The sequence below is a fragment of the Clostridium formicaceticum genome, from assembly GCF_001854185.1.
Taxonomy (GTDB): domain Bacteria; phylum Bacillota; class Clostridia; order Peptostreptococcales; family Natronincolaceae; genus Andreesenella; species Andreesenella formicacetica.
Genome location: NZ_CP017603.1, coordinates 2,710,563 through 2,768,233 on the forward strand (window position 1 = coordinate 2,710,563; position 57,671 = coordinate 2,768,233).

45 protein-coding genes and 1 riboswitch (1 of these 46 only partly in view) are annotated in these 57,671 nt (G+C 36.1%); of the genes, 43 read left to right on the forward strand and 2 right to left on the reverse strand.

What is annotated here, in order from left to right; translation table 11 throughout:
• The 4 genes from hflC to BJL90_RS12175 form a co-directional block, all read left to right on the forward strand.
• Positions 1-1,043: the 3' portion of a protease modulator HflC gene (gene hflC, locus BJL90_RS12160; RefSeq protein ID WP_070968283.1), read on the forward strand. Its footprint begins 226 nt before the window's first position; 1,043 of the gene's 1,269 nt are visible here — the last part of the coding sequence; its start codon lies off the left edge, out of view; its stop codon occupies positions 1,041-1,043.
• 106 nt (positions 1,044-1,149) lie between these two features.
• Complete coding sequence (locus BJL90_RS12165; RefSeq protein WP_070968286.1) at positions 1,150-2,091, forward strand: hypothetical protein; 942 nt, start codon at positions 1,150-1,152, stop codon at positions 2,089-2,091.
• Positions 2,088-4,292: a DUF3160 domain-containing protein gene (locus BJL90_RS12170; RefSeq protein ID WP_070968289.1), complete on the forward strand. Its 2,205-nt coding sequence runs from the start codon at positions 2,088-2,090 to the stop codon at positions 4,290-4,292. Before BJL90_RS12165 ends, BJL90_RS12170 begins: the two co-directional genes overlap by 4 nt.
• Before the next feature lie 11 nt (positions 4,293-4,303).
• Positions 4,304-5,326 carry a CapA family protein gene (locus tag BJL90_RS12175; protein ID WP_169824213.1) on the forward strand — a complete coding sequence of 341 codons (1,023 nt, stop codon included), beginning with the start codon at positions 4,304-4,306 and terminating at the stop codon, positions 5,324-5,326.
• Positions 5,327-5,406: 80 nt separating this feature from the next.
• Here the strand turns inward: BJL90_RS12175 and BJL90_RS22780 are convergent, their stop codons facing one another.
• Positions 5,407-6,066: a peroxiredoxin gene (locus tag BJL90_RS22780; RefSeq protein ID WP_236904908.1), complete on the reverse strand. Its 660-nt coding sequence runs from the start codon at positions 6,064-6,066 to the stop codon at positions 5,407-5,409.
• 390 nt (positions 6,067-6,456) lie between these two features.
• Positions 6,457-6,545, forward strand: a riboswitch (cyclic di-GMP riboswitch).
• A gap of 196 nt (positions 6,546-6,741) precedes the next feature.
• Here BJL90_RS22780 and BJL90_RS12190 point away from each other — a divergent pair.
• The 37 genes from BJL90_RS12190 to BJL90_RS12365 all read left to right on the forward strand — a co-directional run bounded on the left by BJL90_RS12190 (position 6,742) and on the right by BJL90_RS12365 (position 56,041).
• Complete coding sequence (locus tag BJL90_RS12190; RefSeq protein WP_070968294.1) at positions 6,742-8,445, forward strand: methyl-accepting chemotaxis protein; 1,704 nt, start codon at positions 6,742-6,744, stop codon at positions 8,443-8,445.
• A gap of 296 nt (positions 8,446-8,741) precedes the next feature.
• Positions 8,742-11,969: a carbamoyl-phosphate synthase large subunit gene (gene carB / locus BJL90_RS12195; RefSeq protein WP_070968296.1), complete on the forward strand. Its 3,228-nt coding sequence runs from the start codon at positions 8,742-8,744 to the stop codon at positions 11,967-11,969.
• Positions 11,970-12,241: 272 nt separating this feature from the next.
• Positions 12,242-13,834 (forward strand): DUF5050 domain-containing protein, encoded by a 1,593-nt coding sequence (locus BJL90_RS12200; protein WP_070968299.1) that lies wholly within the window; start codon positions 12,242-12,244, stop codon positions 13,832-13,834.
• 11 nt (positions 13,835-13,845) lie between these two features.
• A complete protein-coding gene (gene mutT / locus BJL90_RS12205; RefSeq protein ID WP_236904909.1) occupies positions 13,846-14,307 on the forward strand; it encodes an 8-oxo-dGTP diphosphatase MutT in 462 nt (153 codons plus the stop codon).
• 55 nt (positions 14,308-14,362) lie between these two features.
• Entirely contained in the window at positions 14,363-14,584 is a 222-nt protein-coding gene (locus BJL90_RS12210) for a YdbC family protein (protein WP_070968303.1), read from the forward strand.
• Positions 14,585-14,901: 317 nt separating this feature from the next.
• A complete protein-coding gene (locus BJL90_RS12215) occupies positions 14,902-15,912 on the forward strand; it encodes a LacI family DNA-binding transcriptional regulator (protein ID WP_070968305.1) in 1,011 nt (336 codons plus the stop codon).
• Positions 15,913-15,935: 23 nt separating this feature from the next.
• Positions 15,936-16,862 carry a ribokinase gene (gene rbsK, locus BJL90_RS12220; RefSeq protein ID WP_070968306.1) on the forward strand — a complete coding sequence of 309 codons (927 nt, stop codon included), beginning with the start codon at positions 15,936-15,938 and terminating at the stop codon, positions 16,860-16,862.
• A 67-nt stretch (positions 16,863-16,929) separates the two neighbouring features.
• On the forward strand, positions 16,930-17,994 hold the full coding sequence (locus BJL90_RS12225) for a BMP family lipoprotein (protein ID WP_070968309.1): 1,065 nt from the start codon (positions 16,930-16,932) through the stop codon (positions 17,992-17,994).
• A 65-nt stretch (positions 17,995-18,059) separates the two neighbouring features.
• Positions 18,060-19,595, forward strand: a complete 1,536-nt coding sequence (locus BJL90_RS12230; protein WP_070968313.1) for an ABC transporter ATP-binding protein — start codon at positions 18,060-18,062, stop codon at positions 19,593-19,595.
• Positions 19,570-20,634, forward strand: coding sequence for an ABC transporter permease (locus tag BJL90_RS12235; protein WP_070968316.1), 1,065 nt, complete (start codon positions 19,570-19,572; stop codon positions 20,632-20,634). Before BJL90_RS12230 ends, BJL90_RS12235 begins: the two co-directional genes overlap by 26 nt.
• A 3-nt stretch (positions 20,635-20,637) precedes the next feature.
• A complete protein-coding gene (locus tag BJL90_RS12240; protein ID WP_070968319.1) occupies positions 20,638-21,576 on the forward strand; it encodes an ABC transporter permease in 939 nt (312 codons plus the stop codon).
• Positions 21,573-22,847 (forward strand): M20 family metallopeptidase, encoded by a 1,275-nt coding sequence (locus BJL90_RS12245; RefSeq protein ID WP_070968322.1) that lies wholly within the window; start codon positions 21,573-21,575, stop codon positions 22,845-22,847. The genes BJL90_RS12240 and BJL90_RS12245 overlap by 4 nt, the downstream gene beginning before the upstream one ends.
• A gap of 15 nt (positions 22,848-22,862) precedes the next feature.
• Complete coding sequence (locus BJL90_RS12250) at positions 22,863-23,606, forward strand: glutamine amidotransferase (protein ID WP_070968325.1); 744 nt, start codon at positions 22,863-22,865, stop codon at positions 23,604-23,606.
• Between the two features lie 61 nt (positions 23,607-23,667).
• Positions 23,668-24,789, forward strand: a complete 1,122-nt coding sequence (locus BJL90_RS12255; protein ID WP_070968328.1) for a M20 metallopeptidase family protein — start codon at positions 23,668-23,670, stop codon at positions 24,787-24,789.
• A 551-nt stretch (positions 24,790-25,340) separates the two neighbouring features.
• Positions 25,341-25,748: a hypothetical protein gene (locus BJL90_RS12260; protein ID WP_070968331.1), complete on the forward strand. Its 408-nt coding sequence runs from the start codon at positions 25,341-25,343 to the stop codon at positions 25,746-25,748.
• A gap of 181 nt (positions 25,749-25,929) precedes the next feature.
• Positions 25,930-26,079: a hypothetical protein gene (locus tag BJL90_RS21940; protein ID WP_156778773.1), complete on the forward strand. Its 150-nt coding sequence runs from the start codon at positions 25,930-25,932 to the stop codon at positions 26,077-26,079.
• Positions 26,069-26,428, forward strand: a complete 360-nt coding sequence (locus tag BJL90_RS12265; RefSeq protein ID WP_070968332.1) for an MmcQ/YjbR family DNA-binding protein — start codon at positions 26,069-26,071, stop codon at positions 26,426-26,428. Before BJL90_RS21940 ends, BJL90_RS12265 begins: the two co-directional genes overlap by 11 nt.
• Before the next feature lie 73 nt (positions 26,429-26,501).
• A complete protein-coding gene (locus BJL90_RS12270; RefSeq protein ID WP_070968335.1) occupies positions 26,502-26,933 on the forward strand; it encodes a C-GCAxxG-C-C family protein in 432 nt (143 codons plus the stop codon).
• A gap of 49 nt (positions 26,934-26,982) precedes the next feature.
• The gene (locus BJL90_RS12275) at positions 26,983-27,246 is read left to right on the forward strand and encodes a hypothetical protein (protein ID WP_070968338.1); all 264 of its coding nucleotides are present in this window, start codon (positions 26,983-26,985) and stop codon (positions 27,244-27,246) included.
• Between the two features lie 307 nt (positions 27,247-27,553).
• Positions 27,554-28,213, forward strand: coding sequence for a hypothetical protein (locus BJL90_RS12280; protein ID WP_156778774.1), 660 nt, complete (start codon positions 27,554-27,556; stop codon positions 28,211-28,213).
• 303 nt (positions 28,214-28,516) lie between these two features.
• Positions 28,517-32,254, forward strand: a complete 3,738-nt coding sequence (locus BJL90_RS12285) for a phosphoribosylformylglycinamidine synthase (protein WP_070968343.1) — start codon at positions 28,517-28,519, stop codon at positions 32,252-32,254.
• Positions 32,255-32,513: 259 nt separating this feature from the next.
• Complete coding sequence (locus tag BJL90_RS12290) at positions 32,514-33,272, forward strand: DeoR/GlpR family DNA-binding transcription regulator (protein WP_070968346.1); 759 nt, start codon at positions 32,514-32,516, stop codon at positions 33,270-33,272.
• Between the two features lie 10 nt (positions 33,273-33,282).
• Positions 33,283-34,212, forward strand: a complete 930-nt coding sequence (gene pfkB / locus BJL90_RS12295; protein ID WP_070968348.1) for a 1-phosphofructokinase — start codon at positions 33,283-33,285, stop codon at positions 34,210-34,212.
• Between the two features lie 14 nt (positions 34,213-34,226).
• Positions 34,227-34,670 (forward strand): PTS sugar transporter subunit IIA, encoded by a 444-nt coding sequence (locus BJL90_RS12300; RefSeq protein ID WP_070968351.1) that lies wholly within the window; start codon positions 34,227-34,229, stop codon positions 34,668-34,670.
• Between the two features lie 31 nt (positions 34,671-34,701).
• Entirely contained in the window at positions 34,702-36,072 is a 1,371-nt protein-coding gene (locus tag BJL90_RS12305; protein ID WP_472234726.1) for a PTS fructose transporter subunit IIC, read from the forward strand.
• A gap of 94 nt (positions 36,073-36,166) precedes the next feature.
• On the forward strand, positions 36,167-36,433 hold the full coding sequence (locus BJL90_RS12310) for an HPr family phosphocarrier protein (RefSeq protein WP_070968357.1): 267 nt from the start codon (positions 36,167-36,169) through the stop codon (positions 36,431-36,433).
• Between the two features lie 11 nt (positions 36,434-36,444).
• Positions 36,445-38,136, forward strand: a complete 1,692-nt coding sequence (gene ptsP / locus BJL90_RS12315; protein WP_070968361.1) for a phosphoenolpyruvate--protein phosphotransferase — start codon at positions 36,445-36,447, stop codon at positions 38,134-38,136.
• Positions 38,137-38,282: 146 nt separating this feature from the next.
• A complete protein-coding gene (locus BJL90_RS12320) occupies positions 38,283-38,933 on the forward strand; it encodes a response regulator transcription factor (protein WP_070968364.1) in 651 nt (216 codons plus the stop codon).
• Between the two features lie 3 nt (positions 38,934-38,936).
• Positions 38,937-40,379 carry a sensor histidine kinase gene (locus BJL90_RS12325; protein ID WP_070968368.1) on the forward strand — a complete coding sequence of 481 codons (1,443 nt, stop codon included), beginning with the start codon at positions 38,937-38,939 and terminating at the stop codon, positions 40,377-40,379.
• Positions 40,380-40,433: 54 nt separating this feature from the next.
• A complete protein-coding gene (locus tag BJL90_RS12330; RefSeq protein WP_070968371.1) occupies positions 40,434-40,697 on the forward strand; it encodes a hypothetical protein in 264 nt (87 codons plus the stop codon).
• Between the two features lie 67 nt (positions 40,698-40,764).
• Positions 40,765-42,582: a hypothetical protein gene (locus tag BJL90_RS12335; RefSeq protein ID WP_070968374.1), complete on the forward strand. Its 1,818-nt coding sequence runs from the start codon at positions 40,765-40,767 to the stop codon at positions 42,580-42,582.
• 345 nt (positions 42,583-42,927) lie between these two features.
• Positions 42,928-43,929 carry a sugar ABC transporter substrate-binding protein gene (locus tag BJL90_RS12340; protein WP_156778775.1) on the forward strand — a complete coding sequence of 334 codons (1,002 nt, stop codon included), beginning with the start codon at positions 42,928-42,930 and terminating at the stop codon, positions 43,927-43,929.
• A gap of 73 nt (positions 43,930-44,002) precedes the next feature.
• Positions 44,003-47,329, forward strand: coding sequence for an EAL domain-containing protein (locus BJL90_RS12345; RefSeq protein WP_169824214.1), 3,327 nt, complete (start codon positions 44,003-44,005; stop codon positions 47,327-47,329).
• Between the two features lie 324 nt (positions 47,330-47,653).
• Positions 47,654-52,219, forward strand: a complete 4,566-nt coding sequence (gltB, locus tag BJL90_RS12350) for a glutamate synthase large subunit (RefSeq protein ID WP_070968384.1) — start codon at positions 47,654-47,656, stop codon at positions 52,217-52,219.
• Positions 52,220-52,222: 3 nt separating this feature from the next.
• Complete coding sequence (locus BJL90_RS12355) at positions 52,223-53,656, forward strand: glutamate synthase subunit beta (protein ID WP_070968388.1); 1,434 nt, start codon at positions 52,223-52,225, stop codon at positions 53,654-53,656.
• A 289-nt stretch (positions 53,657-53,945) separates the two neighbouring features.
• A complete protein-coding gene (locus tag BJL90_RS12360) occupies positions 53,946-54,629 on the forward strand; it encodes a response regulator transcription factor (protein ID WP_070968389.1) in 684 nt (227 codons plus the stop codon).
• Positions 54,626-56,041, forward strand: coding sequence for a sensor histidine kinase (locus BJL90_RS12365; RefSeq protein WP_070968392.1), 1,416 nt, complete (start codon positions 54,626-54,628; stop codon positions 56,039-56,041). Before BJL90_RS12360 ends, BJL90_RS12365 begins: the two co-directional genes overlap by 4 nt.
• A 159-nt stretch (positions 56,042-56,200) precedes the next feature.
• Here the strand turns inward: BJL90_RS12365 and BJL90_RS12370 are convergent, their stop codons facing one another.
• On the reverse strand, positions 56,201-56,557 hold the full coding sequence (locus BJL90_RS12370; RefSeq protein WP_070968395.1) for a hypothetical protein: 357 nt from the start codon (positions 56,555-56,557) through the stop codon (positions 56,201-56,203).
• Between the two features lie 259 nt (positions 56,558-56,816).
• Here BJL90_RS12370 and BJL90_RS21945 point away from each other — a divergent pair, with 259 nt between their 5' ends.
• A complete protein-coding gene (locus tag BJL90_RS21945; RefSeq protein ID WP_156778776.1) occupies positions 56,817-56,990 on the forward strand; it encodes a hypothetical protein in 174 nt (57 codons plus the stop codon).
• 228 nt (positions 56,991-57,218) lie between these two features.
• A complete protein-coding gene (locus BJL90_RS12375) occupies positions 57,219-57,563 on the forward strand; it encodes a DUF6054 family protein (RefSeq protein ID WP_070968398.1) in 345 nt (114 codons plus the stop codon).
• The last annotated feature ends 108 nt before the right edge of the window (positions 57,564-57,671 follow it).

A 57,671-nucleotide genomic window follows, 5' to 3' on the forward strand; every position in this document is an offset into this window, starting at 1 on the left:
ATCAAGATCAACAGGAAGGGGAGGGGAACATCGTGGTAGATCATAAAGAAGAAACAAAATCAGGGCACATAAATATTGATTTGAGTCAAATGTCAAAGAACTTTCACTTTAGTAAAAAAGCATTCACTATAGTACTATTAATATTTGGATTTATTATTCTATTTAATTTATGCACCTTTACAGTGGATGAATCTACTACTGTTGTTGTAAAAACATTGGGTAATATGAATAAAGTGATTGTAAGCAAGGACAATACGGCAGTGGATATTCAGAATACATTAAAACCAGATTTTAAAAATCTGGAGATTATAAAAGATAAAGGCTTGTTTTTCAAGATACCTTTTTTTCAAGAAATTAACGCTTATACAAGCAAATTAATTACTTACGAATCAACAGAGGAGCTTGTAACAACTGGAGACAAAAGGCAGTATATGGTTAAATTTTTTGCACAGTACAAGGTAACGCATCCTGGATTATTTGAAATAAGTATGGGAAGTTTCTCCAAGGCAAATTCTACGCTAGATAATCTAATTTATCCAGTAATAATCACCAAGATAAATAAGCTGCAAAGTGAAGACTTTTTAACAAACAAGGAAAGACTATACAAAGAGTTAGAAGAAAGTAAAAAAGAATTAAACGAGAAAATTGCTCAATACGGAATGGAAGTTGATGATATAGAGATTCATAGAACCCTATTACCTCCAGCAAATGTTGCGTCGACTTATGATAAGATGATAAAAGAGCGTCAAGCTATAGCACAGCAAATAAGAAGTGAAGGCGATGAGGAGTATGACAAGGTAGTAGCTGGTACGGATCGTGAAAAGAAAGAAATAATAGGTGCAGCTATTGAAGAAAGTGAAGGTATCAGAGGGGAAGCAGACGCAGAAGCTTTAAAAATTTATGCAGAAGCCTTCAGTAAAGATCCTGAGTTTTATGAGTTTCTACGAACGCTAAAAACCTATGAAAACAGTATTGACAGCGATACAACAATCTATCTTGACAAGAATAATGAAATATTAAGAATATTTAGCAACGGGAGATAAAAATAGAGAGACTGGCACCCCATAGAAGAATATACAGATTATAAATGGTTGAATGTTTTTATGAAGGAAGGGTGATTTTATTCAAAAAAAGCTTTTGATATTCATAATGATTGTGATCATGACTTTTTGCTTCTTTATCAAAGGGAGGGAGGGATTAGAGTTTTTAGCTGTAAATCCAAGCAGGGAAAAATCTTTTTTTATTTCCAAAATGCCTCCAGTACATATTTTAGGTAAAACATCTGAAGGGAATAATCAAACCGTAGATTTTTCTTTGGAAAAGAAAGTGAAACTAGGGCAATTAAAATTTAAAGAACAAATATATTTTGTCGATATAAAGGAACAGACAATAATGATCTTATCACCAAAGGGGGAAATTCTGGAAAGATACCATCTGCAAGAAGGAAACAGACGTATTATCAGCAGTCATATAGATGACATAAACAGTGACGGTGATGATAGCATACTCTTGGTGACTGGTGAAAAGGGGGCAGAATTTGGGGATACCCTGCTGATCCTAAACTTTGATGGAGAAATAATTAAAGAAGTGTACAATCAGACTTTCCAAAGGCTTAACCCATGGAAGGTTCAAACCTGCGATGTAGATGGTGATGGTCAAAAGGAAATTTCTTTAGGTGTTTATAAAGAAGCTCAGTTTCATCCAGTGATGGCTAAAAGACCATTTATTTATGACTGGCAAGAGGAGGGTATGTTAGTTCCAAAATGGAGGGGTTCTAGACTAGCTAGACCTTTTACAGATTATATTTTTTCAGATATGGATGGAAGTGGTAGCGATGAGTTAATAGCTATTGAAATTTTGGAAAGTGGGAAAAAAGTGCTCCACGTTTATAAGTGGAAGGGTTTTGGCTTTGAAGGTGTAGGAGAATCCTTGCCTTATGCAGATATTGAAGCAATCAAAAAGTTAAAAAAAGAGGATACCTTTAGTCTTTATGCTTTCATAAAGGGAAGAGGTGAAGTAAAATGGTATCCCTTTATTTTAGAAGGAGAAAAAATAGAGGTTTTTATGGAAACCAAGGGGGAAGATAAATGAGGTGTAACAAAAATATTTCAGTAAGCGTGATAAGCTTTTTATTAATCATCCTGTTGTTGCTTTCTGTCGTTGGCTGTAACAAACAGGAGGAGGTTGGAGCTAATCCTTTGCCAGAGGAATTAAAGGTAGTTTTTACTGGTGAAAGTAATTATAAGACAATTGATGTTCCTTATGAAGAAGTGAAATATACTGCTCAGGTGAAACCTTATCAAGTAAAATCTGACCTTTCTAATATAGTAAATCTACAGCAGTTTGGAGAATTTACCCCAGAACAGCGAGGATTAATTGCAAAAAATGGTTTTGTCGTTATACCTACGAAAGAAGAGCAGTTATTCTATATCTATGAAAATAATGAATATAAAAAACTGCCATCCTTTGTTACTACGGACTCAGTCCTTCAAGTTTATCATGTGTTTTTTGACTACTCCTTAAGAACATTAGAAAGTGAAAAGCTCTTAGGTATCTTGGAGGAACTAACAGAGAGCATGTACAAAAAGTCATTAGCCCTTTACAATGTTGTTACTGATGAGGAGCTTAAGGATGCTCTTATAAAAAATATTGCTTTTTTCACTGTTGCGTTACAGACTTTAGAAAAACCTCTACCTGTTGATTTGCCAACTCAAGCAAAACAATTGGCAATAGAGGAGTATCAATTGATTCAAGAAGAACAGGGCTATGTTTCTTCAGTAATTTTTCCTTATGATTTGGATTATAGCCAATATAAGCCTCGGGGTCATTATACCCGTAGTGAGGACTTACAAAGATTTTTTAGAGCCATGATGTGGTACGGTCAAGCACCCTTTCCTTTATATAAAGATATAGAGGAAACCATGAAAAATGTTGAGCAGACTCTACAGGCCCTTTTAATCACCTATAGTCTCTTTATGGAGAATGAAGGTACATCCGATGTAATGAGGTGGGAAAATATCTATAATCCTACAGCGTTTTATGTAGGTAATACGGATGATTTAAATATTTACCATTATCAAGATCTGATAGTAAAGGTGTATGGCAAAGATTTTGATTTAAATATGCTTAATCATCCTGAAAAATTAGACATGGTGTATCAAGAAGCTAAAAAGCTGCCAGAACCTAAGATAAAGCATAAATATACCTCAGTAACTACACCTGTAGGCAAACAGTTTCGCTTAATGGGCCAAAGGTATATACCAGATTCCGAAGCTATACAGGAACTGGTGGAGCCTATAGAAAGGCCTATTCCTTCAGGGCTGGATGTCATGGCAGTGTTGGGATCACAGCGGGCCTACGATTTAGCGATTAATGATTTAAAGGCTGTGGAGAAATGGCCGGGTTATGAAAAAGCTTATAAAAAGTATAAAGAAGAATTTGCAGCTCTACCGGAAGAAACCTGGCGATCTAATATGTATTATGGTTGGCTGTGGGTGATCAAAAGTCTCTTAGAACCCTTTGGCGAAGGGTATCCTTCCTTTATGACCAATGAGGCTTGGCTTGATAAGTCCTTAAATACTGCATTAGGAAGTTGGGCAGAGCTTCGCCATGATACGATTCTCTATGGTAAGCAAAGCGGTGCAGAGTGCGGTGGCGGGGAGGAACCTCCTGAGATTAGGGGTTATGTAGAGCCTAATATTGCTGTTTATGAAAAACTTTTATGGTTGACCCGATATTCTAGAACCAATTTGCAGGAAAGGGATATTTTAACCGGTAGCTTAGAAAGCAAAATGCAACGTTTTGAAGACCTTTTGCAATTTCTTATTAATTGTTCGGTAAAACAGTTGCAAAATCAAGAATTGACTGCAGATGAATATGATCAGTTGTTAACCTATGGCGGGATGCTAGAGTATTTAACCAGCTCTTTTGCTGGTGATGAAATGCGTTGGTTTGAGATTACCTCTGAAACCGATAAAAATATGGCGGTAATTGCTGATATCCATACCATTGCGCCAAATTCTTTTAGTTCAGGGGGGTATTTCCATGTGGGTGTGGGCCCTGCTTACGAAATTTATGTGGTTGTCCCCATTGGAGAAGAACTGCAACTGACACGAGGAGCAGTATTTAGCTATTATGAATTTGATGCCACAGAACGGTTCACTGATGAACAATGGCAGAGGATGCTAAAGGAAGATAAAGCTCCGGCCCAACTTGGCTGGTTTAAAAGTTTTATGAATGGCGTCCAAAAAGACATTCCATTGCCAGCTAATCCCTATAATTCGGGATGTTGATGAGGGAAGATATGAAGAGAATTTTAATAATCATTTGTTTTTCTTTGGTGATCTTAGTTTTACTGAATACAGAAGTTGATGATGATAAGGATATTACCTTGGTAGCTGCCGGGGATATACTGATGGATAGAGGAGTCAGAAAGAGCATCGAAAAACATGGTGATGATTATCTCTATCTTAAGGTAAAGGATTGTTTTCAAAACGGAGATATTTCTTTTGCTAATCTGGAGGGCCCTTTGACATCGGGGGGTCCTCCTGCCCTAAAGGACAGAGCACTGATTTTTAAAGGGGATATTGAAAACGGCAGGTTTTTAAAGGATGCAGGATTTACCATACTCAATATGGCCAATAACCATACCCTAGATTATGGTGGGGAGGGTCTGATGAATACCTTAGAAGTATTAAAGGAAAATGGAATTTTGTCTTTAGGGGCAGGGGTTAATTCTCAGGAAGCGAGGGAGCCAGTGCTGATTAATATCAAAGGTACTATTATCGGTTTTTTAGGATATTCACAGTTTCCTCCAGAAGGATATTTCCACTTTTCTGATAGGCCAGAGGTGGCTCGCGTAGATTTAAATCTTATGCCGAAAGAAATTATCAGAGCAAAAGAAAACTGCGACTTTCTAGTGGTTTCCTTCCATTGGGGTAAAGAATATGATTTTTATCCCAGTGAACTACAAAAAGCATTAGCCCATCTTGCGGTGGACAGTGGAGCAGATCTGATTTTAGGCCATCATCCTCATGTGCTGCAGAGCATAGAGAAGTACCGAGGCAAATTGATTTTTTATAGCTTAGGTAACTTTGTTTTTGATAGACAGATACAGCCTGGCACAGACGAAACGATTATTCTTAGTGTAAGAATAAACAAAGATCAGTGGCAGGAGGCTATTCTCATTCCTGTGAAGATAATTAATTGTCAGCCACTTCCTGTAGGTGGTGAGGAGGGGGAGCAGATTTTAAAACGCCTGCAAAAATATTCAGAAGGATATAATACTTTCATGACGATTCAAGAAGGGAAGGGTCATATTCAATAAAATACAAGCTATAGATCTACTAATATGCTTATCAGCAAATCACCACTTAAAGCCTACAGCTATAAGTGGTGATTTGCTAACTAATATTTTCCTACATAATCCCATCCAGTAGGAATTCCTCGGCTGCCAGGCTGCCAGTCGGGGGGTAAACCCTCGCCCGTAGCACGGTTATACTGCAGTCCTTCAATAATCCTCAAGGTTTCTTCTATGCTCCTTCCAACCGGCTGAGGATTTACGATAGACCATTGCACCCTTCCCTCTGGATCTATTAGAAAAGATCCTCTATAGGCAAATCCAGCATCTTCATTGAGGACGCCATATTGCTTAGAAACCCGTAAAGAACGATCTGATAATATTGGATAATTCACTTTTCTAGCAGAGGGAGAAGTTTGCAGCATGATCTTGGTACTATAGACGCTATCTGTTGTAATGGCTAAAACCTCAGTATTTAAAGCATTAAATCTAGGCATTTTTTCAGCAACTGCTGCTAACTCCAAAGGTCAGACATAGGTAAAGTTGCTACCATAAAAAAACAATAGCACCCACTTCCCCAAATAGTCTTTTAGACAAAAGGATTTGAGCTGCAGGTTTTCTACGCCCTCTAAAGTAAAATTTGGTGCTTTGTCGCCTGGATGAAAATATCGAATACTAGCAGAATCTTTCCTGGGAACAGAAGGCTGATAAAAACCTTCTTTAATGGGATAACTATAGGGATAAAGATAATAATATGGGTTATACATGGCTTCAACTCCTAAAATAAAATGAGACTTAAGAATAAAATTAGCTTTGTACTATAATTTATATGCATTTAGGGAGAAATGTGTTATCGTTATTATTTTGTAAAGCTTGTATATTAGGAACAATTATTTTTTTATTAGTAAAACATAATTCGACAAAAAAATGATTATAAATAGTGTATTATAAAGAAAGAAGACTGCAATATATGTAAAAATGTGTCAAATTATGTTGAAAAAGCAACATAAATGCAGTGCTGTCAATATAAAATGGAATTCATTCATAAGTAGATGGCCAAAAGTTTGCACTTTAACTTTTGTGGCAGTCACTTAGTTTGTTTACCTAGAAGTGGGGAGTCTTAACAATACACCGAAGGATAGATGAATGTGATAACATCTGAATAAAGGCAAACTTATCGAAAGGTAAGGACGCAAAGCTATGGGTCTAAGGGAAGCGTTTTTTCTATGATTGCCAGGTTGCCGTGATATAAAAGATCTTTGTATAATATAGTGATTCATGAGGCACCTGTGTTTAAAGGTGCTTTTCGTTTGCTTTTAAAATTGATTTTTCGGTATATTTGGCAGTTAGAAGATAAAAGAAAGGGGTAAAAGCTTATCATACAATCTATGCTTTTGTTTAAAGCATTCATGATCAAATATTAATACAAGGAGGATACTGAGATGATTAAAAACATGAAAATAGGCAAAAAATTAACCTTAGCATTTTTACTAGTTATTATTTTCACAGGGGCTATAGGAGGAATCGGCATAACATACTTAAATAATCTTGAAGCTGCAATTACTAGGCTTTATAGACACCCCTTTGCTATTAGAGGAGAAGTATTGCAGGCTGAACGAGATATAGCTAAAATAGACAGGGCTATGAAGGATATAGCCATGAGCACCAATGCACCGCAGGTTGATAGTTTTGCTAGAACAATAGAAGATTTAGAAAAGAATGTGTATGAAAATTTCGAAGTGATCTATGAGCGTTTTCTTGGAGATGAAGCGATGGTGGATGAAGCCTATAATGCTTTTAAAAACTGGAAACCTATTCGAGATGAAATTATTGCATTAGCAAAACGGGGTGATAAGGATCAAGTCATAATGCTGATGACACAGCAGCGGGGTGCAGGTCAGCTGCGTCTAATAGAAGGCACTTTGCAGCCTATAAGAAACTATGCTTTTGATGCAGCACAAAATCTTTATGAAAATTCTTCAGCAGTAGCTACAACATCAAGAAACATGATTATGATTCTTTTAAGTACTGCTGTTATCATCTCTATTATTATTGCAACAGTAATAACAAAAGGAATCACGAAGCCAATAAAAACTTTACAAGGCATCATGTTAGAAGCAGAAAATGGTGACCTAACAGTGACAGTTGAAGCAAAGACAAAAGATGAAATTGGGGAATTAGGGAGAAGTTTTAATAAAATGCTTGAAAATATAAGAAATATTTTGCATCAGACTGTAGAAATTATTGATAAAGTAGAGAATGCGTCGGATGGAATAACTACTTCAGTAGATGAAATTGGACAAGCAAGTAATGAGGTTTCAAAAACAATACAAGAGGTTGCTGTAGCAGCCAGCAATCAGGCCAAGGAAGCTCAAGAAAGCTTTAATGTAGCCAATGTATTCGCTGAAAGAATAAAAAGTATAAGGGAAAATGCAAAAAAAACTAGTGAAAATACAAATCAGATGAAGGAAAAAACTGAATTGGGGATTCAGTCTATTACGAATCTTAAGAAGGGCTTTGATAAAAATATAGAGGCTGTGGAGGGTGCCAATGAAGGGATCAAAGATTTGACCCATAAATCGCAATCTATTGGAATGATCATCGAGACAATTAATGCAATCGCTGAGCAAACAAACTTACTAGCATTAAATGCTGCAATAGAGGCAGCGAGGGCAGGAGAGGCTGGAAAGGGATTTGCGGTGGTAGCGGAAGAAGTAAGGAAATTAGCTGAACAAAGCACTTCTGCCACCAATGAAATACAAAAAATCATTGATGAGATTAGAAAAGTGATTGTAGATACTCAGGAAAAAGTAACTTATACTGTAGGGGTGGTTAATGATGCAAATCTATCGTTGGTGGATACAGAAAAAGTTTTTAAAGAAATTAATACGGTTACAGATGATGTTGTAGATCATATTCTTTCACTAAATCAGTACGTAGAAGATATCAATAATGCTAAAGATAGTATGTTACAATCTATAGAAAATATATCTGCTATAACAGAAGAGTCAGCTGCTTCTACACAACAGGTCAGTGCATCTGCACAAGAACAGACAGCTTCAGTGGAGGAAGTTGTAGCTACCATGGAAGAATTAGATCATATGATAAAAACATTGACAAGGGCAATTAAAGTATTTAAATTATAAAAATAAATTTTTATTCTTCGGCATATTGCTAAGATTCCCACTTTTAGGTGAACAAACTAAGTGGGAGATTAGGCATTACATTCTGGAATTTTATAAAAGTATAGATAGATAAAGGAACGGAAAGGTAGTACGAACTGCCTTTTCGTTTACTTTTTGAATAAATAAATTCTATATTGACATAGGTTTATGATGAAATGTATAATTATAAGAAATGTTTTATTTTTATGAGAATGTTAGCATGTACTAATTAATAATATTGCTGTGCAGAAAAAATAATAAGAAAAGAGGTATCAACTATGCCAAAACGTTTAGACATTAACAAGATTATGATTATTGGTTCAGGGCCGATTATCATCGGGCAGGCTTGTGAGTTTGATTATTCAGGTACGCAGGCCTGCAAAGCCCTACGAAACCTGGGCTATGAAATTGTATTGGTAAACTCTAATCCAGCAACCATTATGACAGATCCGGGGATTGCTGATGCAACATATATTGAACCCCTTAATGTAAAAAGATTAACGGATATTATTGAAAAGGAGCGGCCTGATGCATTATTACCAAACTTAGGAGGGCAGTCTGCTCTAAATCTTAGTATAGAGTTAGCTAAGGCCGGGGTGCTAGATAAATACGGAGTGAAGGTGATTGGCGTTCAATTAGATGCGATAGAAAGAGGAGAGGATCGAATCGTATTTAAGGAAGCTATGAAAAAACTAGGTATTGAAATGCCTAAAAGTGAACCCGCCTACAGTGTAGAGGAAGCAGAGGAGATAGCTAAGGAGCTTGGTTTTCCAGTAGTAGTCCGACCTGCTTATACGATGGGGGGGACAGGTGGTGGTCTGGTATATAACATCGATGAGCTAAGGTTAGTTGCTAAACGAGGAATTGCAGCAAGTATTGTAGGACAAATTCTTGTAGAAGAATCTGTTTTAGGTTGGGAAGAACTAGAGTTAGAAGTCGTTCGAGATGCCAATAATAAGATGATCACAGTATGTTTCATAGAAAATGTCGATGCTATAGGTGTTCATACCGGTGATTCTTTTTGTACAGCCCCAATGTTAACCATTAGCCAAGAATTGCAGGAGCGTTTACAAAAACATGCCTATGATATTGTTGAATCCATTGGGGTAATTGGAGGAACAAATGTACAGTTTGCCCATGATCCTAAAACAGATCGTGTGGTAGTGATTGAGATAAATCCGCGTACTTCACGATCCTCTGCGCTAGCTTCAAAGGCTACAGGATTTCCAATAGCGCTTATCTCCTCTATGCTGGCTGCTGGTTTAACACTAGATGAAATTCCCTATTGGAGGGATGGTTCACTAGATAAATATACGCCATCAGGAGATTATGTGGTTGTGAAGTTTGCTCGTTGGGCTTTTGAAAAATTCAAAGGAGCTGAAGACAAACTAGGTACCCAAATGAAGGCTGTTGGGGAAGTGATGAGTATAGGTAAAAATTATAAGGAAGCTCTTCAAAAAGCCATCCGATCTCTTGAAATAGGACGTTATGGCCTGGGGTTTGCCAAGGATTTTCATAAGCGTACATTAGAGGAATTAATGGCATTACTAGCAGAGGCATCAAGTGAACGTCAATTTATCATGTATGAAGCCCTACGTAAAGGAGCTACTGTTGATGAACTTCATCGTTTAACCCATATTAAGGCATGGTTTATTGAGCAGATGAAGGAATTAGTAGAATTAGAGGAAGAAATTTTAAAATACAAAAATGCTTATTTACCAGATGATCTGTTAATTCAAGCAAAAAAAGACGGATTCGCTGACCGCTATTTATCTAAGCTTTTAAACCTACCAGAAAAAGAAATTAGAAGTCGCCGTACTGCTTTAGGGATAGTAGAAGGATGGGAACCAGTACCTGTAAGTGGTGTAGAGGATGCTGCATACTATTACTCTACCTACAATGCAGCGGATAAAACCATCGTCAGCAATAAACCAAAAGTTATGATTTTAGGCGGAGGACCTAACCGAATCGGACAGGGTATTGAGTTTGACTACTGTTGTGTTCATGCAGCATTTGCTCTGCGAGATATGGGTTTTGAAACTATTATTGTTAACTGTAATCCTGAGACAGTTTCTACAGACTATGATACATCGGATAAACTATATTTCGAACCTCTTACGGTGGAGGATGTTTTAAGTATTTATGAAAAAGAAAAACCCATTGGTGTGATTGTTCAATTTGGAGGTCAGACGCCTTTAAATATTGCTGGAGAACTTGAAAAAGAAGGGGTGAAGATTCTTGGTACAACCCTGGATGCAATTGATCTTGCTGAAGATCGAGACAGATTCAGAACCACGATGGAGAAATTAAATATACCAATGCCAGAGTCTGGTATGGCAAGTAATCTTGAAGAAGCGATCTCTGTTGCCAACACAATTGGTTATCCATTGATGGTAAGGCCTTCCTACGTTTTAGGGGGAAGAGGGATGGAGATTGTACATGACGAAGAGATGCTTTGTCAATATATTGCTGCAGCAGTAGATATCACGCCTGAAAAACCTATTTTGATTGATAAGTTTCTTGATAATGCTACTGAAGCTGAGGCGGATGCAATTTCTGATGGTATAAATGCTTTTGTACCTGCAGTAATGGAACATATAGAATATGCAGGCGTTCATTCAGGAGATTCTGCTTGCGTAATACCTACAATTAGTATTCCTGAAAAGCATCTAGCAACCATTAATGAATATACGAAAAAAATAGCAAAAGAACTAAAAGTAATTGGGTTAATGAATATACAGTATGCCATTGCAAATGACCGTGTCTATGTACTGGAAGCGAATCCAAGGGCATCTCGAACAGTACCATTGGTTTCAAAGGTATGTAACATATCAATGGCTCGTATTGCTACCGAAATCATGATGTCAGCTGAAACTGGAAAAAAATCCGTTGTACCTACTTTGAAAACTGGAACGATTCCACATTACGGTGTAAAAGAAGCTGTGTTTCCTTTTAATATGTTCCATGAGGTAGATCCTATATTAGGGCCAGAAATGCGATCTACTGGTGAGGTTTTAGGCATAGCTGATTCCTTTGGCTTAGCTTTCTTCAAGGCTCAGGAAGCAACACAAGGATCTTTACCAACCTCTGGAACTGTTTTAATTAGTGTAAGAAAAGAGGATAGACAGGATGTGCTTGAGGTGGCTCGTAAATTTGATGAACTAGGTTTTGAACTAAAAGCAACAGAGGGAACCAACAATTTCTTAAGAGAAAACGGCGTAGCATCTACTGTGATTAAAAAGTTATATGAAGGCAGACCAAATATTGTGGACAGTATAACCAATAAAGAGATCCATTTAATTATTAATACCCCAACCGGCGTGCTTAGTGAAAAGGATGATTCCTATATAAGAAAAGCTGCTATCAAACACAAGATTCCATACATTACCACAATCGCTGCTGCCAGTGCCAGTGCCAAAGGTATTGAAGCTTATAAGGAGGCCTTCGCAGGTAAAGATCAGATTAAACATCTTCAGGAGTATCACTTAGGCATCAAAAAGGATTAATTTTGATAAGTAGGATAGCCTATGATCAATAGGGGAAGGTACAAGTCACGATAAAACCTTCAACGAATAGACTTAGAGCAAGAATTCTGTAATTTAAGGAATTACAGGATTCTTGCTTTTGTAGTTTAATCCTTGAGGGGAAATGAGGAGATGTATCTAATTTAGCTTTGTAATAATATTACAGTTTTGTTAAATTTTTTATTCCTTGAAGGGACTGAGTGGATCTATGTTGAATAGCTTTTTAGTGAATAAATGTAGAGGAGAAGATGCTTATGAAAAAGAAAATATTCTTATTGTGGACCTTGCTTGCCCTTTGTTTGATTTTGATTTTATCTCCTGAAGAAAGCTTTGCTGCTGAAAGTCGTGTGAGGGTTAGTTTGCCGAATTTTACTGTAAAGCTAAATGGAAACAAAGTGGATAATCAATATCGAGAATATCCACTGTTGGTTTATAAAGATATGACCTATTTTCCTATGACATGGTATGATTGTAGACTTCTGGGCTTAGAAACTAAGTGGTCACAAGAGGAAGGACTTAGCATTTTTCAAAGCAAAGTGACTTCATCTTATGTGTCCTATAAAACAAAAAATAAAAATTCAAATAGTTATAACGCAACTATACCGAACTTTAAGATTACAGTCAATGGCGAGGTAATAGATAATCATAAGGAAGCATACCCACTTTTGAACTTTAAGCAGGTTACTTATTTTCCTCTTACGTGGAGGTTTGCCCATGATGCCTTCGGATGGGAATATACATGGGATAAAGCCGAGGGACTTACTATAAATTCTAATAATCCACAGGTGAAAACATTAGATCTTCCTCAATACGCAGGAGAGAATAGTATTGCATTATTTGAAGGCTACTGCTATTTCGTAGAAACAGTAGAAAATACAAATAAAATATATAGAGTATCAGAAGATAATACATCAATGAAGGAACTGGTATACTCCTATGAGATAGATACCATGTATGGCTTTAATACTTATGTGGAATTTCAGATAAGAGATCAGCAGCTTTGGTTCAAGTATCATCTTGGCGGTGCCGTCATGGGCTCCGACGTGTATTGTAGGGTGAAGGAGGATGGGAAAGCCACAATTGAGCAGAGAGGTTATTTAGATTTTAGAAATATGTCTCATGGGACTTTGAAAATAAGACATTTTGTACCGCCAGGAGGCAATAATCTTTTGTTTGTAGCCTCAGGCCAAGACCCAGAAGAAGGAAGGGTGGTAGGAGATCCTTATCTTTTATATGGATGGCATGTAGGCGCTACAGGAGGATATAGACCGGACTACTTTACGACCATCATCGGAGAGGAGGTATATCTATTAGCTTCACGCTATCCAATAGAGAATAATGATTTAAACAAAATTTATAAAATAAATTTAAATACCAATACGACAACAAGGATTACAGATTTTGCAGTAAGGGATTTTAAAATTATCAATAATAAGCTTTATTACGTAAAAGATGCAGATGCATATCTATATACATCAAATTTAGATGGAACAAATGAACACAAACTATCTGATCATCAAGTTGCAGAATATAATGGTTGGTATGGAGAAATAGAGGGTAACGTATACTATACTACTGCTGCAATACAGGAACAATACCAACTCTATAAGGTAGATTTACTAAAAGAAAATCTACTTGTATTAAAGGAGCCTTTAGAAAAGGTTGAATTGGCAAATGATAAAATTATATGTAAACTTTTAGTGGGAGAAGATTATGGTGTAAAGGTATTTGACGCATCAGGTAACCTTAGTTTAGCAATTACAGATCAGGTTTCAAATATTTTCGTGTACAAGGATAAGATTTTAATGGTTGCAGCAGAAGATCAATCAATAAAGCTGGTAAAATAGAGGGAGAATAATTGTGTAAAAAATATTTTGCAAAAAAATCAGTAAAAGATAAGATAGAAAGGAAGAACTTCATGATTGAAGTTGTAGCAGCCATCATTATTAACCCTCAGAGAGAAATTTTAATTGCTAAGAGAAAAGAAGGAAAAGCTTTAGCTGGATTTTGGGAGTTTCCGGGAGGTAAGGTGGAGACGGGAGAAAATCCTGAGGACAGTTTGAAAAGAGAGTTGTTGGAGGAGATGAATCTAAAAATCCATATCAAAGGGTATTATGCTACCAATATACATGATTATGGTAGTATGAGAATTCAATTGATTGCCTACTTAGCTAGCATTTTGGAGGGAGATATACTGTTAAAGGATCACGATGAGGCTCTATGGGTAAAACCTCGTGATTTAGAAAACTATGATTTTGCACCGGCAGATGTTCCTTTTGTGAAACGACTGAAGGGAGAAAAAGCAGATAGTGTTCCCTAAAAAAATGGAAAAGTGCTATAAATAAAGCTAAAGTGATAAAAGAAAGGGTGGTAAAATGGCGGAAATCAAGTTTGAAATACAAAAGAGTATTGGAGCCATATCTGAATCTGCAAAGGGGTGGAAAAAGGAATTAAATCTTATAAGCTGGAATGGAAGAGAAGCAAAATACGATTTGAGAGATTGGGCCCCAGAACATGAGAAGATGGGGAAAGGAATCACATTGACAACGGAAGAGTTAAAAAAGCTTAGAGATTTATTAAATAATATGGAATTGTAGGATAGATGAAAAAATGGTGATTTCATTGGCGGTTTGGCTCAAGTAATCGAAGGCTTGTTTTTTAAGGCTTTATAGGAAAAAAAGAAGGTTTTATTGCAATAACGAAAGGAATGAAACTATGGCTTGGAGGCTTGCTATAGATTCATTCCTTATATTAATTAAAAAGGTTATTTCAAAAGGAAATGAAAATATTCAGAATTTTTTAAATTAGAGAATAGATTTATGCTATGGCTTATTGACATAAAAAAGATAAGCATGATATAATCTACTTAAACGTTTAACTAAAACGTTTAAGTAGATTATATAGGAGTGTTAAGATGCCTGTTACAATTAAAGATATAGCAAGAATTGCAAATGTTTCAACCACAACAGTTTCAAAAATTTTAAATAATAAAATAGACGATATTGGTGATGCAACTGTTGTAAAGGTAAGGAAGATTATAAAGGAAGAAAATTATACCCCCAATAGATTGGCAAGAAGTATGATCCTAAAAAAAACCAAAACTGTTGGATTGATTATTCCAGATGTACAAAACCCTTATTTTACAAAATTAGTAAGAGGTGCAGAAGACGCTGCAAATGAAAGGGGCTATAATATCTTTTTTTGTAATACTGATGATAACTTAGACAAAGAAATCAGTTATATGAATATGCTTATTGAAAAACAGGTGGATGGCATCGTACTGGCTGGTGCAAGTCATCGTGATAAGGAAAAAGAAAAGGGGTACAGACTTTCTATTCCAGTAATTGTTGTTGATAGAGATGTTAACTTTACCAACATTGCTGGAGAAATTTCTATTGATAATTTTCAAGGTGCTTATGATGCTTTAAGCTATCTTATTGGTTTAGGCCATAAAGAGATTATCTATATCTCTGGTTCATTAGGCATTAGGCCTACCACAGATAGATTAGCAGGTTATAAAAAAGCCCATATTGATCATGGATTAGCTTATAAAGAAGAAAATGTTTTTTTTGGAGATTATTCCAGTGAATTTGGTGAAGAAATTGTTGAAGAAGTTGTAAAAAATAAAGAGGTGACTGGAATTTTTTGTGGCAATGATATGATTGCTCTTGGTGTAATCAAAGGGTTGACAAGAAAAGGCTATAGAATCCCTGAGAATATAAGTATTGTAGGTTTTGATGATATTTCTCTAGCGTCCCTGATGACACCAGAACTTACAACGATTCGGCAGCCAAGCTATGATATAGGCAGCAAATCTATAAATACATTAATTGACTTAATAGAAAAAAAGGAAACAAGCGTTAAAGAGGTAGTATTAAAAACAGAACTCATTATAAGGGAAACAACAGCAAAAAGAACAAAATAGAAACTCAATGAGGAGGACATGCTATGAACCAGGTTCTTGTAGTAGGTAGTTTGAATATGGATACAGTGATAACCGTTGAAAACTTACCAAAAGATGGAGAAACAATTATAGCAAAAGATGTAAGTCGGTTCTGCGGTGGTAAGGGAAGTAATCAAGCCATAGCCATAGCAAGATTAGGTGGCAATGCAATTATGTTTGGAAAACTAGGCAATGACGAAAATGGCAGAGAGTTAATAACTAGACTCAAAAAGGAAGGGGTAACGACGGAGTACATAGGAATTGAGGAGAGTGCTTCAACAGGTTCTGCCTTCATCAATGTAGATAGGAGGGGTACAAATACCATAGTTGTTGATCCTGGTGCAAATTATTCAATGGATAAAAAGTATATTAATGAGAAGTCAGCTGTATTTAGTGTAGCTAACTATTGTTTATTGCAATATGAAATCCCAATGGAAACCGTAGAGTTTATTATTACAAAGTGTTATGAGGAAGGGGTCAAAGTGATTGTAAATCCGTCCCCTGTAGCAGAAATCAAAGAAGATTTATACAAAAAAATAGATATCTTAATTGTAAACGAAACAGAGTTGTCAGAATTATCGGGCATGGAGGTTTTAGAAGATGTTTTTATAAGAAAAGCAATGTCTGTATTGATTAATAAGGGTGTTCGGTGTGTCATTGCTACCTTGGGACCTAAAGGTTCACTCTATATGGATGCTAATTATAAAGTAGAGTACCAAGAGGCATTTAAAGTAGATGCAATCGACACTACCGCTGCTGGGGATACTTTCACAGGTGCATTAATAGCATCATTCGTGAAGGGAGGTGATTTAAAAGCGTCTATGCGGTTTGCTAATGCAGCTGGTGCAATTGCAGTACAAACGAAGGGTGCACAAAATTCAATACCCAAGTATGCCGATGTAGAAAAATTCATAGCTGAAAGAAAAAAATAATTACTACAGGAAAATATGCAAAAAAGAAAAAGGGGAAAAGGAAAATAATAATTAAGGGGAGGATGTCATGAAAAGAAAGTTGAGTTTAATTTTAGTGGTTGTATTAATGCTGTCCCTAGTAGGGTGTGGCTCGGAGGAAGCAAAAACACAGGGAGAAAATTCTTATAAGATTGCAGTTCTTTACTCAGGCTATTTAGGAGATCAATCTTTTAATGATTCAGCACATCAAGGTCTACAAAAAATATTAGCGGATTACGATAATGTAGAAATAAGAGAGTTTGAAACCGATGTGGCTTCTGAATGGGAACCGAATGCTATTGCAGCAGCAGAAGCTGGCTATGACCTTATTTTAGGTGTATCTTATGTGTATTCAGATGTACTTAAAAATGTTGCACCTCAGTATCCAGAAAGTAAATTTGCAGTGATTGATGGTGAAGTCACCGATAATAATGGAAATCCAATAGACAATGTTGTGTCTGCAATCTTTGCTCAAAATGAAGGGTCTTTCCTCGCAGGAGCAGCAGCTGCTATGTTTACTACAAAAACAGAGATTGATGGTGTAAATCCTGATAAAAAGATTGGATGGTTAGGTGGCTCAGATATTCCTGTATTACATGACTTCTTAGGTGGGTACAAGCAGGGGGCTGCATATATTGACCCAGAGGTAGAGGTAGTATCAGTGTTTGTAGGAACCTTTTCTGATCCAGTAGCTGGTAAAGAACAAGCCAATGCACTATATGATCAAAATATTGACATTATCATGAATGTTGCATCTGGTACTGGCAATGGTTTACTTGAAGCGGCAGAAGAAAGAAATCTTTATGCTATTGGTGTAGATATCGATCAAGATGGATTAAAACCAGGACATATCTTAACTTCTATGTTAAAAAGAGTGGATGTTACTACATATGAAATTATAAGCTCTGTGATTAATGAGACTTTTGAAGGTGGAAAAACCCTTTATATGGACATTAATAGTGGTGGTGTTGGTTTAACAGATATGAGCACGATGAAAAATGCTCTTGGTGATAAATTCCCAGAGGATATATTAACTAAAATTCAAGAAATCCAAGAATTAGTGAAAAAGGGTGAAATTGAAGTTGTAAATTATGAAGGGTTTGGAAAAAAATAAAAAAATAAAGAGGGGCATAGTGCCCCTCTAATAGGATAAAAGCTTTTGTCAAAAGGGGGTAAATTATGAAGACAAAGATCATTGAAATGAATCATATCGTGAAAAGTTTTGGGCATGTTCAGGCAATCCAAGATGGCCACTTTGATCTAGTAGAAGGAGAAATTCATTCTTTAGTAGGAGAAAATGGTGCAGGAAAATCAACCCTGATGAAAATTGCCTACGGCATGCAGGACCCTGATAGCGGAAAAGTAATGATTAGAGGAAAAGAAGTAAGCAATTTTACCCCTAAAAAAGCAATAGAAAGCAAAATTGGTATGGTGCATCAAGAATTTATGCTGGTAAAAGAGCTTACAGTTATTGAAAATATCATTTTGGGCTTTGAACCCCATATAAAGGGTAGAATCGACTATGAAAAAGCTTATAAAGAGATAAACCACTATATAAAAACCTACGATATGAATGTAGATTTAGAAAAAAAGGTAATGAACCTCCCAGTGGGTGAGGCACAAAAAGTTGAAATTTTAAAAATACTTTATAGAGGGGCAGATGTACTTATTTTAGATGAACCAACAGCGGTACTTACGCCACAAGAAACATTGAAGCTTTTTGAAATATTAAACCTGTTAAAAGAAGATGGTAAGTCCATCATATTTATTTCCCATAAATTAAAGGAAGTAATGGATATAAGCGATAGAATTAGCGTCATGCGTGGTGGTAAGTATATTGATACAGTAAAAAAAGAGGAAACAACGATACCGGAGATAGCAAAGAAAATGGTGGGCAGAGAAGTTTTTTTAGAAATTAAGAAGCCTTTCATGAAAAAAGGTAATGTGGTTTTGGAGGTAAAAAATGTCTCTATTCCTAGTAATAGAGAACTATCAAAAATTAGAAATGTTAGCTTTGACATCTCAGCAGGGGAAATATTAGGTTTTGCGGGTGTTGATGGTAATGGTCAAACTGAGTTGATTGAGGGGATAACAGGGCTGAGAAACATTGAAAGTGGTGAAGTAATATTTAAAGGGAAATCTATAAAAAATATTTCACCTCTACAAATAAGAAAATCTGGAATTGCACATATTCCTGAAGATAGAAATTTAAGAGGGCTGAATAAGGAATGGAGCATAAGAGACAATCTTATCGCAAATGATTTTTATAAAAAACCTTTTGCAAAAAAATGCATTCTTGATAACAAAGAGATCAATAGCTTTGCTGACTTAAGATCAGAGCAATTCGATATCAGACCGAGAGATATAAATATTTTAACCGGGCAGCTTTCTGGGGGAAATGCTCAAAAAGTGATTGTGGCTAGAGAAGTAGGGGCTGAAACCGAACTGCTAATAGCTGCTCAACCTACTAGAGGTGTTGATATTGGGTCTATCGAAGAGATTAGAAAATATCTGATGAAGGCTAGGATGAATAATAGTGCTATCCTGTTGGTATCTGCTGATTTAGAGGAAATAATGAGTCTTTCCGATAAAATTGCTGTATTGTATGAAGGAAAAATTGTAGATATTGTTGATGCTGCTGAGGCCGATATTGAAAAAATAGGACTTATGATGACAGGAGGAAAGTTTGATGAAGTTGAAACTCAAGAACAATAATACGCTGTTATCAATTTTTGCTGCTTTTATCATTGGCGGACTGGTAATAGCTTTGATGGGGTACAACCCTATAGAAGCTTATTCAAGGCTTTTGACTGGAGCCTTCAAAGGTAAATTAAATCTTGGAACAACCCTGCAATTATTTACGCCCTTATTTCTAACAGCCATTGCTTTTGCAGTATCAGCCAAGGTCAATGTCTTTAATGTGGGGGTGGAAGGAGAACTGATTCTAGGTGCTTTGGCGGCTGCGTGGGTTGGCTATAGATTTGCAGGTTTGCCCTCGATTTTACATATTACACTAGCTCTTTCCTTCGGTATGCTTGTGGGGGCTTTATGGGCATTGATACCCGGTTACTTAAAAGCATATATCGGAGTAAATGAAGTGACAGTAACCATTCTAATGAACTATGTTGCAACCTATCTCGCTTCCTACATGGTCAGTGGCCCAATGTCTGGACGAAGTAGCTCTCCAAGAACTCCTGAAGTGCTGGATAGCGCAAAAATATCTCGGCTTTTATCTCCAAGTAGAGCCAATGCAGGGATATTCATTGCAATAGTTGCCTTTATAGGGATATATTATGTTCTCTATAGAACTACTTTTGGCTATAAAATTAGGAGTGTTGGTCTGAATGCTTATTTTTCAGATTATATAGGCATTCCTTCGAAGAAGTTTATGGTAACAGGGATGATGTTAAGTGGTGCATTTGGAGGACTTGCTGGTGGTATTGAAAGTTTGGGGGTCTATCGTTATTTTTTAGATAGTTTTTCCTATGGTATTGCCTTTGATGGAATGTTGATTTCACTGATATCGAAGAATGATCTTAAAAAGATTCCTTTTATGGCATTTTTTATTGCTGTGTTAAAATCTGGTTCCCTTGGGTTGGAAAGGCTTACAAATATACCAAAATCTTCAATAGATATGATTATTTCAATATTTATCTTTTTAGCGGCGATGGAGGGCTTATTTAATATTTTTAAATTTAAATCCAAAAACAAAAAAACGAATGATCATAATCCTATGCAGGAAGTGGAGGGTTAGGAAATGGTGGAGATATTAAAAAATATATTCAATTTAAGTATTGTCAGTGCAACCATTAGAATTTCCACACCTATTTTATTTGTAGCCCTTGGTGCAGTAATTACGCAGCAGGCAAATATTTTAAATGTAGGTATTGAGGGAATCATGTTGATGGGTGCCTTTGTGGCAGTATTGGTTAGTTTTTTTACGGGCAGTTGGATTCTGGCGGTTTTAGCTGCCGTTTTCTGTGGGATTATCCTATCGATTATCTTGGGTGCTGCACATATAAAGTTTAAGGCGGATATATTTGTTGTAGGCATGGCGTTAAACATGTTTGCTTTGGCATCCACAAGGTTTGCTTTAAGAAGGGTATTTGGTGTGGCAGGGACTTTTATTTCTGATAAAATCGTACCCCTTCCTAGGTTGTATTTCCCTTTTATGGCAAATTATCCAGTGTTGGACAAACTTTTTAATAGATATTCTATGTTTGAGTTTTTAGGAATATTTGTGGTGATTTTTATGTGGTATATTTTATATAAAACCGTCTGGGGCTTGCATACTAGAAGTGTAGGACTTAACGAAAAAGCTGCGGAATCAGCAGGAATTAATGTCGAAAAAAGAAAGTATGAAGTGATTATTTATTCTGGTATATTAGCAGGTTTAGCTGGAGCGCATCTTGCCTTGGGTTATTCCACTTTGTTTGTTGAAAACATGACAAATGGTAGAGGTTTTATGGGGGTAGCAGCTATGTATTTCGGCGGAGCAAACCCAGTGATGACTTACGTTGGAACACTACTTTTAGGGTTTTCGGGGGCTGTAGGAAATGTACTGCAGATCTATTCTATACCATCACAATTTATCTTGATGCTTCCTTATATTATTACGATTGCGGTATTTTCCATTACACTTTATCGCAGGATGTTAAAAGAGAAAAAGGACGCTAGTGTGGAGGGTGTGAAATGATCAAAAAGCTTCAACAAACTTTAGAAGTCAACAGAGATAAGTATATAGAGTGGTTAAAGGATTTGATTTCCATCAATACGGAGGTTATAGGCCACGGTATAAAAGGCGGGAGGGAAGGAAAGGGACAAGAGTACATTGAAAATCTTCTGAAAAGCTTGGGAGCAACTACAGAAAGAGACCAGCTAGATGAAGAAAGAATTCTGCAAGGGGTAAGCTGCTATCAAGAGGGAAACCTAGGTCACGATTATACAGATAGGTTTAATGTTTATGGCAGCTTTCAAGGCATTGAAGATGGAAAAGCTTTGTTATTTAATGGACATATAGACACAATGCCCCCAGGAGATTTGAAAAAGTGGGATACAAACCCTTGGGAACCTAAGATAAAAGGGGGACTGTTATATGGCCTGGGGGCTGCAGACATGAAGGCAGGATTGATGGCCTCCATTGCTGCTTATGATCTAATAAAAGCAACTGGCATAAGGCTAAAGGGTAAGGTTTTGATTAACTCAGTGGTGGATGAAGAGGGCGGGGGAAATGGTACCTTGACTTCAATGCTCTATGGCAATCAAGCAGACGGAGCAGTTGTTTGTGAACCTACTGGAAATAAAATCATCATTGCACATATGGGCTTTATATTTTTTGAGATAAAAACAACAGGCTTAGCAGTTCATTCTGGCAGCAAGTGGAAGGGTGTAAGCGCTATTGAAAAAATGATAAAGATTATAAATGGCTTGAATGAGCTGGAAGATAATTGGAAAACCCAGTACTACAACCCCTTATTACCACCACCTAATTTAAATGTTGGGGAAATTTATGGAGGGACGGCTGGATCAACTGTAGCTAATGCATGCAGCATAAAGATTTGCCTACATTATTTGCCAGAAGTGATGACCCATGATCATGTTGTTGGAGAAGTAATAAAAAAGATAGACGCTATTGCAGATCAGGACCAGTGGTTAAAGGAGCATAGACCTACCTGGGAGATTTATCAGGCAGGAGGAGCATTTCAAATAGCAAAGGATCATCCTTTTGTGAAAACAGCCTTCAAGACTTTCCAAGAGGTTGGTGAAACCCTACTTGCTGGCAGCCCAGCAGGGAATGATGCAAGACTGATTCATAATATTGGTAAAATTCCTACCATTATCGCAGGCCCAGGCAACCAAGAACAATGTCATGCTGTAAATGAATATGTCAGTGTAGATATGTATATCAACTATATCTTAAAATATGCAAAATTAATGTTAGATTTTTGTGGTTATAAAAACTTTTAAAAGGGAGATGGAAAAATGAGTAAAAAAATATTGATCGCTGGTGAATCATGGACAATGCATACCATCCATATTAAAGGCTTTGATACATTCACAACTTCAGCTTATGGAGAAGGGATTGAGTTTATAAGAAACGCCTTTACAAGGGGTGGAGCAGAGGTGGAATTCTTACCAAACCACTACGCTGCAGAAGAATTTCCTACAACATTGGAGGAACTGGGCAAATATGATTTGGTGATTCTTTCTGACATTGGTGCAAATACTTTGCTGCTACCTAATGATGTGTTTGCAAAGGGGTTAAGAATACCCGACAGATTAGAATTGATTAAAGACTATGTCGCCAATGGTGGTGCTTTTGTCATGGTGGGAGGATATATGTCCTTTACAGGCATTGATGGAAAAGCAAGGTATGGGCAAACTGCCATTCAAGATATTTTACCAGTAAAAATGCTGGAGATAGACGACCGTGTGGAAAAACCACAGGGAGTAGTCCCTGAAGTAATAAAAGAACATCCTGTTTTAGAAGGGATACCTAAAGAATGGCCATTTTTCTTAGGATATAATAAAACAATTGCAGAGGAAGGTGCAGAAATACTTGCCACCATCAATGGAGATCCTTTTATAGCTGTCAAGGAATTTGGTAAAGGTAAAACCGCTGTCTTTACCTCTGATTGTGCACCACACTGGGGTCCAGAAGGTTTTGTAAAGTGGGAATACTATGATAAATTCTGGCAAAATCTGCTCAACTGGTTAACAGTTTAGAGGTAGGGGGGTTATACGCTAAAATCAAAATAGAATAACGCTACTAAGGGGGAAAATGGTTATGCTAGAGGAGATGACAAAGCACAGAAGATACCTACATACTATTCCAGAAGTCTATTTTCAAGAACATCTAACCACGGATTACATTACAAATGAATTAACTAAAATGGGGTATCGTCCTCTTAAATATTTGGAAACTGGTGCCGTATGTTTTAAAAAGGGCAGTACTGGAAATAAAACCATTGGATTTAGAGCAGATATTGATGGGTTGCCAGTGATGGAAGAAAATAATATTGATTTTAAGTCACAAAACGGTAATATGCATGCATGTGGACATGATGGTCATATAAGCATTTTGCTGGGACTTGCTAAATACTTATCTGCAATTGAAACGAAAGAAAATGTACTTTTTATCTTTCAACCTGCGGAGGAATTTGAAGGGGGAGCAAAAAAGCTCATTGAGAAGGGCCTTTTTAAAGATTATCCCTGCGATGCCATTTTTGCTCTTCATATTATGCCCTCTATTGAGGAGCATAGTATTGCCCTAAAAGCTGGTGCTCTCATGGCGATGAATGCGGATATTGACATTGAAATCATTGGCAAGGCCGCTCATGGGGCTTTGCCTCAAAATGCTCTAGACTCAATTTATGCATCTAGCCAGCTAATAAGCCAATATCAGAGTATTTTGTCAAGATCCCTTTCTCCAATGGACCAATCCTTGATATCTCTCACCACCATCGAAGGAGGAAAGGCTAAAAACATTATCTGTGATCAAGTAAAAATCGGAGGAACCATAAGAACTTTTTCAGAAAAAAGTTTTAGTAAAATTCTTGAAAGGATTACAGAAATTAATCATGGCATAGAAAACGCTTTTGGTGTGAAGGTGAATTGTAGGTTTGCCCCAAGGTACAAAGCTGTAATCAATGATGAAACCCTTGTTGGTCTTTTGAAGTCTCGTCTAAATAAATTTCATGTGGTGGAAGCTGAAGCTACCATGGTAGTAGAAGACTTTAGTTTTTATTTAGAAAGTACTCCTGGGGTAATGATGTTTTTAGGAAGTAAAAACATAGAAAAGGATTTTGTACATCCCCTTCATTCTAATAAATTTAACTTTGATGAGTCTATATTAGAAACTGGGTTAGCGTACTATAAAAGTGTTTTAGAGATGATGGATGTGCTATAGGGATAAAGGATTTGTAAAAGATGCACTTAACGCATAAAACTCTCTTTACGCAAACACGCTAATTTTTTAGCAGCATATTATACCATCATTAACATTTCCAAAAGATACATAAGTAATCAATGAATTGTATGAATTAGAAATTAGCTTATTAAGGTAAAAAAACGGATAGTAAGCTTCTTAGAATAGAGGAATCAAAAAAGAATATTTTAACCTGTATAATAAAAAAGCAGGGGTCTATCATAATACGATACTATTATAGATAGATCCCTTTTATATTTCATAAGGGTTTTTACATGATTATTTCTTGATAAGCAAATCAGTCACAATGATTTTTCTATTATTTTCAAAAAATAGAAGGATATGTATATCATCTGTAGAATTATTTTAAAAGTACTTTTCTAGAAAAGAGGTGATAAGATTCGATGGACATTGATAAAATTAATGATAAAGAATAAAAGACTACTGGTGTATCTACTGTGATGATGAAGGAGTATATAGAAGTTACGATAAAAAAGTATTTGTAAAAAAACTAAAGAAAGAAGGATTGCCTGATGGAAAGAATTGATATTAAGAGGATTAAATTTGGCTCATTTATAAAATTTATTTGTACCATTTGTATTATGCTTGGAATTACTGTTGGACTTTTTACATTTATAATAGGTCTATTTCAAGAAAACTTTTATGTGAATCTTAGAGTCATAGAATTTACTGGAAAAATTGCTGGTGGTGTGAGTATAGTTCTTTCTACGCTTTTATGTGCATTATTTGGTGCAATACTATCTATATTTTCATACCTGCCATTTAAGCTGTATTTAAAAATCTTTAAAAAGATAGAAATATACGGTTCTTTTAAAAGATATCAAATTAATGAGATAGCAGAATCTGATCATGTAGATAAAAAAGATGAAAAGGATGAGAAAGAAGAAAAAGAAGATGTAATGAGCCAAATGAGCCAGTAAAGTAAGCAGGATGCACTTATTTTTATGAAGAATTATAGAGTACTGTTATTCTAAGTTTAACGGGGTAAAGCATGAAGAATGTGTAAATCAGTGCTCGAGAAGAAAAGCTAAGTGGACCCTGTTTTGAACCATTGTAGATGTCTATAATGTTAGTGTTGAAAAGAAAGGATGATTATATATAATGAAAGAACTATTTCCTGAACCAATCTTAAAATTACCTGAAGCGGATATACCATTAAATGGAATAAAAGCTCGCTTATCACAAGGAGAAGATCATCAAATTATTTTGATTTATAAAATTGGAAATGAGGATGATTTCTATGAAATATGAATGGCTTGATGAATACTGCCTTTCAAAAAAAGGAGTAGAAAAAGACTTTAAGGTAGAATGGGATGCAACAAGATACCTCATAGGAGGAAAAATGTTCGCCTTGCAAGGTGGAGACAAAAATAATAAAGCGATTACTACTTTAAAATGCGAGCCACAATTTGGGAAATTTTTGCGTGAACAACATCAACATATTGTGGCAGGATACTATATGAACAAAGAACACTGGAACTCAGTATATCTAGATGGTGATGTGCCTGATGATGTTTTAAAAGAAATGATAGATATGTCCTATGAATCAGTATTGAATTCCTTAAGTAAAAAAAAGCAGAAAGAAATAATAGGAGCTTAGATTGCCGGGTGTATTTAGGAACTGTGATTTTTAAAAACGAAGTTTTTCATTTTAAGTTTAAAGGAGGGGTAGCGTGAATAAATCAGATAAGGCACTTCAATTGTTTAACCAGGGATGTAATTGTGCACAATCGGTTTGTTTGGCATTTAGTGAAGAAATGGGATTAGATAAGGAAATAGCACTAAAAATATCATGTGGTTTCGGCGGCGGAATGCGCCAAGGAGAAGTATGTGGGGTTGTAACAGGAGCAATAATGATTTTAGGCCTTAAGGGTGGTCAGCATGGAGCAGATGATAAAAAGTCAAAAGAATTAATCTATCAGTACGTCAAGGAATTTAACCAAAGATTTATAAATCTAAATAAGACAATTATATGTAAAGAGCTACTTGGATATGATACAAGCACAGAAGATGGATTCAAGCAGGCACATGAAAAGGGATTATTTAAAAATGTCTGTCCGAAATTAATAAAAGATGCTGTTAGTATATTGGAAGAAATATTATAAAACTACTTTCGATTAATGGAACTATTTTGTTAGATTAGGTGTATTAAAAATGATTCATGATAAAGATATCGTATTAGAGACGGAAAGAATTTATTTACGCTACTTTAATGAAGAAGATTTTGATAATCTATATTTGCTTTCATCAAACAAAAATGTTATGAGATTTTTTCGTGAAATCCTTGATGTGGCAAGGAAGCAAAATATAGGTGTTTTAGTAGTCAGTCATGAAAAAAACCTTATGAAACGCTTATGCCATAGGGTCATTGATTTAGCGAAAGAGCAACAACTTGTAAACTACCATCATCACCTATAGAAGTAGATAAAGATACACCCCTTTTGTTTATAACAAAAGGGGTGTATCTTTGCCTAAAGAAGCTTTTGCACCTCTTCTAATGCTTGATCGTAATTTGGGTGATTAGTGACTTCTGAAGTATATTCTATGTAGCGCACAGTATTATCTTTGCCAAGGACTGCAAATGTAGCTCTTAGTATATTAAAATTCATAGGCTTATATCTATAATAGATATAATAAAATAGAGAAAAGAAGATTGTTTTTTCTACATAGAGCAGGTGATGAAAGGGGGGAAATTGGGTATATATCTATAAAAGGGGTGAAGGGAATGACGAGAACAACAAAAGTTTCCTCGGTTGCAAATAGGAGGATACATAATCTTTATGTAGATAGGGTTCGCAGTGTAAATAGGGCTGAAGGAACAGAAGCGGTGGGGCCTGTAGACAAAGTAAAAAATCAAACCGCTTTTCCGTCTGCAGGTTATTTAATGATGTCAGATACTTTTTATGAAAACTTAGAGGAACTAAAGAGAGAATATAAAAAATTTTACCATAATCATAGGAAATTGGAAGAAGCTATAAAGGAGTTAGATTATCATGACGACCAGTTTATGGAACATATGAAAAACCTTATAGAAAAGTATAATGATGCCATAAATTCCTTGAAAATGTTAGATAAGGTTTTAGGAACAAATCATATTAGAGGGATTGAAGAAATTCTAGAGATTTTTAGAGATCCCTTAGCAGAGATTGGCATAACCATAAACGAAGAAAAAGAGATGGTGATGGAAGAAGAGGTTTTTGCCAAAAAGGTAAAAGACTATTCCAATACCTTAACCTTTTTATTTGAACCAGTTAAAGGAATGGTAATAAGACTATATAAAGCCTTTAAAAACATAAAACACCCTTCGAAGAATGCTATCAATAAGCAGTATGATGGCCCTGTGGATGGAGAAGTTGCTGGAATGATGATAAATGAAAAAACCTGAAAATTCAGGGAACTCCCTTCAGTAAGATGATACATCTGGGAATCAAAGTTTGATCTGCAAATTTTTGCATCGATGATCTATATGAGGCAAGAAACTACCTCTTTCGAAGCTTAACGGTAGGGATTTATACCCTGAAAACAGAAACATGAACTAAGTAGGAAAAAAGCTTTCGCCAGGGGGTGTTCACTTCCTGGCGTACTTTATTGTAAATATTCATTTCATTTTCTGTGTTTTTGTGTTACAATAAATTAAGATAAATTTTGTCATTATAGGATTTTCAATGATTAGACTAGGAGGTAGAAAATGGTCAAAAGAATTTGTGTTGAAAAAAAGTTCGGATTTAATGTCGAAGCAGAAAGTTTAAAGAAAGATCTTATTAACACTTTGAATCTAAAAACATTAGAAAATGTTAGAATTGTCAATATATATGATCTAGAAGATGTGAATATAGAGCGGCTTGAGGATATTAAGAGACTTGTTTTATCTGAACCTAATGTTGATGTGGTAACAGAGGATACTATAGCTATTTCAGAAGAGGAACAAGCCTTTAGAATTGAGCTATTACCTGGGCAATATGATCAGCGGGCAGATTCTGCTGGCCAGTGTGTAGAGATTATTACATTAGAGGATGCACCTGTGATTGTTTCTTCTAAAGCCATTGTTTTAAAGGGTGCCCTTAATGCTGAAGATATGGAACGTATTAAGGCTTATCTGATTAACCCTGTAGAATCAAGGGAAGTTTCCTTAGCTATACCTACTACATTAAAAATGAATTATGCTACCCCTGACACAGTTGAAACAGTAGAGGGATTTATGGCATTAGATGATCAAGAGATGGCACTGTACAAAGAAAAAATGGGTTTTGCTATGACTGCTGAAGACCTTATTTTTGTCAGAGAATACTTTAAAACCGAGGAAAGAAGAAATCCTACCATTACAGAATTAAAAGTCATCGATACCTACTGGTCAGATCATTGTCGTCACACCACTTTTTTAACAGCGGTACAAGAAGTAAGCATTGAGGATCAGCCTATCAATCAGCCAATAAAAAATGCTTATGAAGCTTATTTAGCAGATAGAAGTTTTGTTTATGAAGGTAAAGATCGTCGAGACTGTTTAATGGATATTGCCACCATTAATATGAAGTGTTTAAGAAAAAAAGGTGAGCTTGAAGATCTAGATGTATCTGAGGAAATTAATGCATGCAGTATTGAAATACCTGTAGACATCGATGGAGAGACAGAGCCTTGGTTGCTGATGTTCAAAAATGAAACCCACAATCATCCTACAGAGATTGAGCCTTTTGGCGGCGCTGCCACTTGTTTAGGGGGTGCTATCAGAGATCCTCTATCGGGAAGAAGTTATGTTTATCATAGTATGCGGGTGACAGGGGCAGCGGATCCTACAGTACCTTTGACAGATACGTTAGAAGGAAAATTACCACAAAAGGTGATTACGCAGCAAGCTGCTGCAGGTTTTAGCTCCTATGGCAATCAAATAGGACTAGCTACAGGCATCGTTTCAGAGGTTTATGACCCGGATTTTGTTGCTAAACGTATGGAGGTAGGCGCAGTGGTAGGAGCAGCGCCAAAAGCAAATGTGGTAAGGGAACGTCCAACTGCAGGGGACATTATTTTGTTAGTAGGAGGAAGAACTGGGAGAGATGGCATTGGAGGAGCAACCGGTTCATCAAAGGAACATGATGAAGAGAGTTTAAGCAGTTGTGGTGCGGAGGTTCAAAAAGGTAACCCACCTGTAGAAAGAAAGATTCAGCGATTGTTTAGAATACCAGCATTGTCTAAAATGATCAAAAGATGCAATGACTTTGGAGCAGGGGGCGTCTCTGTAGCTATTGGAGAACTAGCAGATAGCTTAGAGATTAACTTAGATGCGGTGAAGAAGAAATATGAAGGTTTGGACGGAACAGAAATCGCTATATCGGAATCTCAAGAGAGAATGGCAGTGGTGATAGCACCAAAAGATTTAGAGGCCTTCCAAAGTTATTGTCACGAGGAAAACTTAGAAGTTACACATGTAGCGAACGTTACAGATACAGGAAGGCTTGTAATGAAGTGGCAAGGACAAGAAATTCTTAATCTCTCCCGAGCCTTTTTAGATACTAATGGCGTTCAAGGCGAGACCAATGTTTGTATTAAAGCGCCAAAGCAGCAGACTTACTTTAATAGTATTAAGTCTCAGGTATCCATAAAACAACAGTGGCTTGATACGCTAAATGATTTAAATGTTTGCTCTCAGAAGGGTTTAGTAGAAAGGTTTGATAATACCATTGGCAGCGGCACAGTTTTAATGCCCTTTGGAGGCACTCACTATAATACACCGATACAAGCGATGGTAGCTAAAATACCTGTTTTAAAGGGAGAGACCAATACAGGCTCTATGATGAGTTATGGCTATGATCCTCAGCTGGCAAAATGGTCACCTTTCCATGGTGCCTTATATGCGGTGGTAGATGCTATAGCAAAAATCTTAGCGACGGGTGGGGATTATCAAAAGGTCAGATTGTCCCTTCAAGAGTATTTTGAAAAGCTAGGTGACACACCTGAAAAATGGGGTAAACCTTACAGTGCATTGTTAGGAGCCAGCTATGCACAAAGTAAATTTAACGTAGCGGCTATTGGAGGTAAAGATTCTATGTCGGGAACCTTTAAAGATATTCATGTTCCTCCAACCCTTATTGCATTTGCCGTAACGCCAGTGGATGTAAGACAGGTCGTTACCCCTGAATTAAAACAAACGAATTCCACTTTGGTACAATTTTATGCTAAGAGGGATGCGTATGACGTGGTAGATTTTGACCATTTGCTAGCAGGATATCGTCATATTTACAACTATATAAAAGAAGGAAAGGTTTTATCCAGCTACGCTGTAGGCAAAGGTGGTATATGTGCTGCTATTAGTAAGATGGCCTTTGGCAATGGGATTGGTGTGAAACTTACACAATCAGTGAATGTTTTTGAAGAGGCTTATGGTAGTATACTCCTTGAAGTAACAGAAGAAGTAGCTGAAGAACTTGTAACGCGAGACGGATTTACAGTTGTGGGGATGACAAAAGAAGAAGCTTCTTTTGAAGTAGGAGATGTGGTTATACCGATGTCGGAAGCCCTTGCTTCCTGGGAATCTAGATTAGCATCAATCTTTCCAACTGTTCATCAGGAGGAAGGAAAGGCAAAGGTGATTGTTTATTATGATCGGGAGATCAAACGTCCTAGCGTTAAAGTAGCAAAACCACGGGTGTTTATACCTGTTTTTCCGGGTACCAATTGCGAAATAGATACGCATATAGCCTTTGAAAAGGCGGGAGCAGTTGTAGAAACGATGGTATTTAAGAACTTAAACCAAAGTAATGTTGTTGCTTCACTCGAAGAAATGGTTGAAAAAATTAAAAGAGCACAGATTATGGCTTTGCCAGGAGGCTTTAGTGCAGGAGATGAGCCGGAGGGCTCTGGGAAATTTATTGCATCTGTCTTAAGAAATCCTAAGGTAGCAGAAGAAGTAATGAAGCTTCTTCATGAGAGAGATGGTTTGATGCTAGGAATTTGCAATGGCTTCCAAGCTCTTATTAAGTTAGGCTTGCTGCCTTATGGAGAGATAAGAGACCTACAGGAGGATTCACCAACCTTGACCTTTAATAAAATTAATCGTCATGTGTCTCGTATGGCCAGTGTTAAAGTAGCTTCCGTAAAATCACCTTGGCTTGCAAATGAAGAGGTTGGTAATATTTATGAAACTGCCTTTTCCCATGGTGAAGGACGCTTTTATGCAAGTGAGGAAGTCGTCCAACAGTTAATTACCAAGGGACAAGTTGCTACACAATATGTAGATCAGGAGGGTCTGCCTACCTATGATGGCAAGTATAATATCAATGGATCGATAGAAGCAATAGAAGGAATCACTTCTCCAGACGGCAGAATTTTTGGTAAAATGGGACATGTGGAGCGTGTAGGAAATTATGTGCATAAAAATGTCTACGGTAAAAAAGATTTTAGAATATTTGAAGCTGGTGTAAACTATTTTAAATAATGAAGCGATCAAAAGCGAGCATGCTTAAGCATGCTCGCTTTTGATTTAAAGATGAAAGGATGATACCTGATGTTTGACCTCTAGTGGGATTGTGGTATGCACAAAGAGCAGAAGAGGTTTGCATCAAAAACAATTATAAATAATCAATTGACATCGCTAATAAGTGATGATATAATCATAATTAATCAAAAACAATCAAAAACAGTCACAATGATCAAATAGCGTTACTTCAAGAAATACATTTTATGGAGGAAGAAAAATGTTTGCAGAAGAGCGAAAAGTAAAGATTCTAGAAATTGTGAATAGTAATTATCGTATTGAAGTCAGTGATTTAACTGAAGAACTGCAGGTGTCAGAGTCTACAATTAGAAGAGACCTGCAGGATTTAGAGCAAGCTGGACTATTGAAAAGGACTCATGGTGGGGCAGTGAAATTGGAAACCACCAGTTTTGAACCTACGATGGATGAAAAAGAACTTGTTAATATAGAAGAAAAAATGGAAATTGGTAAAAAAGCAGCGGCTTTTATTCAAGATAATGATACGATTATCTTAGATGCAGGGACAACTACGCTTCAAATTGCAAAGAATATACAAGCTAAAAATGTTACTGTATTGACCAATTCCATACTGATAGCTTTAGCACTATCAAAAAATAAGGATGTTGATGTAGTGGTAACAGGGGGGCATATACGTAAGGAAATTCTTTCAATTGTAGGACCGATAACAGACAGGATTATAGGACAGTTTAGTGTAGATAAAGCTTTTATTGGCGCCAATGGCATTACAATTAAGGAAGGATGTACAACACCAAATATAGAAGAAGCTCATACAAAAAATAGGATGATTCAGTCTGCTAAGGAGGTTTACGTAGTGGCAGACCACAGCAAATTTGGAAAGGTATCTTTTGCAAGGATTGCGGCTATAGATGAAATCGATGGCATTATTACAAGCAAAGGCATAGAGAGATCTATTATAGAACAATATAAATCTAAGAATATACGACTTATCTACAATTAAGGAGGCAGACATGATTACAACTGTAACACTAAATCCAGCAGTTGACAAAACCATAGAGATTCATGGTTTTAAGCCTGGCACGGTCAATAGAATATTAGGTACTAGAATAGAGGCTGGTGGAAAGGGAATTAACGTTTCCAAGGTTTTAAAATCTTTGGGCGCAAGTACTTTAAGTACTGGATTTGCAGGGGGAGAAAGTGGGAGGTGGATCAATCAGTGGTTAAAGGATAAGGGAATAGAAACGGACTTTGTATGGGTTGATCAAGAAACTAGAACCAATATAAAAATTATAGATACTGAAACAAGTATCATAACAGATATTAATGATAAAGGAAAACGTATAGAAAAAATTTATTTAAAGGGATTGTATGATCTAGTAGAAAAATGGGCTGAAAAAAGTAAAGTAATGGTTTTTGCAGGAAGTATTCCTGATGGGCTGTCAAATAGCATTTATACACACTTGATTGAGATTGCCAGTAATAAAGGCTGTAAAACAATATTAGATACTGAAGGAGAACAGCTTTTGCAGGGAATTTATGCAAAGCCCTATATGATTAAGCCAAATATTGATGAATTAGAAAGTTCTTTAAAAGTTAAAATAAATAATGAAAATGACATTATCAATCATTGTGAAGGTTTCATAGAGAAGGGTATTCAGTTTGTCGTGGTGTCGATGGGGGCAGAGGGAGCAGTATTTGTCAGTAAGAAAAATGTATTAAGAGCAGAAAGTGTTCCGGTAGAAGTAAAAAGCACTGTAGGTGCAGGAGATTCGATGGTAGCAGCCTTTGCCTATGGAATGATGAAGGATTATCCATTAGAAGAAACTTTTAAATTAGCAGTAGCAGCAGCGACTTTAAGTGTAAAAAAGGGTACTACCTTGCATGCAATTCATGAGATAGAGAATTTTAAAGAAAAAGTAAATGTGAAAAAATTAAGATAAAAAGGAGTGTTTTTATGGAAATCAAAGACGTACTAGATGAAAAATTGATGATTTTAGATATAAAGTCAGAAAGCAAACAGGAAGTAGTCAAAGAATTAATTGAACCATTAGTAAGGGAGGGGATTGTAAGAGATAAAGATCTTTTTTTTAAAACAATAATGGATAGGGAAGCTCAGTCGACAACCGGTATCGGAATGGGGGTTGCTATACCTCATGGAAAGTCAGATACAGTGACAAAGCCATCGATTGTCTTTGGAAAATCAAAGAAAGGTGTGGATTATGAGGCTTTGGATAATGAGGCAAGCTATATTTTTTTCCTCATTGCTGTTCCAGAAAGTTCAACAAATGAACACTTAAAAGTATTAAGTCAGTTATCAAGAAAGCTCATGCATGAAGAAATTCGTGAAAAGTTGATGAAGGCAAAAGAGGCAAAGGAAGTAATAGAAGTATTTAGCTAATCACTTATTATAAAGAAAAGGGGGATTTATGATGAAATTAGTAGCAATAACTTCTTGTCCTACAGGGATAGCCCATACCTATATGGCGGCAGAATCTTTGGAAAAAACCGCAAAAGAAAAAGGAATTGACATAAAGGTTGAAACCCAAGGCTCTGTTGGGGTAGAAAATGAATTAACGCTAGAAGATGTTCAAGAGGCGCATGCAGTGATTATTGCAGCTGGGACAACGGTTTCAAGAGAACGCTTTGCGGGAAAAGCTATTTTAGAGGTTGCAGTTTCGGAAGCAATAAAAAACCCAGGAAGTATCATTGATAAAGCATTGAAGCTAGAGGCTGGAAAACAAAACTTATCGAAGCAAGTGGAGGATATTAAAAAGAAAAGAAGTGAGGAAAGAAGTGGTCCTTACAAGCATCTGATGGCAGGCGTATCTTTTATGCTGCCCCTAGTCGTAGCAGGGGGGTTAGCAATTGCTCTTTCCTTCATATTTGGCATAGAAGCCTTTCAACAAGAGGGAACGTTAGCTGCCGCGTTAATGCAAATTGGAGGTGGCGCAGCCTTTGCATTGATGGTGCCAGTTCTTGCTGGATATATTGCCTATTCCATTGCAGAAAGGCCTGGCCTGGCTCCTGGTTTAATTGGTGGAATGATTGCTTCACAAATTGGAGCGGGTTTTCTAGGTGGTATCCTTGCAGGTTTTATTGCAGGTTACACGGCTGACTTTTTAAAGAAGGCAATAAAGTTACCTAGGGCATTCGAAGGTTTAAAACCAGTATTGATTTTACCACTATTGTCTTCATTAGTTGTGGGGCTTTTGATGATTTATGTTATTGGAGCACCAGTAAAAGGAATCATGGATGCTATGACGGCGTGGCTCCAAAGCTTAACCGGTACAAATGCTCTATTACTGGGAACGATATTGGGTGCAATGATGGCGTTTGATATGGGGGGGCCTGTGAATAAGGCGGCATATACCTTTGCAGTAGGCCTTTTAGGAGCAAATGTTTTTGAACCACAGGCTGCGGTAATGGCAGCTGGAATGACACCTCCTCTAGGTTTAGCTCTAGCAACTGTTTTATTTAAAAATAAATTTACAAAAGCTGAGGTTGAGGCAGGTAAAGCAGCTTGGGTATTGGGTATTTCCTTTATTACAGAAGGGGCTATTCCCTTTGCAGCAGCAGACCCATTTAGAGTGATACCTTCTATTATGGCGGGCTCAGCGGCAGCAGGTGCTTTATCTATGACATTAGGAGCAACATTAAGAGCACCCCATGGAGGAATTTTCGTGTTGCCAATACCAAATGCCGTAGGAAATTTAGTTGGATATATGGTGGCAATTGCCGTAGGTACTATCGTTACTGCATGTTTAGTAGGATTATTAAAGAAAAAAGTTAGCGAGGTATAGATAAATTTTAAAAATAGAATAGAAGACAGCTCTATTCTATTTTTAATTTTTAATATCTAGCTATGGTGTAGATAAATTAGAAAGAGGGGAAATCATGATTACAAAAACAATTGTTGTAAAAAATTCTTCAGGAATACATGCAAGGCCAGCTACATTGATTGTTAAGGAAATAGGCAAATTTCAAAGTGATATTTTATTCATTAAAGATGGACATGAAGTAAATGCAAAAAGTATTATGGGCATTATGGCTATGGCTGCTAAAAAAGGAGAGGAAATAGAAGTTAAAGTTGATGGATCAGATGAAAAAGAAGCACTGAAAGCAGTGATTGACTTGTTTGAATCTAACTTTGGTGAAGAGTAGGAGTTGAAAATATGTTTAAAGGAATTGGCGCTTCTTCAGGAATTGCTATAGGAAAAGCTTTGGTTTTAAAGAAAGAGGAGCTGGTGGTTCGGTCTATTGTTATAGATAACATTGAAGAGGAGAAAAGTAAATTTCAAAGAGCTTTAAACCTATCAAAAGAACAAATTGAATCTATCAAAATGAAGGCCACAGAGGAACAAAAAAGTATACTGGATGCCCACATTATGATTTTAGAAGACCCTGAACTCATTAGCTGTGTTGAAGAGAAAATCTCATCAAAAAAATTGAATGCAGAAGCAGCTTTAGAGGATGCATTAAAAAACTTTATTGCTATTTTCGAATCAATGGATGATGAATATATGAGAGAAAGGGCTGCTGATATTCGAGACGTAGGACAAAGAATGATGACTAATCTTCTTGGAAAAGAAATGTTAAACTTAACCGAATTAAAGGAACCGGTCATTATCGTAGCCCATGATATCACGCCTTCTGATACTGCCCAAATGGATAAAAGTAAAGTATTAGGATTTATCACAGATATAGGGGGTAGGACTTCCCACAGTGCCATTATGGCAAGGTCTATGGAAATTCCCGCTGTAGTAGGTTTAGGAAGTATAACAGAGAAAGTGAAAACAGGAGATTTCATCGTATTTGACGGTAATGAAGGGACTGTAATCATTAATCCAGAAGCGGCAGTAATTACATCCTATGAAAAATCCAAAGAAAGAGAAACACTTGAGAAAAGAGAACTAATGAAGTTAGTAAATCGTGCTACAGTTTCTAAGGATGAAAAAGTGGTAGAATTAGGGGCGAATATAGGAAATCCAATGGATGCTGAGAAAGCTAATGAGAATGGTGCAGAGGGAATTGGTTTATATCGAACAGAGTTTTTATATATGGATAGAAAGACCTTGCCGACAGAAGAAGAACAGTTTCAAGCATATAGAAAAGTACTAGAAATTATGGGAAAAAGGCCAGTGGTTATTAGAACGCTAGACATTGGTGGAGATAAAGAATTGCCCTATATGAATCTACCCAAGGAGATGAATCCTTTCTTAGGCTATAGAGCTATTAGAATATGCTTAAAAGAAAAGGATATTTTTAAAACTCAGTTAAGGGCATTGCTTAGAGCAAGTGTATATGGCAACCTGAAAATCATGTATCCAATGATTTCTTCTCTGGAGGAGATTAGAGAAGCCAACGCAATGTTGGAGGAAGTAAAAAGAGAGCTGGAAAAGGAAGCTATAAATTACGCGTCGGATATTGAAGTAGGCATCATGATTGAAATCCCCGCAGCAGCGATTATTTCTGATCTATTAGCAAAAGAGGTAGATTTCTTTAGCATAGGTACCAATGACTTAGTTCAGTATACAACTGCTGTAGATCGAATGAATGAGAAGGTTTCATATCTATATAATCCCTTCAATCCTGCCGTTTTAAGGCTAATAAAGCTAATTATTGACAATGGGCATAAAGCAGGGATTTGGGTAGGAATGTGTGGTGAGGCAGCAGGAGATAAGCGATTGATTCCAATACTATTGGGAATGGGACTTGATGAGTTTAGTATGAGTGCGGGATCTATACTTTCAGCAAGAAATCAAATTCAAAATTTATCCTATGATAAAATGAAGCAAGCAGTAGATCAGGTGCTGGCTATGAACACAGCAGAGGTAATAGAAGCCTTTATAGAACAATATATATAACAAAAAAGAACAGGGCTTGACTTTTAGAGAATGTTTTCTAAAAGTCAAGCTTTATTTTATTGGTTAAAAATCTCCTTGCAAAAACATCCTTAATAAAATAAAATTCTAGGTGAAGTAACAAAACTAGTGAAAATGAGGTGAAGTCTATGAGTGTGATTTTAATTATAGAAGATGAAGAGCCTATCCGAGAACTAATTAAGTTAAATTTGTCTATGGTAGGTTATGAAATATTAGAAGCTTGTGATGGAGAAGAGGGGCTTGAGTATATAAACAATGAAAAAGTAGATTTAGCGCTTTTAGATGTTATGCTTCCTAAACAGGATGGCTATGAGCTTTTGCCCATTCTTTTAAAGAAAAACATTCCTACAATTATGTTGACTGCCAAGGACAGGCTGAAGGACAAAGTAAAGGGTTTAGATATGGGGGCAGATGACTATGTAACAAAACCCTTTGAAGCTGTAGAGCTGTTGGCAAGGATTAAATCTGTTTTGAGACGAGCAGGAAAAGAAAAAACAGAGATCATCATAGATGATATCCAGATTTGTTTAGAACAGTGGAAGGTTTTAAAGGCAGGAAAAGAGGTAGATTTAACTTACAAAGAATTTGATTTGTTGCGTTTACTGATTGAAAACAAAGGAAATGTGATGTCTCGTGAGAGATTGTTAGAGCTAGTATGGGGCTATGAATTCGAAGGAAATACGAGGACTGTGGATATGCATATACAGCGGCTTAGAAATAAGTTGGAAACCGATAAGATAAAAACTGTTTATAAAGTAGGCTATCGGATGGAGGATTAGAGAATGAAGTTTAGCTGGAAAATTTTTCTTCTTTGCATGGGAATTTACGTGGTTTCTTTGACGGTAACAGGAATGGTAGTTACAGAAAATACATATAAAAGCTTAGTAAAAAAGGAAATAGAGCGCAGTTTAGAAGAAGAGAGTAATCTTCACTCAACATTAGCGCTGTATTTACTAAATAACCAAAGAATAGCTGTAGAAAAGATTGAATTAAAAAATTACAGCAAGAGTATGGTGGATATGGTTAAGACGGATAGAAACTATCTAGAGATATTTGATGAAAAGTTGAATCTTCTAGCTACAAACGCTCCTAGAGCTTGGTTTTTTTCTAGAGAAGAGCTTGCTATAGCTTTAAAAGGGCAAAAAAATTTTGTTTTGCGAAGGGATGAAGAGGGACTTTATTTGTTCGTTTCAAATGTTTTAGAAATTGATGAGGAAAAAATTATTTTATCTCTTATAAAAGATATTTCCCACGTAGATCATCATCGGCGGGAACAATACTTGCTTTTTATAAGAACAGGACTTATAGGACTTGCCTTTGTAGCATTGATTACATGGGGGTTGAGTAAATTTCTTCTAAAGCCCTTTAGGCAGTTGAGCTTAACGGCTAAAAATATTGCGTCAGGAAACTATCATGTGAGGGTAAAAGTAAATAGAAAAGATGAAGTGGGCCTTTTAGCGGAACAATTTAATATCATGGCGGATAAGATTGAGCAGAAAATGAACCAGTTAAAGGCAGAAGGACAACGTCAGCAACGTTTCATTGATAACCTCACCCACGAGCTTCGTACGCCTCTTACATCTATTATCGGCTATGCAGAATATTTATTAAAAGCAAAATATAATCCTGAAGTATTTAAAAAAAGTTTGAGTTATATTTATTCTGAAGGGAATCGTATGTCTAAGGTGGCTAAAACTTTGATGGATATGATCCTGATTCGAGAAAATCCGTTGCAACTGAATCGAGAAAAAATTATGTCGCTATTAATACAGGTGCAGAATATCATGGAAGTAAAAGCGGAGAAGGAAGGGATAATTTTAGAGGTCAAAGGAGAAGACGAGGAAATTTTATTGGATAAGGATTTATTCAAGATTGTTATTACGAATTTAGTAGATAATGCTATAAATGCTAGTAGCAGAGGAAAAAAGGTAACAATAGGCGTAGAAAAAACGTTAGAGGAAACATGTGTTTTTGTGATGGATGAAGGGAAGGGTATGGAAGAATGGGAAACAAAGAAGGTCATAGAGCCTTTTTATCGTATAGATAAATCACGCTCTAGAAAAGAAGGGGGCGTAGGTTTAGGCTTAGCTATTTGCTACCAAATTATAGAGGAGCATGGTGCTAGACTCAAAATTGAAAGTGCAGTTGGCGTAGGTACAAAAATGAAAATTATTTTTCATGGAAAATGTTACAAAAATTTTACAAGTCGGAGTCAAGTTGGATAAAACTCCCTGCTATAATAACTCTTGTAGAATAAATAGCGAGGGAGGATGTTAATCATGAAAAAAGTATTTGCAATCTTATTAGCGCTTATGTTAGGACTAACTGCATTAGTTGGTTGTAGCAAGACTGAGGAGCCAGCAGACCAAGGTGAACCAGTAGTAGAGCAAGAACAAGAAGTAGATGCTGAAGTTGAAGATGTAGATGCAGATGTAGATGCAGATGTAGAAGCTGAAGAAGAAACTGAAGTTGAAGAAGAAACTGATGCTGAAGAAGATGCTGATGCTGACGCTGCAGATGTAGAAGCTGAAAAAGCAGAATAAAGCTAATATTATAGATGATTAAAGAGACCTCTTAAAACAGAGGTCTCTTTTCTTTGTACCTTAAAAAATGTATAATGAAGGAGAAATCGATGGAAGGAATGATAGCATGAAAAGAGCAATCTTTTTTCTTTTCTTTATCTTCATCTTGGTAGGTTGTACGCAACAGGAAATAAAGGAAGGACAAGTTTATGTCATGAAAGAGGATCATTTTTCTGAAGAACAGCTAGGGGATATGTTAAATATTGAGGGGAGAATCCCTTTTCAAAAATATGTCAACCAAAGCTTAATGAGTCAATATGATTCAAACCGAATATTGTTGACAATTTCTCCAGATGGAAAAGAAATGTATTTTATGGAGAAGATGGAATCAGATACTTCTTTTCAAGTAATCAAAGGAGAGACGAGAGAGAAAGTCAGAGTTATTAAGGAGGATATAGAAAGTAAGGAACAGGAGATTATCGCAGAAAATATCCCTTTTATTTCTAAGGTGCTGTGGAATACAGAGGAGAATATGGTAGCTTTTGGTGGCGGTGAAAGATTGACTATTTACAACGTAAAAAGCAAAACGACTGTTATGGAAGAAAAGCTGACGCAAGATAACATTGCCAACTTTTTTTGGTCGCCCATTGATGAAAATAAACTTTACTCGGAGCAACCTGACTTGGCAAATGCTAGCATTTACTACTTAAACTCTCAAAAGAAGGTAGAAGCCTATGAGACAAGAGAGGAGACTTATTATAAGGGAAAATTAGATAGCAATTATTATTACGGAACAAAGTGGGATTTAACCAATGGTGATACAAAAACAGTGATTCTGGACAAACAGGGAAAAATTATTAAAAGTTTAATTTCAGGGATCTTTAGGGATGCCTATCAAAAGTCTCTGGTGGTAGTGGGTGAGAGGGGGTTTGGCTTATATTATGTCCCGGACATTAATGCTTCAGATAAAATAATCACTTTAACAAAAGAGTATATTTATGATGTTAAGTTTATTGATGATGGAAAAATTGCTTATACTACAAAAACAGAAGATGTTGAAGCAAATTTATTTTACTTGTATATTGTGAGCAGTAATGGAAATGAATTAAAAAAGTTAGCGGTTAATGGTGCTAGTATTGCAGTATTGCCTGATGGGAAATCTGGTTACATTAGTGGATCAGAATGGCAGCAGGTGGATTTTCTCCAAAATAAGCTGGGGAAGGATAATAGTTCTATAGAGAATGAAGAAAGAGATGAGCTGCAGGAGATCTTTATAACAGTTAGGGGAGCAATGCGTATATTTTATGATTTGGAGCTTCGGGGAGTAAAGAACTGGAACCATCTACAAAACTACTTTAAGAATACTAGTTTACCAGAGCAATGGGCCTATTTTGATATGGAAAAGATGTTTCAAGAAAGAAATCATAAATCACAAAATTCGGATTATGTTATGGAGATTCATCTAAAGCATTATGAAATCAATGGGAATAATGCGTCTATAACGATTGGTGTAAATACAAAAAATCCCTATGGCAGAGGCGTTGCAATGGATTACGCTTTAGAATTAATAAAACAGGGGGAAAACTGGTATATAACAGGGTTTAGTACTTTCCCTTATGCTGCAGAGAGAAAAGAAATAGAAGAAGTGGTTCAGGAAACGATCGATAAAATTCAGACTGGGAAACTTTTTTCAGGAGAGTTTGAGAATAAGGAAGTAATGATGGGACAGATTCAATTTTGGATGAGTGGCATACCCCATCTAGCGCCTAGTGCTGAAGATGCCAATGCAGTAAAGGTTTTTTTACAGGCAGATAACCAAGAAATATATAAGTTGGTCTTGGAGAAGATAAATCAAAGCATTTGGAAGCCTACGAAACTGACGAAGGAAAATCTGAGCTCACTGTAAAAGCAAGAATATAGCTATGTTTTCATGATTCATTACCCCATATCTAGGATATGGGGTAATTATTTTAAAAGTATAGACCTATAAATTGCCGTATTCTAACTTTGGTTACAGTTTTGGCCAAGGATGCAAAGATAAACAATGTCTATTAGAATTTAAGTATGGAGGTGTATATCTATCATTTAAAGACAAAGGTGGCAGGAAAAGGAAGAAAAGCTAAATATTAAGAGGATTTCTTGGACTTTTGTTGAACTAAATTATAACTGAAAGTGAAATTTTTTAATGAAAGCAAGAGATTAGGAAGCCTGCTTCAGTGAAAATAGGATAGATGGTAAGGAGATGTTTTTTATGAAAAAAGTAGGTATCTATATGATACTACTATTGATAGCAATTATTTTTTCTAGTTGTAGTAAAGCCCCTGATGAGAATGTAGAGGGTTTTGTTATAGAAGATCATACCAAAGAAGAGGGAGACAAGGATGCTTTAGAAAGCGCTAAAACAACCATAGGGTTGGTTATGAAGACTCTAACAAATCCATTTTTTATTGATATGGAATTGGGGGCACGGAAAGCAGAAGAGGAATTAGGCATTCGTCTTTTGGTTAGAACTGGTGCACAAGAAACCTCCATTCAACAACAGATTGCTATTGTAGAAGAACTAATAAAGTTGAGGGTAGATGCCATTGTTATAGCACCGGGACATTCTACAGAACTTATTCCTGTACTTAAGAAAGCACAGGATGCGAAAATAGCAATAGTAAATATAGATAATAAGCTGGACTTCCAAATATCTAAAGAAATGGGTTTAATAAATGTGCCTTTTATAAGTATAGATAATCAACAAGGAGGCTATGAAGCGGCGAAGTACATTGCTGATCAAGTTACAAAACCTACAAAAGCTATCATCCTAGAAGGCATTTTAGGTGCTAAAAATTCAGAAGAACGTAAAAAAGGAGCGTTAAAAGCCTTTGAAGAGAATAAAAATATTGATTTAGTAGCTATAGAGACTGCTAACTGGAAAATTGATGAGGCCTTCTCTGTAATAAGTCAGATTTTCAAAGAGCATCCTGACATCGGTATAATTTTCTGTGCCAACGATATGATGGCGCTAGGTGTCATTGAGTACTTGGTGAAAGAAAATAAAGAAAATGTATTGATTGCTGGTTTCGATGCTCTTGAAGAAGCAAAAAAGGCGATAAGAAAGGGTGCTATGAAGGTAACGATTGACCAACAGGCAGATCTTCAAGGGTATACAGGTGTAATGTATGCGGTAAAGATGATTGAGGGTAAGGGTGTACCGGAAAAAACTCTTATTCCAATAAAAGTAGTTGACATAGAAAGTCTAAGGTAATTCTTTTAGATTTTGTACTGAAATATGTTTAGGAAAGGGTTTTATTATGGGAAGAAAACAACTAAAAGTAAATATGACTAAAAAAGTGTTTATCTATCTCTTTATAGGCTGTATACTTCCTACCTCATTATATGGATTGCTTGTATATCATAAAACTAATAGTATGTTTAAGCAAGAAATAAATAAATTTACTTATGACATCATGTATAATAAGGAAAAAAATTTTGAGTTAGTTATGCAGAATATTGAGAGCTTAATTATTAACTTATCTGGATTAGATGACATTAGAAATACGCTGATGAATGAAAATAATGATAATAGTTATAATAGATTAGCGGCACAGGCGAAGATCGGTTATCTATTAAGCGGATATTCAAATCTTAAAGGGCTGGTTTCTATTGACTTGTTTTCTATGAATGGTGCCCACTATCACGTGGGAGAAACATTAAATTATCGTAATATTAATAGGAATTTACAGCAAAACCTTTTTGAAGAGTCGATGGAAATGAATTCCATTTTGATGTGGCATGGCATAGAGGATAATATTCACTTTAACTCTAAGCACAATAAGGTGGTTACTGCATCAAAAGTAATTAAGATAGTAGATACAGATACAATGAAAGAAAAAGCAATAGGGTTTTTGATGATTAATTATGCTATTGATGCTTTTACAGAAAATATTCAAAACAATACTTTTGAAGAAGCACTGTATATGATTGTTGATAATAAGAATCGTATTGTTCATCATCCGGATAAAGGGATGGTAGGGCGAGAAATAAATCCTTCCTTTGTAGAAAAACTAAGCAGGGATAGCGGCAGCTTTATACATAATATTGATGGTGAAGAAACCATGGTTACTTATATAAGTTCCAACAAGAGCGGATGGAGGACCATAACGCTTATACCGTTAAGTACGATTAATAGAAAAACCTCAGTTATTACCAATAACTTAATTTTGCTTATGATTTTTTACTTTCTAACACTTTTGCTATTTGTAAGTTTAATATCAAAAAAATATTTGTTTCCCATCAGAAAAATAACTGAACTATTTAAAAAACTCCAGGAGGGAAACATGGAGACAAGTAGTAAACTAGAAATACACGCTAATGATGAAATTGGTGAGTTGGTTACTGGGTTCAATGCTTTTTTAAACAGTGTAAAAGATCGGATGCGGATGAAACAAGAATTACTGAATAGAGAAAGATTACTAAAGGGTATTACCAATGCCACCAATGAGCTTTTGAAGACGACGGAGTATGCCTTCGCTTTTTATAAGGCATTGGAGATATTAGGTGAAACAACGATGGCTGATAGGGTGTATATCTTTCGCAATCATATAAGTGAGGATACAAAGGAACTGGTGACGAGTCAGTGTTATGAATGGTGCAGGGAGGGTGTGGAATCACAGCTAGATAATCCAGATTTGCAAAATATTTCTTATACAGAAACAGCCCTTACATATTGGTATGATGTACTGTCTTCTGGTGAAAGTATTTGTGGATCTGCCAAGGATTTTCTTGAAGCTGAAAGAGCAATCCTTCGTTCTAAAGATATACTATCTATATTAATTATTCCTATATTCATTGACCATAATTTTGGGGGTTTTATGGGGTTCGATGTTCGTTTGAAAGAACGAAGGTGGTCTAAAGTGGAAAAGGATACTTTAAAAATAGCTGCAATAAGTATTGGCGGAGCATTAAGACGTATAGAGGCGGAACAAGCTTTGCAGGATATTTTGAAGGATGATCTTCGAAAAATGGTACAAAATCTGCAAAATCTTGTTTTTAAATTGAAAAAGGATGTAAAAGGCAATATTGTTTTTATTCTTTTTGGAGGAAAACTGGCCACGAAATTGGGGATAAGCACCAAAGACGTTTATGGCAAGACGCTTAAAGAATTCTCACCTAAAAAGCTCGCTAACTATATAGAAGGTTATTTTATAAAAGCTTTTAATGGAGAAGTGGAAAACTTTGATGTTAAGATTAAGCGCAGCGTTTTTTATGTAACCCTATCTCCTATCATAGAAGGAGGTGTTGTTAAAGAAGTAGTTGGTTCTGCTATTGATATCACACAGCATCGGAAAGCAGAAGAAAAAATTAGACATATGGCCTACTATGATACTTTGACAGGATTACCCAACCGAATTTTCTTCAATGAGAGAGTAGCGGCTGCAATAAAAAAAGCAGATACGAATAAAAGGAAAATTGCTATTTTATTTTTAGACCTTGATCAATTTAAGATTATAAATGATACATTAGGGCATGCAACTGGTGATCAGTTGCTTAGAGAGGCAGCAGCCAGGCTAAATAAGTGTATCTCTAAGGATGATATTATTTCTCGTATGGGCGGTGACGAGTTTACAGTATTGCTTTCTAACATAGAAAAACATCAAGATGCTGTAAAAGTAGCTGAAAGAATGTTGGATATTTTAAAGCAATCATTTACAATCAATGAATACGAACTGTTCATTTCAGCCAGTATAGGGATTAGTCTTTATCCTTATCACGGAGATGATATAGAAACGCTTTTAAAGAATGCAGACATTGCAATGTATAAAGCTAAAGATGATGGAAGAAATAATCTTCAACTCTATACATCTACCATAAATTCCTACGCAATAGAAAGATTAAATATGGAGAATAATTTACGAAAAGCAATAGACCAAAACGAATTTTTTCTGCACTATCAGCCTAAAGTTGATGTAGAAACGGGAAAAGTAGTAGGTTGTGAAGCTTTAGTGAGATGGCAGCATCCAGAAATGGGTTTGGTGTCACCCAATGACTTTATTCCATTAGCAGAGGAGACGGGGCTTATTATTTCTATAGGGGCATGGGTATTAAAATCAGCTTGCTTACAGAATGTAATGTGGCATCATGTGGGCTATAGAGATTTAAGTGTTTCTGTAAACATTTCAGCAAAACAATTTCAGCACCAAAACATTGTAGAAATTGTTTCAAAGGTTCTAAAGGAGACAGGGCTTAGCCCTGAGCACTTAGAATTAGAAATCACAGAAAATTGTATTATGCAAAATATGGAGAGAACCATAGCGATTATCCAGCAGCTGAAAGATATAGGTGTAAAAATTTCTATTGATGATTTTGGGACAGGTTTTTCGTCAATGGCTTACTTAAGAGAATTTGAAGTAGATAAACTGAAAATTGATAAAATCTTTATTGATAGCATTAATCATAGTTCTAGAAATGCTGCTATAGTAGCTTCTATTATCAATATGGCACATAGCCTTGACTTAAAAGTAATCGCTGAAGGTGTGGAGACAGAAGAACAGTTATCATTATTAAAGACCTATAAGTGTAATGAAATTCAAGGATATCTTTTTAGTAAACCTTTAAGTGCAGAGGGATTTATAGAGATGATCACGGAGAGCAAAACTTCCCCTTGAATTGCAGCTGAATTTTATAACCAAAGTTAGCGGTCCTATCTATAGAACCGCTAACTTTGTTTTTTTGAAGACAAAGATCTTTTGTTCAAATAAGTAAAGCAAACTATTTTAACAGTATTTTTGAAAAAAGAACAAAATTTTTTTGAAATTTTTTTGTTAAAATTCTAAATTTTATGGTAATATATAAAGAATAAAAATGAAGTTCTTATAATAGCCATACTAAAATAATATAGATGATGTGTTTAAAATACAAATCTGACATTTTAGAAGTGCATAAGCTATGGTGAATATGAACTACAAAATTACATAAAGGGGGAATGACAAATGATGAACAATATTGGGTATCCTTTAAAGCAAGGCCTTTATGATCCCCAGTTTGAAAAGGACAGCTGTGGTGTTGGTTTTGTTGCTAGTATTAAAGGTGAAAAAACCCATGACATTGTAAAAAAAGGTCTTAAAGTTCTTGTAAATTTAACCCATAGGGGTGCTGTGGGTTCAGATCCCAAGACAGGTGATGGTGCAGGCATTCTAACACAGATTCCACATGAATTTTTTAGGATATACTGTGATAACTTAGGGATTAGCCTGCCTAGTCCAGTAGAATATGGTATTGGAATGATTTTTTTACCAAAAGAGCCAGCATTGCGACTTCGATGTGAGGGAATTGTTGAACGCGTTGTAGAAGAAGAGGGTCAAAAAGTCTTAGGATGGAGGGATGTTCCCACAGATAATAGAAATATAGGTGAAACAGCAAAGGGAACTGAACCAACCATCCGACAGGTATTTGTAGAAAAGGCTCAAGGTATAGACCAAGAATCCTTTGAAAGACGACTATATATTATCCGCAAGAAAGCAGAAAATGAAGTTAAAAGATTAATCGAAAGAAATTCAGAATATTTCTACATTTGCAGCATGTCTAGCAACACTATTGTTTACAAGGGTCTTTTATTGGCAGATCAGATTAACCAATATTATGTAGATTTAAACGATATTAATTTTAAAAGCGCTATTGCCTTAGTACACCAAAGATACAGCACCAATACATTCCCTACATGGGATTTAGCACATCCGTTTAGATATATTGCCCATAATGGAGAGATTAATACCATTAGAGGAAATAGAAATTGGATGAACGCTAGAGAAGGTGTATTAAAGTCAGAGGTATTTGGCAAGGAAATCAATAAACTCTTTCCAATTATTGGTGCAAACGCCAGTGATTCAGCATCCTTTGATAATGTCCTTGAGCTTCTTGTTGCAGACGGAAGAAGTTTGGCCCATTCATTGATGATGTTGATTCCTCAAACTTGGAGGGACAACGATGTGATGGCACCCTATAAAAGAGCTTTTTATGAATATCATGCTTCCTTTATGGAACCATGGGATGGACCTGCTGCAGTAGCTTGTACAGATGGGACGCAAGTATGCGCAGTACTGGATAGAAATGGATTAAGACCTGCACGCTATGTGATTACAAAAAATGGCCTTGTGGTCTTAGCATCAGAGGCAGGAGCCTTGGAGCTTGATCCTAAGGAAATTGAATCGAAGGGAAAATTAAAGCCAGGAAAAATATTTCTAGTGGATACCAAGGAAGGTAGAATTATTCCAGATCATGAATTGAAGAAAAAGATTTGCACAGAAAAGCCTTACAGAGAGATGGTTGAAAGCTGCAGAATGACTTTGGATCAATTAGAAAATAGTGGTGAAAAATCAGAAACCGAAGTGGAAAGCTTAATAGAAAAACAACAAGCCTTTGGTTATACGCTAGAGGATTTAAAAAAAATCCTTGGCACCATGGCTAGCACAGGGAAAGAGCCCATAGGTTCTATGGGGAATGATACACCATTAGCAGTATTGTCTAATAAACCACAGCTTTTATTTTCTTACTTTAAACAATTATTTGCTCAAGTAACAAATCCTCCAATAGATTGTATAAGAGAGAACATGGTGATGTCTCTTACAAACTTTATTGGAACACAAGAAAATATATTAAACAAGGAACTTCCTAACCAAGCTTTTATAAAAATTAATACACCGATATTAACCAACCTAGAAATGGCAAAAATAAAAGCTCTAAGAAACAAAGATTTTAAGACAACTACGATTCCAATTACCTTTAAATACGATACAGGTATCGAAGGTTTTAAGGCAGCGTTACAGCAGGTCTGTGAAAGAGCATCTAAAAGAATTGAAGAAGGCTATAATATCGTTGTTCTGAGTGATAGAAATGTGGGGTCTTATGATGCAGCTATACCGAGTTTATTGGCAGTTGCTGCTTTGCAACACCATCTCATTAAAGAAAAAACAAGAACAAAAATTTCTATTATTGTTGAGACAGCAGAGGCAAGAGAAACAATGCACATGGCTTTATTGATTGGTTATGGTGCTACAGCAATTAATCCATACTTAGCTTTTGAATCCATAGACGCTATAATTAAAAAAGGAGATTTAAAGGATATAGACTTTGAAAAAGCTGAAAAAAATTATGTAAAAGCATTGTCAGAGGGCTTATTGAAAATTCTTTCTAGAATGGGAATTTCAACCCTACAAAGCTATCATGGTGCGCAAATATTTGAAGCCATTGGATTATCCAGTGAATTTATCAATGACTATTTTGACGGAACCCCCTCTAGGGTAGAGGGAGTAGGGATCGAAACCATTGGAGAAGAGGTCTTGATCCGTCATAGAAATGCTTTTAATAAAATCAGAAAACCAATTGCAGAACTGGATGTAGGTGGCATCTATTCATGGAGAAAAGATGGAGAATATCATTTATTCAACCCAGAAACTATTTACAAACTTCAGGTGGCTACGAGGAATAATGATTATGGTATCTATAAGGAATATGCAGAAGTGATTAACGATCAAAGTGAACACCTTTGTACTATCAGAGGATTATTGAAGTTTAAAGAAAGTAATCCAATTTCCATTAGCGAGGTAGAGCCAATTGGTGAAATTGTAAAAAGATTTTGTACTGGTGCTATGTCCTTCGGTTCCATTAGTAAAGAAGCCCATGAAACCATAGCGATTGCTATGAATAGATTAGGGGCTAGGAGTAACTCTGGAGAAGGCGGAGAAGATGCTGAAAGATATAAAAGAGAAGAAAATGGTGATTTAAAAAGAAGTGCAATAAAACAGGTAGCTTCAGCTCGCTTTGGGGTTACTGCAGAATACCTCGTGAATGCTGATGAAATTCAAATTAAGATGGCACAGGGAGCAAAACCAGGAGAAGGTGGGCAGCTTCCTGGAAGCAAGGTGGATAAGGCGATTGCAAGAACAAGAAATTCTACACCAGGGATTGATTTGATTTCACCACCACCACACCATGATATTTATTCTATAGAGGATTTATCTCAATTAATCTTTGATTTAAAGAGTGTGAATGCTTCTGCAAAAATCAGCGTTAAGTTGGTATCTGAGGTTGGGGTAGGTACAGTAGCTGCCGGAGTTGCAAAAGCTCATGCAGATGTGATTCTTATAAGTGGGCATGACGGAGGTACTGGAGCATCACCGGTTTCGTCAATAAAACATGTAGGCACACCTTGGGAATTAGGGGTTGCAGAAGCACAGCAGGTATTACTTTTAAACAATCTAAGAAGCAGAGTAAGACTTCAAACAGATGGTCAGTTAAAAACGGGGAGAGATGTTGCCATTGCTGCCCTATTGGGTGCAGAGGAATTTGGATTTGCTACCACAGCTTTAGTGGTTTTAGGTTGTACCATGTTAAGAAATTGCCATGAAAACACCTGCGAAATGGGCATAGCCACGCAGGATCCAGAAATTAGAAAGAATTTTAGAGGAAAACCAGAATATATTATTAACTTCTTCACTTTCATTGCACAAGAGGTAAGAGAGATCATGGCGCAACTTGGTTTTAGAACCATGAATGAAATGATAGGTCGTGTAGATCTTCTTGAAGCCAATAAAAGCCTGAAGCATTGGAAGGCAAATAAAGTAGATCTTTCTTCTATTTTATATAAGCCAGACATGCCAAAGAGAATTAAACCTTATTGTGTGAAGTCGCAGGATCATGGTTTAGATAAATTGATGGATTATAAATTTTTACAGGTAGCACAGTATGCTATAGACGATAAATGTAAAGTTCGAGCAAGCTTTGAAATAAAAAATGTAGACCGTTCTGTAGGTGCTATGTTAAGTGGAAAGATTGCTAAAAAGTATGGAGAGGAAGGATTACCAGAGGATACAATCCTCTTTGAACTCACCGGTTCAGCAGGTCAAAGCTTTGGTGCTTTTTGTGTTAAAGGTTTAACCCTCGTTCTTGAAGGAGAAGCAAATGACTATGTTGGTAAAGGTTTATCAGGTGGCAAGCTTGTGATAAAAACCCCTAGAACAGCCTCTTATAAACAAGATGAGAATGTAATTGCAGGAAATACTATTCTTTATGGAGCCACCAGTGGTAAAGTCTTCATTAATGGCATCGTAGGCCAAAGGTTTGCTGTTAGAAATAGTGGTGCATTAGCTGTTGTTGAGGGTGTAGGAGATCATTGCTGTGAGTATATGACCGGTGGTGTAGTAGTGGTTCTAGGAAAAACCGGAAGAAACTTTGCAGCAGGTATGAGCGGTGGCGTAGCGTATGTACTTGATGTAGATGGGGATTTCGAAGGAAAATGTAATAAGAGCATGGTTACCGTGGAAAGTGTAGAGGAAAAAGAAGAATTAGCAGTAATTTTTAGTATGGTTGAAGAACATTATCAGCTTACAAATAGTGAAAAGGCAGGTCGTATTCTCAGAGATTGGGATCAATATAGTAACAAGTTGAAGAAAGTTATATCTCCAGCTTATAAATCTGTGCTTGAGAAAATGAAGCAGCAGAGGGCGGAAAAATTAGTAGATGCTGCATTGATGGAAGTTTGTAGCAGTAAGGAGGCATAGGTTATGGGAAAATTATATGGATTTAAAGAATACAATAGACAAACTTCTCCAAAACGGCCTGTAGCAGAAAGGATAAAGGATTATAAAGAGTTGTATCTTGCGTTTCCAGAAGATAGCCTTATGCAGCAGGGGGCTAGATGTATGGATTGTGGAACACCTTTTTGTAATTGGGGTTGTTCTTTGGGGAATATCATACCAGATTTTAATGACTTCGTTTATAGAGGCGAATGGGAAAGAGCTTATCAAAGGTTAAGACTTACCAATTGTTTCCCAGAGTTTACAGGAAGAATTTGTCCTGCATTGTGTGAAGGTTCTTGCACTTTAGGGATTAACAGAGAAGCTGTTTCTATTCGTGAAATTGAATTGAATATTATAGAAAAGGCTTTTAAGGAAGGATGGGTTAAACCAAATCCTCCAAAAGTGAGAACAGGAAAAAAAGTTGCAGTTATCGGTTCAGGGCCTTCGGGATTATCTGCTGCTTATGCACTAAACTCTGTTGGACACAGTATTATAGTATTTGAAAAAGCTGATGAGATAGGCGGGCTTTTAAGATATGGTATCCCTGACTTTAAGCTTGAAAAGCATGTTATTGATAGAAGAGTAAACCTCATGAAGGAAGAAGGGGTTGTCTTTAAAACTAATACCTATGTAGGGATTGATTATAAAACAAAGCAGCTATTGGAAGATTTCGATGTTGTGCTTTTAACAGGAGGATCCACCGTTCCCAGAGATTTAAAAGTAGAAGGGAGAGAGCTTAAAGGAATACACTTTGCAATGGAGTTTTTAACACAACAAAATAAAAAAAATGCAGGAAAAACTGTTGAAAACGAAATATCTGCTAAAAATAAAACAGTACTAGTGATAGGTGGTGGCGACACAGGCTCAGACTGTATTGGTACTTCTGTAAGACAAGGTGCTAAAGAAGTATACCAATTTGAAATCATGCCAAAACCTCCAGAAACCAGAGATGAAACCATGCCATGGCCTTTATATCCAAGAACCTTGAAAATAAGCACTTCTCATGAAGAAGGTTGCACGAGAGATTGGTGTATTGATACCTTGAAGTTTTCAGGGAAAAGTGGAAAGGTAACCACCATGCATGGATGTAAGGTAGCGTGGGAAAATAGCGTTGAAGGTAATATGATCATGAACAGAATTCCTGATTCAGATTTTGAGTTAAAAGTGGATTTAGTTCTTTTGGCAATGGGCTTTGTGCACCCAGAAAAAGAAGGTTTATTGCAGGAATTAGACGTTGTATTAGACGATAGAGGAAATGTTTTCACGAATCATAAATACGAAACTACCGTTGAAAGGGTTTTTGCAGCCGGCGATATGCGAAAAGGACAATCTTTAGTAGTTTCTGCAATAGAAGAAGGTCAAAAGGCAGCAAAGGCTATTGATGAATATTTAATGGGAGAAACCTCTCTTAAGGGATAGAAAAGTCCTATATTGAAATACAGTGGACGGTATACAGTATTATAAGAGCTATAAAAAGATACTTCTTTTAAGAATTACTTTCTTAAGAGAGGTATCTTTCTTTATCCTTCGGTGTATTGCTAAGACGCCCGCTTTTGCAAGTGGAAGATAGTACTACATTCTAGAAATAAACTCGACTAAGCAAATAAGAAGTTTTTTACGAGAAACCACGATATAAATCAAATAATCTGATAAAATAGAAATATTAAATACAATCATAAAGTAAATATCTTAAAATAGAAACGGAGTGATGTTAGTGGTAGGGACAAAGCTTCTTTTGGTAGAAGATGAAGAAAAACTTCGAAAACTAGTAAAAACGTACTTGTTGAAAGAAGGAGCACATGTTTTTGAAGCAGGTGATGGGTTAGAAGCAATGAGGATATGGCAGGAAAACAAAATTGATCTTGTGATTTTAGATATTATGCTTCCTAAGTACGATGGCTGGGCATTGTGTAAAAGGATACGGGAAGAAAGTAATATTCCTATTATTATGCTAACTGCTCGAAGCGAAGAGAGTGATAAACTATTTGGTTTTGAATTAGGGGCAGATGATTATATGACAAAACCCTTCAGTGTAAAAGAATTGGTGGCGCGTATAAAGGCATTGTTGAAAAGAAGTAGTGAAGTGATATCTTTGGACATTATAAAAATTGAGGAGCTAAAGGTGGACAAAAAATCTCATCAAGTTATGTTAAGAGATTGTATTCTTGAATTAAGTCCTAAAGAATATGATTTATTGCTGTATTTGATACACAATAAAAATCAAGCCCTCACAAGAGAAATGATCCTAAATGCTGTTTGGGGATATGACTATTATGGAGATTTAAGAACTGTTGATACTCATATTAAAAGATTACGCCAAAAACTAAAGGATTATGGAGATAAAATTATAACAATACGAGGAACTGGATATCGGTTTGAGGTAAAAATATGAAAATAAAATCTATTTTTACTAGACTATTTCTATTTTTTCTTTTATTTACAATGATGATGGTTGCTGTGTTATGGTTAATACAGATGAAATTTTTACCTCAGTATTATCAACATGAAAAGGTGAAAATATTAGAAGGTTATGCAAAAGAAATTGAAGCAGTTGTAGGAAGAAGTGGGCTGGATCATACTTCATTGGAACTTGTAGAATCTATTGCAGCAGGAATCAACGGAAGGGTGGCAGTTTTTGATAAAGAAAGAAATATGCTTTACCATGAAGGTATGACAGGACAGTTTAGAGGCATGAGGGTGCCTTCTAAAGAATGGCAAGCTGTGTTATCTGGCAAAACTACTTTTTACCATGTATCAGGGACTAGACAAAATTCGGAATTCCTTGTGGTTGTGGTGCCAGGGGAGCAATATGTTTACTTAATGCAGATACATTTTCAAACCATCGAAGAAGCTATTTCTATTACTAGAGGATTTTATATTTATTTGTTAGGAATAGGAATCATAGTTGCACTTCTTCTTGCAGCTTTCTTTTCAAGAAAATTAATTCATCCTTTGTTGAAGCTGAATAGCATCGCAAAAGAAATGACCAATCTAAACTTCAACGTTAAATGGGAGGAAAATCGACAGGATGAAATTGGACAATTAGGGGAAACATTGAATTTTTTAACAGATCGATTACAAGTAACAATTGGAAAGTTAGAAAAAGAGTTAGCTAAAGAAAAAAATCTAGTAAAGATGAGAAAAGAGTTTGTTTCTCGAGTTTCCCATGAATTACAGACACCTATATCCATAATCAGCGGTTACATTGAAGCACTGCAGGATGATATAGCGGTTAGTGAAGAAGAAGTGGCGGAGTATTTTACAATCATTGAAATGGAAATTCACAGAATGAGTAGGTTAATAAGAGAGATGTTAGACTTAGGTCAACTTGAATCCGGGACTTTTAGGATCAATATGGAAAAATTTAATTATGGAGATCTTATAAATAGAGTTCTTGGTAAATTTGAATTGATGAAAAAAGAAAAAGAACTCTTATTTGAAATTAAAGGAAATGGATATGATAGCCTCGTATTAGGGGATGAATATAGAATAGAACAGGTTTTAACAAATTTGTTGCAAAATGCAGTGAATCATGCTTATCATGGGGGAAGCATAAAACTATCTATTGACGACGAAGGAACAAAAATCTGGACCAGCATTTATAATGATGGGGAAAAAATTTTAGAAGAAGATATACCCTGTGTTTGGGAGAGTTTTTATAAGGGGGGGAAAGAAAAAGGCGGTACAGGGTTAGGATTAGCTATTGTAAAAAATGTTTTAGAGCTTCATGGCAGTAGCTATGGTGTTAAAAATACTAATAATGGTGTTTGTTTTTATTTTGACCTAAAAAAATATAGCAGATAAAATAAAAAAAGCGCACTATTGGAACAAATAGTACGCTTCTAGGGTTTTTATCAAATACTTTACTAGGCGAAGACCTTGCTTCTGTAAGTGGGCTTTGGATCAGGTGGAGCAGCGTCTCCGACTGGTTTCCCAGTATTCGACTTTAACTGGAGGAGTGCGCTATCGATTAAAACCAAATCTATTGCCAGCTCCTTTGAAGGCTCCTTTTTCTGTTGTTCTGCCAAAACCAATTGCTAATCTTTCTTGACGGTCTCTGTTTTCACCAATGTTTGTACAATGATTCATTCTCTCTTGAATCTGAGCTGCATAAGTATCTGCTTGTTCTTGTGTTAACCTTTCAGTAGATACCATTTGATCAAGTTTTGAAAGTTTTAATTCAAGAAGCTCCTCTGTAGAAGTAGCGGCTTTGTAGAGCTGCAAGCCATTTCCAACAGGCTGCGTATCTGCAAAAGCTAAGCTGCCTCCTGCTATAGTCAGTGTTAGGCCTAGACCTAAAGCTAAAATGCCTTTCTTCATTTTCAACATCTCCTTTAAATGTGATTTTGTCTTACAGTAACAGTATACTCTCCATGTGTGACAGCTTTATGGCAAACTAATGTAATTACATTGGTAGTCATCATCAAAGGTAATGACAATACTTCTAGGAGATAGTTGTTTTTCTTTTTTTACGAAATAGTATAATAATTAGAGGTTATTTTAGAAGAAGTGTTGAAGTGATTATGATAAAGAAATCTAGTAATTAGATGACATGAGAAGTGAGAGAGGAGGAGGGTAAATGGTAGAAACATTTTTAATACTACTAGGGACTGGATATCTAATATATAAGGTTGCCTTTGGTATTCCTAAGCAAGTAAAAAGAACAGAAGAGAAATTAGATATGTTAAAGTTGCACCTTCAAGAAATCCAATTAGATTTAAATGAAATTAGTAAAAGGATAAATGATAAATAGTTCCATCATCCTTTTTTAGTCGGTATCATGAGTTGTATGAAAAAAATCATTACCCTACAATATCATGTAGCATACTTTCGATGGGTAGCGTGAAAGAGTGTGGGGTTGGAGGGCTTAATAACTCTGAGGGAATAAGAGAGATAAGCGGTTAACTTTAGGCGAGGCAAGCTTCAGGTAGTTATAGAACCTAGAAGCACTTAATAAATGAGTAAAAAGGAGGATTATTAAATGAGTAAATATAATTTTACGGTAAGTATTACCCCTAAAGAAGCACTAGCATTAGTAAAAAAAAATCAAAGTGCAGAACTAGTGCATGAAGAATTGTTTGATTTAGGAGAAGAAAAGTTTACTGGCACAATTATTTTCGAAAAGTATTATTTTAGAGCAGGTAATAGAGCTGCTTTAATTGTTATTGCTGACAATCTTAAAGGAAAGTCAAGTGTTAGATCAATAGCTACCGGAAGTTCGCAGGGTCTGTTTTTTAATTTTGATTGGGGTGCATCTGATGATTTCGCTTACAGCATTAAAAACATTTTAAAGGATTTTATAGTAAAAGAAGAGAAACTGACTTAGAAAAGATGGTTGGGTTGGTGATAATAATCTTATCAATGCATAAGATAGATTACTGGTAAGCGACTTGAAAAAAGTTATAAGTTAAAGATTTAATACCTTGCAGATTTT

Coding starts and splice junctions, on each gene's coding strand:
- BJL90_RS12165 (WP_070968286.1), top strand. CDS start 1,150: ATGATTGTGATCATGACTTTTTGCTTCTTTATCAAAGGGAGGGAGGGA.
- BJL90_RS12170 (WP_070968289.1), top strand. CDS start 2,088: ATGAGGTGTAACAAAAATATTTCAGTAAGCGTGATAAGCTTTTTATTA.
- BJL90_RS12175 (WP_169824213.1), top strand. CDS start 4,304: ATGAAGAGAATTTTAATAATCATTTGTTTTTCTTTGGTGATCTTAGTT.
- BJL90_RS12190 (WP_070968294.1), top strand. CDS start 6,742: ATGATTAAAAACATGAAAATAGGCAAAAAATTAACCTTAGCATTTTTA.
- carB (WP_070968296.1), top strand. CDS start 8,742: ATGCCAAAACGTTTAGACATTAACAAGATTATGATTATTGGTTCAGGG.
- BJL90_RS12200 (WP_070968299.1), top strand. CDS start 12,242: ATGAAAAAGAAAATATTCTTATTGTGGACCTTGCTTGCCCTTTGTTTG.
- BJL90_RS12210 (WP_070968303.1), top strand. CDS start 14,363: ATGGCGGAAATCAAGTTTGAAATACAAAAGAGTATTGGAGCCATATCT.
- BJL90_RS12215 (WP_070968305.1), top strand. CDS start 14,902: ATGCCTGTTACAATTAAAGATATAGCAAGAATTGCAAATGTTTCAACC.
- rbsK (WP_070968306.1), top strand. CDS start 15,936: ATGAACCAGGTTCTTGTAGTAGGTAGTTTGAATATGGATACAGTGATA.
- BJL90_RS12225 (WP_070968309.1), top strand. CDS start 16,930: ATGAAAAGAAAGTTGAGTTTAATTTTAGTGGTTGTATTAATGCTGTCC.
- BJL90_RS12230 (WP_070968313.1), top strand. CDS start 18,060: ATGAAGACAAAGATCATTGAAATGAATCATATCGTGAAAAGTTTTGGG.
- BJL90_RS12235 (WP_070968316.1), top strand. CDS start 19,570: ATGAAGTTGAAACTCAAGAACAATAATACGCTGTTATCAATTTTTGCT.
- BJL90_RS12240 (WP_070968319.1), top strand. CDS start 20,638: ATGGTGGAGATATTAAAAAATATATTCAATTTAAGTATTGTCAGTGCA.
- BJL90_RS12245 (WP_070968322.1), top strand. CDS start 21,573: ATGATCAAAAAGCTTCAACAAACTTTAGAAGTCAACAGAGATAAGTAT.
- BJL90_RS12250 (WP_070968325.1), top strand. CDS start 22,863: ATGAGTAAAAAAATATTGATCGCTGGTGAATCATGGACAATGCATACC.
- BJL90_RS12255 (WP_070968328.1), top strand. CDS start 23,668: ATGCTAGAGGAGATGACAAAGCACAGAAGATACCTACATACTATTCCA.
- BJL90_RS12260 (WP_070968331.1), top strand. CDS start 25,341: ATGGAAAGAATTGATATTAAGAGGATTAAATTTGGCTCATTTATAAAA.
- BJL90_RS21940 (WP_156778773.1), top strand. CDS start 25,930: ATGAAAGAACTATTTCCTGAACCAATCTTAAAATTACCTGAAGCGGAT.
- BJL90_RS12265 (WP_070968332.1), top strand. CDS start 26,069: ATGAAATATGAATGGCTTGATGAATACTGCCTTTCAAAAAAAGGAGTA.
- BJL90_RS12275 (WP_070968338.1), top strand. CDS start 26,983: ATGATTCATGATAAAGATATCGTATTAGAGACGGAAAGAATTTATTTA.
- BJL90_RS12280 (WP_156778774.1), top strand. CDS start 27,554: ATGACGAGAACAACAAAAGTTTCCTCGGTTGCAAATAGGAGGATACAT.
- BJL90_RS12285 (WP_070968343.1), top strand. CDS start 28,517: ATGGTCAAAAGAATTTGTGTTGAAAAAAAGTTCGGATTTAATGTCGAA.
- BJL90_RS12290 (WP_070968346.1), top strand. CDS start 32,514: ATGTTTGCAGAAGAGCGAAAAGTAAAGATTCTAGAAATTGTGAATAGT.
- pfkB (WP_070968348.1), top strand. CDS start 33,283: ATGATTACAACTGTAACACTAAATCCAGCAGTTGACAAAACCATAGAG.
- BJL90_RS12300 (WP_070968351.1), top strand. CDS start 34,227: ATGGAAATCAAAGACGTACTAGATGAAAAATTGATGATTTTAGATATA.
- BJL90_RS12305 (WP_472234726.1), top strand. CDS start 34,702: ATGAAATTAGTAGCAATAACTTCTTGTCCTACAGGGATAGCCCATACC.
- BJL90_RS12310 (WP_070968357.1), top strand. CDS start 36,167: ATGATTACAAAAACAATTGTTGTAAAAAATTCTTCAGGAATACATGCA.
- ptsP (WP_070968361.1), top strand. CDS start 36,445: ATGTTTAAAGGAATTGGCGCTTCTTCAGGAATTGCTATAGGAAAAGCT.
- BJL90_RS12320 (WP_070968364.1), top strand. CDS start 38,283: ATGAGTGTGATTTTAATTATAGAAGATGAAGAGCCTATCCGAGAACTA.
- BJL90_RS12325 (WP_070968368.1), top strand. CDS start 38,937: ATGAAGTTTAGCTGGAAAATTTTTCTTCTTTGCATGGGAATTTACGTG.
- BJL90_RS12330 (WP_070968371.1), top strand. CDS start 40,434: ATGAAAAAAGTATTTGCAATCTTATTAGCGCTTATGTTAGGACTAACT.
- BJL90_RS12335 (WP_070968374.1), top strand. CDS start 40,765: ATGTATAATGAAGGAGAAATCGATGGAAGGAATGATAGCATGAAAAGA.
- BJL90_RS12340 (WP_156778775.1), top strand. CDS start 42,928: ATGAAAAAAGTAGGTATCTATATGATACTACTATTGATAGCAATTATT.
- BJL90_RS12345 (WP_169824214.1), top strand. CDS start 44,003: ATGACTAAAAAAGTGTTTATCTATCTCTTTATAGGCTGTATACTTCCT.
- gltB (WP_070968384.1), top strand. CDS start 47,654: ATGATGAACAATATTGGGTATCCTTTAAAGCAAGGCCTTTATGATCCC.
- BJL90_RS12355 (WP_070968388.1), top strand. CDS start 52,223: ATGGGAAAATTATATGGATTTAAAGAATACAATAGACAAACTTCTCCA.
- BJL90_RS12360 (WP_070968389.1), top strand. CDS start 53,946: ATGTTAGTGGTAGGGACAAAGCTTCTTTTGGTAGAAGATGAAGAAAAA.
- BJL90_RS12365 (WP_070968392.1), top strand. CDS start 54,626: ATGAAAATAAAATCTATTTTTACTAGACTATTTCTATTTTTTCTTTTA.
- BJL90_RS12370 (WP_070968395.1), bottom strand. CDS start 56,557: ATGAAGAAAGGCATTTTAGCTTTAGGTCTAGGCCTAACACTGACTATA.
- BJL90_RS21945 (WP_156778776.1), top strand. CDS start 56,817: ATGGTAGAAACATTTTTAATACTACTAGGGACTGGATATCTAATATAT.
- BJL90_RS12375 (WP_070968398.1), top strand. CDS start 57,219: ATGAGTAAATATAATTTTACGGTAAGTATTACCCCTAAAGAAGCACTA.